General features: G+C 48.9%; 52 protein-coding genes, 1 tRNA gene and 1 pseudogene (1 of these 54 running past the window's edge). 7 read left to right on the forward strand and 47 right to left on the reverse strand.

Features of this window, described 5'->3' with window-relative positions; all coding sequences use genetic code 11:
• From OMP95_RS06755 to ileS, 14 genes and pseudogenes are all read right to left on the reverse strand, one after another.
• Nucleotides 1–320, reverse strand: a pseudogene (locus OMP95_RS06755) (cytochrome c oxidase accessory protein CcoG); the annotation flags it as partial.
• Between the two features lie 329 nt (nucleotides 321–649).
• On the reverse strand, nucleotides 650–1,576 hold the full coding sequence (gene ccoP / locus OMP95_RS06760) for a cytochrome-c oxidase, cbb3-type subunit III (protein ID WP_266327256.1): 927 nt from the start codon (nucleotides 1,574–1,576) through the stop codon (nucleotides 650–652).
• Nucleotides 1,569–1,778 (reverse strand): cbb3-type cytochrome c oxidase subunit 3, encoded by a 210-nt coding sequence (locus OMP95_RS06765; RefSeq protein ID WP_266327258.1) that lies wholly within the window; start codon nucleotides 1,776–1,778, stop codon nucleotides 1,569–1,571. The genes ccoP and OMP95_RS06765 overlap by 8 nt, the downstream gene beginning before the upstream one ends.
• A complete protein-coding gene (gene ccoO / locus OMP95_RS06770; protein WP_266327260.1) occupies nucleotides 1,771–2,451 on the reverse strand; it encodes a cytochrome-c oxidase, cbb3-type subunit II in 681 nt (226 codons plus the stop codon). The genes OMP95_RS06765 and ccoO overlap by 8 nt, the downstream gene beginning before the upstream one ends.
• Nucleotides 2,452–2,461: 10 nt before the next feature.
• On the reverse strand, nucleotides 2,462–3,886 hold the full coding sequence (gene ccoN, locus OMP95_RS06775) for a cytochrome-c oxidase, cbb3-type subunit I (RefSeq protein WP_266327262.1): 1,425 nt from the start codon (nucleotides 3,884–3,886) through the stop codon (nucleotides 2,462–2,464).
• Nucleotides 3,887–4,279: 393 nt separating this feature from the next.
• Entirely contained in the window at nucleotides 4,280–4,666 is a 387-nt protein-coding gene (locus OMP95_RS06780) for an Mth938-like domain-containing protein (protein ID WP_266327264.1), read from the reverse strand.
• Between the two features lie 8 nt (nucleotides 4,667–4,674).
• Nucleotides 4,675–4,965 carry an integration host factor subunit beta gene (locus tag OMP95_RS06785; protein ID WP_266327266.1) on the reverse strand — a complete coding sequence of 97 codons (291 nt, stop codon included), beginning with the start codon at nucleotides 4,963–4,965 and terminating at the stop codon, nucleotides 4,675–4,677.
• A gap of 123 nt (nucleotides 4,966–5,088) precedes the next feature.
• A complete protein-coding gene (gene rpsA / locus OMP95_RS06790) occupies nucleotides 5,089–6,762 on the reverse strand; it encodes a 30S ribosomal protein S1 (RefSeq protein WP_266327268.1) in 1,674 nt (557 codons plus the stop codon).
• Between the two features lie 108 nt (nucleotides 6,763–6,870).
• Complete coding sequence (gene cmk / locus OMP95_RS06795) at nucleotides 6,871–7,539, reverse strand: (d)CMP kinase (protein WP_266327270.1); 669 nt, start codon at nucleotides 7,537–7,539, stop codon at nucleotides 6,871–6,873.
• Nucleotides 7,532–8,854: a 3-phosphoshikimate 1-carboxyvinyltransferase gene (gene aroA / locus OMP95_RS06800; protein ID WP_266327272.1), complete on the reverse strand. Its 1,323-nt coding sequence runs from the start codon at nucleotides 8,852–8,854 to the stop codon at nucleotides 7,532–7,534. The genes cmk and aroA overlap by 8 nt, the downstream gene beginning before the upstream one ends.
• Before the next feature lie 19 nt (nucleotides 8,855–8,873).
• On the reverse strand, nucleotides 8,874–9,761 hold the full coding sequence (locus tag OMP95_RS06805; RefSeq protein ID WP_266327274.1) for a prephenate dehydrogenase: 888 nt from the start codon (nucleotides 9,759–9,761) through the stop codon (nucleotides 8,874–8,876).
• Nucleotides 9,761–10,855: a histidinol-phosphate transaminase gene (hisC, locus tag OMP95_RS06810; RefSeq protein WP_266327276.1), complete on the reverse strand. Its 1,095-nt coding sequence runs from the start codon at nucleotides 10,853–10,855 to the stop codon at nucleotides 9,761–9,763. Before hisC ends, OMP95_RS06805 begins: the two co-directional genes overlap by 1 nt.
• A complete protein-coding gene (gene lspA, locus OMP95_RS06815; protein WP_266327278.1) occupies nucleotides 10,855–11,319 on the reverse strand; it encodes a signal peptidase II in 465 nt (154 codons plus the stop codon). The genes hisC and lspA overlap by 1 nt, the downstream gene beginning before the upstream one ends.
• The gene (ileS, locus tag OMP95_RS06820) at nucleotides 11,319–14,120 is read right to left on the reverse strand and encodes an isoleucine--tRNA ligase (RefSeq protein WP_266327280.1); all 2,802 of its coding nucleotides are present in this window, start codon (nucleotides 14,118–14,120) and stop codon (nucleotides 11,319–11,321) included. The genes lspA and ileS overlap by 1 nt, the downstream gene beginning before the upstream one ends.
• 68 nt (nucleotides 14,121–14,188) lie before the next feature.
• On the opposite strand from ileS, the gene OMP95_RS06825 reads away from it, so the two are divergent.
• Nucleotides 14,189–14,584: a DUF3579 domain-containing protein gene (locus OMP95_RS06825; protein WP_266327282.1), complete on the forward strand. Its 396-nt coding sequence runs from the start codon at nucleotides 14,189–14,191 to the stop codon at nucleotides 14,582–14,584.
• 3 nt (nucleotides 14,585–14,587) lie between these two features.
• Here the strand turns inward: OMP95_RS06825 and OMP95_RS06830 are convergent, their stop codons facing one another.
• Nucleotides 14,588–15,037 carry a CBS domain-containing protein gene (locus tag OMP95_RS06830; RefSeq protein ID WP_266327284.1) on the reverse strand — a complete coding sequence of 150 codons (450 nt, stop codon included), beginning with the start codon at nucleotides 15,035–15,037 and terminating at the stop codon, nucleotides 14,588–14,590.
• A 71-nt stretch (nucleotides 15,038–15,108) separates the two neighbouring features.
• On the reverse strand, nucleotides 15,109–16,689 hold the full coding sequence (locus OMP95_RS06835; RefSeq protein WP_266327286.1) for a peptide chain release factor 3: 1,581 nt from the start codon (nucleotides 16,687–16,689) through the stop codon (nucleotides 15,109–15,111).
• Between the two features lie 180 nt (nucleotides 16,690–16,869).
• Here OMP95_RS06835 and OMP95_RS06840 point away from each other — a divergent pair, with 180 nt between their 5' ends.
• Complete coding sequence (locus OMP95_RS06840) at nucleotides 16,870–18,069, forward strand: multidrug effflux MFS transporter (protein ID WP_266327288.1); 1,200 nt, start codon at nucleotides 16,870–16,872, stop codon at nucleotides 18,067–18,069.
• 7 nt (nucleotides 18,070–18,076) lie between these two features.
• On the opposite strand, the gene OMP95_RS06845 is transcribed toward OMP95_RS06840, so the two are convergent.
• Nucleotides 18,077–18,853, reverse strand: coding sequence for an ATP-binding protein (locus OMP95_RS06845; protein ID WP_266327290.1), 777 nt, complete (start codon nucleotides 18,851–18,853; stop codon nucleotides 18,077–18,079).
• Nucleotides 18,854–19,242: 389 nt separating this feature from the next.
• Here OMP95_RS06845 and OMP95_RS06850 point away from each other — a divergent pair, with 389 nt between their 5' ends.
• The 5 genes from OMP95_RS06850 (at nucleotide 19,243) to OMP95_RS06870 (ending at nucleotide 25,825) form a co-directional block, all read left to right on the forward strand.
• Entirely contained in the window at nucleotides 19,243–21,108 is a 1,866-nt protein-coding gene (locus OMP95_RS06850) for a TonB-dependent receptor plug domain-containing protein (protein ID WP_266327292.1), read from the forward strand.
• A gap of 1 nt (nucleotide 21,109) precedes the next feature.
• Nucleotides 21,110–21,682, forward strand: coding sequence for a YfiR family protein (locus tag OMP95_RS06855; RefSeq protein WP_266327293.1), 573 nt, complete (start codon nucleotides 21,110–21,112; stop codon nucleotides 21,680–21,682).
• Nucleotides 21,679–23,607 (forward strand): ATP-binding protein, encoded by a 1,929-nt coding sequence (locus OMP95_RS06860; protein WP_266327294.1) that lies wholly within the window; start codon nucleotides 21,679–21,681, stop codon nucleotides 23,605–23,607. The genes OMP95_RS06855 and OMP95_RS06860 overlap by 4 nt, the downstream gene beginning before the upstream one ends.
• Nucleotides 23,579–24,013, forward strand: coding sequence for a response regulator (locus OMP95_RS06865; RefSeq protein ID WP_266327295.1), 435 nt, complete (start codon nucleotides 23,579–23,581; stop codon nucleotides 24,011–24,013). The genes OMP95_RS06860 and OMP95_RS06865 overlap by 29 nt, the downstream gene beginning before the upstream one ends.
• A 66-nt stretch (nucleotides 24,014–24,079) precedes the next feature.
• Nucleotides 24,080–25,825 carry a GGDEF domain-containing response regulator gene (locus OMP95_RS06870; RefSeq protein ID WP_266327296.1) on the forward strand — a complete coding sequence of 582 codons (1,746 nt, stop codon included), beginning with the start codon at nucleotides 24,080–24,082 and terminating at the stop codon, nucleotides 25,823–25,825.
• Between the two features lie 190 nt (nucleotides 25,826–26,015).
• Here OMP95_RS06870 and OMP95_RS06875 read toward each other — a convergent pair whose 3' ends face one another.
• From OMP95_RS06875 to OMP95_RS07020, 30 genes are all read right to left on the reverse strand, one after another.
• Entirely contained in the window at nucleotides 26,016–26,813 is a 798-nt protein-coding gene (locus tag OMP95_RS06875; protein WP_266327298.1) for an energy transducer TonB, read from the reverse strand.
• Nucleotides 26,810–27,238 (reverse strand): ExbD/TolR family protein, encoded by a 429-nt coding sequence (locus OMP95_RS06880; RefSeq protein ID WP_266327300.1) that lies wholly within the window; start codon nucleotides 27,236–27,238, stop codon nucleotides 26,810–26,812. Before OMP95_RS06880 ends, OMP95_RS06875 begins: the two co-directional genes overlap by 4 nt.
• On the reverse strand, nucleotides 27,238–27,630 hold the full coding sequence (locus OMP95_RS06885) for an ExbD/TolR family protein (RefSeq protein ID WP_266327302.1): 393 nt from the start codon (nucleotides 27,628–27,630) through the stop codon (nucleotides 27,238–27,240). The genes OMP95_RS06880 and OMP95_RS06885 overlap by 1 nt, the downstream gene beginning before the upstream one ends.
• A complete protein-coding gene (locus tag OMP95_RS06890; RefSeq protein WP_266327304.1) occupies nucleotides 27,620–28,417 on the reverse strand; it encodes a MotA/TolQ/ExbB proton channel family protein in 798 nt (265 codons plus the stop codon). The genes OMP95_RS06885 and OMP95_RS06890 overlap by 11 nt, the downstream gene beginning before the upstream one ends.
• 568 nt (nucleotides 28,418–28,985) lie before the next feature.
• The gene (locus tag OMP95_RS06895; protein WP_266327306.1) at nucleotides 28,986–30,068 is read right to left on the reverse strand and encodes an ABC transporter ATP-binding protein; all 1,083 of its coding nucleotides are present in this window, start codon (nucleotides 30,066–30,068) and stop codon (nucleotides 28,986–28,988) included.
• Between the two features lie 2 nt (nucleotides 30,069–30,070).
• Complete coding sequence (modB, locus tag OMP95_RS06900; RefSeq protein ID WP_266327308.1) at nucleotides 30,071–30,742, reverse strand: molybdate ABC transporter permease subunit; 672 nt, start codon at nucleotides 30,740–30,742, stop codon at nucleotides 30,071–30,073.
• A 2-nt stretch (nucleotides 30,743–30,744) separates the two neighbouring features.
• Complete coding sequence (gene modA, locus OMP95_RS06905) at nucleotides 30,745–31,500, reverse strand: molybdate ABC transporter substrate-binding protein (protein ID WP_266327310.1); 756 nt, start codon at nucleotides 31,498–31,500, stop codon at nucleotides 30,745–30,747.
• A gap of 67 nt (nucleotides 31,501–31,567) precedes the next feature.
• Nucleotides 31,568–33,661: a polyribonucleotide nucleotidyltransferase gene (gene pnp, locus OMP95_RS06910; RefSeq protein WP_266327312.1), complete on the reverse strand. Its 2,094-nt coding sequence runs from the start codon at nucleotides 33,659–33,661 to the stop codon at nucleotides 31,568–31,570.
• A gap of 172 nt (nucleotides 33,662–33,833) precedes the next feature.
• Nucleotides 33,834–34,103 (reverse strand): 30S ribosomal protein S15, encoded by a 270-nt coding sequence (gene rpsO, locus OMP95_RS06915; RefSeq protein WP_266327314.1) that lies wholly within the window; start codon nucleotides 34,101–34,103, stop codon nucleotides 33,834–33,836.
• Nucleotides 34,104–34,238: 135 nt separating this feature from the next.
• Nucleotides 34,239–35,165 (reverse strand): tRNA pseudouridine(55) synthase TruB, encoded by a 927-nt coding sequence (truB, locus tag OMP95_RS06920; protein WP_266327316.1) that lies wholly within the window; start codon nucleotides 35,163–35,165, stop codon nucleotides 34,239–34,241.
• A gap of 14 nt (nucleotides 35,166–35,179) precedes the next feature.
• Nucleotides 35,180–35,551, reverse strand: coding sequence for a 30S ribosome-binding factor RbfA (rbfA, locus tag OMP95_RS06925; protein ID WP_266327318.1), 372 nt, complete (start codon nucleotides 35,549–35,551; stop codon nucleotides 35,180–35,182).
• On the reverse strand, nucleotides 35,551–38,334 hold the full coding sequence (infB, locus tag OMP95_RS06930) for a translation initiation factor IF-2 (protein ID WP_266327320.1): 2,784 nt from the start codon (nucleotides 38,332–38,334) through the stop codon (nucleotides 35,551–35,553). Before infB ends, rbfA begins: the two co-directional genes overlap by 1 nt.
• A 3-nt stretch (nucleotides 38,335–38,337) precedes the next feature.
• Nucleotides 38,338–39,852: a transcription termination factor NusA gene (nusA, locus tag OMP95_RS06935; RefSeq protein ID WP_266327322.1), complete on the reverse strand. Its 1,515-nt coding sequence runs from the start codon at nucleotides 39,850–39,852 to the stop codon at nucleotides 38,338–38,340.
• Nucleotides 39,853–39,928: 76 nt separating this feature from the next.
• Complete coding sequence (gene rimP / locus OMP95_RS06940) at nucleotides 39,929–40,375, reverse strand: ribosome maturation factor RimP (protein ID WP_266327324.1); 447 nt, start codon at nucleotides 40,373–40,375, stop codon at nucleotides 39,929–39,931.
• A gap of 427 nt (nucleotides 40,376–40,802) precedes the next feature.
• Nucleotides 40,803–40,879 (reverse strand) — tRNA-Met (locus OMP95_RS06945).
• Between the two features lie 53 nt (nucleotides 40,880–40,932).
• A complete protein-coding gene (gene ntrC, locus OMP95_RS06950) occupies nucleotides 40,933–42,339 on the reverse strand; it encodes a nitrogen regulation protein NR(I) (RefSeq protein WP_266327326.1) in 1,407 nt (468 codons plus the stop codon).
• Nucleotides 42,329–43,381 carry a nitrogen regulation protein NR(II) gene (gene glnL / locus OMP95_RS06955; protein WP_266327328.1) on the reverse strand — a complete coding sequence of 351 codons (1,053 nt, stop codon included), beginning with the start codon at nucleotides 43,379–43,381 and terminating at the stop codon, nucleotides 42,329–42,331. Before glnL ends, ntrC begins: the two co-directional genes overlap by 11 nt.
• A gap of 186 nt (nucleotides 43,382–43,567) precedes the next feature.
• Nucleotides 43,568–44,191 (reverse strand): DUF4124 domain-containing protein, encoded by a 624-nt coding sequence (locus tag OMP95_RS06960; protein WP_266327330.1) that lies wholly within the window; start codon nucleotides 44,189–44,191, stop codon nucleotides 43,568–43,570.
• Nucleotides 44,192–44,294: 103 nt separating this feature from the next.
• On the reverse strand, nucleotides 44,295–45,704 hold the full coding sequence (gene glnA / locus OMP95_RS06965; protein WP_266327332.1) for a glutamate--ammonia ligase: 1,410 nt from the start codon (nucleotides 45,702–45,704) through the stop codon (nucleotides 44,295–44,297).
• 179 nt (nucleotides 45,705–45,883) lie between these two features.
• Nucleotides 45,884–46,111 (reverse strand): sulfurtransferase TusA family protein, encoded by a 228-nt coding sequence (locus OMP95_RS06970; RefSeq protein WP_266327334.1) that lies wholly within the window; start codon nucleotides 46,109–46,111, stop codon nucleotides 45,884–45,886.
• On the reverse strand, nucleotides 46,108–47,160 hold the full coding sequence (locus tag OMP95_RS06975) for a tRNA (5-methylaminomethyl-2-thiouridylate)-methyltransferase (protein WP_266327336.1): 1,053 nt from the start codon (nucleotides 47,158–47,160) through the stop codon (nucleotides 46,108–46,110). Before OMP95_RS06975 ends, OMP95_RS06970 begins: the two co-directional genes overlap by 4 nt.
• A gap of 9 nt (nucleotides 47,161–47,169) precedes the next feature.
• Nucleotides 47,170–48,612: a metalloprotease TldD gene (gene tldD, locus OMP95_RS06980; protein WP_266327338.1), complete on the reverse strand. Its 1,443-nt coding sequence runs from the start codon at nucleotides 48,610–48,612 to the stop codon at nucleotides 47,170–47,172.
• Nucleotides 48,613–49,043: 431 nt separating this feature from the next.
• Nucleotides 49,044–52,847 carry a YhdP family protein gene (locus OMP95_RS06985; RefSeq protein ID WP_266327340.1) on the reverse strand — a complete coding sequence of 1,268 codons (3,804 nt, stop codon included), beginning with the start codon at nucleotides 52,845–52,847 and terminating at the stop codon, nucleotides 49,044–49,046.
• A gap of 8 nt (nucleotides 52,848–52,855) precedes the next feature.
• Nucleotides 52,856–54,328, reverse strand: coding sequence for a ribonuclease G (rng, locus tag OMP95_RS06990; protein ID WP_266327342.1), 1,473 nt, complete (start codon nucleotides 54,326–54,328; stop codon nucleotides 52,856–52,858).
• Complete coding sequence (locus OMP95_RS06995; protein ID WP_266327344.1) at nucleotides 54,318–54,905, reverse strand: Maf family protein; 588 nt, start codon at nucleotides 54,903–54,905, stop codon at nucleotides 54,318–54,320. The genes rng and OMP95_RS06995 overlap by 11 nt, the downstream gene beginning before the upstream one ends.
• On the reverse strand, nucleotides 54,902–55,372 hold the full coding sequence (gene rlmH / locus OMP95_RS07000) for a 23S rRNA (pseudouridine(1915)-N(3))-methyltransferase RlmH (protein ID WP_266327346.1): 471 nt from the start codon (nucleotides 55,370–55,372) through the stop codon (nucleotides 54,902–54,904). Before rlmH ends, OMP95_RS06995 begins: the two co-directional genes overlap by 4 nt.
• Entirely contained in the window at nucleotides 55,369–55,725 is a 357-nt protein-coding gene (gene rsfS, locus OMP95_RS07005) for a ribosome silencing factor (RefSeq protein ID WP_266327348.1), read from the reverse strand. The genes rlmH and rsfS overlap by 4 nt, the downstream gene beginning before the upstream one ends.
• A gap of 84 nt (nucleotides 55,726–55,809) precedes the next feature.
• Nucleotides 55,810–56,562: a YdcF family protein gene (locus OMP95_RS07010; RefSeq protein WP_323135115.1), complete on the reverse strand. Its 753-nt coding sequence runs from the start codon at nucleotides 56,560–56,562 to the stop codon at nucleotides 55,810–55,812.
• Between the two features lie 63 nt (nucleotides 56,563–56,625).
• Nucleotides 56,626–57,288, reverse strand: a complete 663-nt coding sequence (gene nadD / locus OMP95_RS07015; RefSeq protein ID WP_266327352.1) for a nicotinate-nucleotide adenylyltransferase — start codon at nucleotides 57,286–57,288, stop codon at nucleotides 56,626–56,628.
• Nucleotides 57,269–57,671, reverse strand: the 3' portion of a protein-coding gene (locus OMP95_RS07020; RefSeq protein WP_266327354.1) for a glutamate-5-semialdehyde dehydrogenase. 854 nt of this gene lie beyond the right edge of the window; only the last 403 of its 1,257 coding nucleotides appear in the window; its start codon lies beyond the right edge, outside the window; its stop codon occupies nucleotides 57,269–57,271. The genes nadD and OMP95_RS07020 overlap by 20 nt, the downstream gene beginning before the upstream one ends.

Below are 57,671 nucleotides of genomic sequence, written 5' to 3' on the forward strand. Positions count from 1 at the left end.
GTGACGGCCGCCAGTAAGATGGCGAAAAACAGCAGGGTCAGAGACAGCATCCAGATGTCTTGCGGGAAGATGGTCAGGTTGAAGAAGGTGAACTGGCGGTTGGGAATATCAAACAGGATGGCTTGTTCGCCGTCCCAGCGCATGTAGGGGCCAATGAAAAACGGCAGCCATACCGCCATGCCCATCCATTTCCGCAGCCGGAAACGGCCTTTCATTCGCTTGGCGACGACTTTGCCTTCTCCGGTGTTCACATGCCAGTCTGACATTTCGTCGTAGATGGAACCGGAATCGATTGCCGGATTAGTTTGCTGCTCTGTCATAAAAGCGTCTCTAGGCGTATCTCTTGGTAGATTTTAACATACGGCACAATCATAATTAGCATTTGCTGATATATATTTATGATAAAAAAGCCGACGGTAAGCCAGCTTTTTTATCAATGAAATTATGAAAATAGCACGTCAGTCGTCGTCGGATTTGTTATCCATGTTTTTAATAATATTATAGCCGATAAAGCCAATGACGATAATCGCGACCACCACGCTGGCAATTGCGCCCACAACAACAGCATCAATACCCATTTTTTAATCTCCTGACTGAATTGCTGAATTATGATGACCCTGACAGCATGTCAGGGTCCATAACCTTTAAATTACTGACCACCACCAAGCTGGTGAACATAAACAGCCAGTTTCTTGATTTCGGTTTCGGTCAAGCGTTCAGTTTCAGTTCCGTCATATTCCGGTTCTTCATCCCACTCCAGTGCTTCCAGTTTGACTGCCAGTTTTTCACTCCATGAAGGCATCACTGCTACACGGGTAAGAGGATCGGAAGCATCGTTGACGCCATGCAGAATAGTGTGGCGGATTTCTTCTTCCTCACCGGAAAAACGCCAGATTTTATCTGTCAGATTCACAGAACCCAGTTGCTGGACACCTTTACCATCCTGGCCATGACAGGCCACACAGCCTTTTTCGTTATACAGTTTCCAGCCAGCCTCAGTTGCATTGCCTTCAGAGGCATTCATCACAAACTGTACCAGACCATCAACTTCTTCTGTTTTGAGCATTTTTTCGTGCGCCGGCATCATACCCTGACGGCCTTTTGCCAAAGTGGCCATGATAGTATTCACATCTCCACCATAGAGCCAGTCATCATCAGCCAGGACAGGATAGCCGGAACCCGCCGCCGGATTACCACCGGTGCCGTGACAGGCTGCACAGTTGTCACCGTAAAGTACTTTACTGGAACCCACAGCATAGTTACGCAATTCCGGATCAGTCAGGATTTCTTCTGCAGTCATCTCAGCCAGCCTGTCTTCAAAAGGTGCACGCTTGGCTTCAACTTTGGCCAAATCTTCTTTGTACTCTTTGATTTGAGTCCAGCCTAACAAACCTTTAGTACTGTCGCTGACCAGTGGCAGTGATGGATAAAGGATAAAGTAAACCAGCACCAGCAAGCCGCTGAGATACAGGGCATTGGTCCACCAGCGGGGCGGTGGATTGTTCAGCTCTTTAATGCCATCCCACTCGTGTCCGGTATCAGACACTTGGTTAGGATCATTTTTGTTATCAGCCATCTTTTTTCTCCGAATTTGTCTCGTCATCATCCAGGGGCATGGTGCGATGGGACTCGAGTTTGTCTTTATTTTTCGGGTTCAGCACCCAGAAATAGAGTCCAACCATCAGCAGAAATATCACTACCGTGAACACCAGACCGAACCAATCTGTTGCAGTCATCGCGTTCCAGTCAGTATGGAAATACTCTTGAAGTTTAGTCACGATAGTCTCTACCGGGTTCAAATTTCACCATGGTGCCCAACACTTGCAGATAAGCCACCAGTGCCTGCATTTCAGTCTTGCCCTCTACGGAAGCTGCAGCTCCTTTGATATCTTCATCACTGTATGGCACTCCGAGCACTTTCATAGCACGCAGACGTTTCTCCATTTTTGCACCATCAACTTCTGCATCATCCAGCCATGGATAGTTCGGCATGACCGATTCGGGTACCACAGAACGTGGGCTACGCAAATGCTGGATTTGCCAGGCATCGGAGTATTTGCCACCTACACGAGCCAAATCGGGCCCGGTTCGCTTGGATCCCCATTGGAATGGATGATCGTATTTGGACTCAACGGCCAGAGAGTAGTGTCCGTAACGATCTTTTTCATCGCGAAAAGGACGCACCATCTGTGAATGACACAGGTAACAGCCTTCACGCTGATAAATATCACGACCGGCCAATTCCAGTGCAGTGTATGGACGTACCCCTTTCAACTCTTCATATTCCGGATGCACATCATCTTCAAATGTTGTGTTCAGATAGAACAGCGGGACAATCTCAACGATACCCCCTACGGAGACGACCAGCGCTGTTGCCAGCACCAGTGCCCAGATATTTTTTTCCAGTTTTTCCTGAAAGGTTACTGGCTTATTAGAGTTATGCTCAGACATTCCAGTCTCCTTAAATGTTAGCTGCTGTCGCCATCTCTGCGGATGGTTTGGCAATTGCACGACGAATAGTTACCGTCACGTTGAACAACATGACGCAGGCGCCCAGGAAGAAGATCAGACCGCCCGCCGCACGCATCGCATAATAAGGATGCATTTGAGCGACTGATTCAACAAAGGTATAAGCCAGATTGCCGTAATCATCATAAGCACGCCACATCAGACCTTGCATGATGCCTGACACCCACATCGCCGTGATATACACCGCTGTGCCGATAGTGGCCATCCAGAAATGCAGATTAACCAGACGTACCGAGTACATGGTTGTCCCCCACATACGTTCCACCATGTGATACAGCGCACCGATGGAAACCATCGCCACCCAGCCGAGAGCCCCGGAGTGAACGTGACCGATAGTCCAGTCAGTGTAGTGAGACAACGCGTTTACGGTTTTCGCCGCCATGACCGGGCCTTCAAAAGTCGACATCGCATAAAAGGCCAGCGATACAATCAGAAAACGCAGGATATAATCGGTACGCAATTTGTCCCAGGCACCACTCAAGGTGAACATTCCGTTAATCGCCCCCCCCCATGAAGGAATGATCATCGCCAGTGAGATAGCCGCACCCAGCGAACCGGTCCAGTCAGGCAAGGCGGTGTATTGCAGATGGTGTGCGCCCAGCCAGACATAACCGAAAATCAAAGCCCAGAAGTGAATAACCGACAAACGGTAGGAATAGACCGGACGGTTTGCCTGCTTGGGAACGAAGTAATACATGATGCCAAGGAAACCCGATGTCAGGAAGAAACCAACCGCATTATGCCCCCACCACCATTGAATCATCGCATCCTGAACACCGGCAAAGATAGAATAGGATTTCCACATTTCAACCGGAATAGTCAGACTGTTTACCACGTGAAGATAGGTAATCATGATCATCATTGACAGGAAGAACCAGTTCGCAACGTAGATGTGTGAAACCTTGCGAATGGAAATAGTCATGATGAAGTTGAAGGTGTAAGCCAACCATACGGCGGCGATCAAAATATCCAGCGGCCATTCCAGTTCGGCATACTCTTTAGATTGTGTGATCCCTAAAGGTAAGGTAATTACCGCACCCAGGATAACCAAGTTCCAGCCCCAGAAGGTAAACCAGGCCAGTTTGTCGCTCCAAAGGCGGGTGCTGCAGGTTCGCTGCACGATGTAGTATGCGGTTGCCATCAGTGTTGAACCACCGAAAGCAAAAATGACCGCGTTAGTATGTACTGGACGCAGTCGCCCGAAGCTGATATAGGGGTTATCGAAGTTCAGAAACGGCCAAGCCAGTTCTGATGCGATATAGACACCGACGCCGGTGCCAATGACCAAGTAAACGCACGCCATATAGGCGAACCACTTGACCACTTTATAGTTATACTGCTGTTGTTCCGCTTGCATAGCGACCACACCTTCTCTCTATGGAAAACACGTTCTCAGCCCCATTAATTGTCTTATGTCGAGGCTGGGACCCTTTTCTTCACGCTTATAGATAAAGCCACCCAATTTTACATTAAAAATTTTCTTGCTCTTTACCAAAACCTTGATCCAGATCAAGTGACAAGTGAAAAACCACGGGGGGAACAGTCATATGCCTTATTTATTTGCGTAGCGGAGAATTTTCCTAAGAACAGGGAAGGTGGTCAAGTTATAACCATCGACCTTTGCCAGTCATCACTAGCTGTTCTCAAAAAAAACAACTACTTACAGCAACAAGCCAGGCAAAAAGAAATCATGAGTCAAATCACATTTTTGTCAACTGCGATAAAAAATTTGTTGGCGAATCAATTCTGTTTAAAAACAAACGGCCAGGACAACTCTGCGTTCTTCAGTCAACAGCAGATTATAAGTGCGGCAGGCGGCGCCGAGATCCATGATTTCAACACCGATATGATCCTGCATCAGGATTGCAGCTATTTGCTGTAACTCAACAGTAAGACCGGAACCGGTAGCAAATAAAATCACTTCCGGATCCAGTCTTTTGAGTTCAGCCAGCTCGCTGTCTGTGAGTTGTGTGATATCCCTCACCTGCCAGTCCTTGAACAACTGCTCGGGCGTCAGAATAAAGTTGGTCTCGATGGGCTCGAGATGGGATTGGTTTTTGGGACGAATAACGACTTTGTTATCGTCATAGGAATGGATCTGGTTGTATTCAGGAACCGCTTCCAGACTCAGTTTCATCTGAAATATCAGTAACCTGCGGCATCATTGACGCGGTCACGGAGTTCCTTGCCAGGTTTAAAATGTGGAACATATTTTTCGTCCAGTTCCACTGATTCACCGCTTTTTGGATTACGGCCGATACGTGGTGGACGGTGGTGCAAAGTAAAACTGCCAAACCCGCGAATTTCAATACGATCACCTTGTGACAAACTGTCACTCATCTGTTCGAGGATTAATTTCACGGCAAGCTCAACATCGCGGTAATTCAATAGAGATTGTTTCTCAGATAAAACTTCAATCAAATCTGATTTGGTCATGTCTTTAAAATTCCTGGAGTTAATGCGCTAAACACCGATGTTAAGAATGTTTATCAATCCATTGATTCAAGGAGAGAATAAACACCCGGACAAGCCGGGTGTTTATAACCTGAAACAAGATAATTAATTATCTTTTTGATCCATTTGTTCTTTCAGCAGATCACCCAAAGTGGTGTTGCCGGAAGATAGGTTGCTGTACTCTTTCACCGCTTCAGATTCTTCCTGATCATCTTTAGCTTTGATAGACAACGTCAGCGTGCGATCTTTACGAGACATGCCGGTGAATTTAGCTTCAACTTTTTCACCAACAGCCAGTACTTTGCTCGCATCTTCAACACGTTCCCGGGCAATATCAGCCACACGGATATAACCTTCTACACCTTCAGCCAACTCGACAGTTGCACCACGTGCATCTACTGCGGTAACGGTACCGGTAACGATGCTTCCGCGTGGGTTTTCAGACAGGAATGCAGAGAACGGGTCGTCCTGCAGTTGTTTGATGCCCAGCGAGATACGTTCACGCTCAGGGTCAATTGCCAGTACAACGGCTTCAATATCATCACCTTTCTTGAAATCACGAATCAGTTCTTCGTTATCTTCTTCCCAAGAGATGTCAGACAGGTGAATCAGACCGTCGATACCACCGTCCAGACCGATGAAGATACCGAAATCAGTGATTGATTTGATGGCACCGCTTACTTTGTCACCCTTGTTATGAGTCATTGCAAACTCTTCCCAAGGATTGGCCTGGCATTGTTTGATACCCAGTGAAATACGGCGGCGGTCTGCATCGATATCCAGCACCATCACGTCTACTTCATCACCCAGTTGAACCAGTTTAGATGGGTGAACGTTTTTGTTGGTCCAGTCCATTTCAGACATGTGAACCAGGCCTTCAACGCCGTCTTCGATTTCAACGAAGCAGCCGTAGTCGGCAATGTTAGTGACTTTACCGTGGATACGGGTACTGTTTGGATAACGACGTGCGATATCTTTCCAAGGATCGTCACCCATTTGTTTCAGACCCAGAGAAACACGCTCACGTTCTTTATCAAATTTCAGAACCTGCACTTCAATTTCATCGCCGATGGCAACAACTTCAGAAGGATGTTTGACACGTTTCCATGCCATATCAGTGATATGTAACAGACCGTCAATACCACCCAGGTCTACGAATGCACCGTAGTCAGTCAGGTTCTTGACGATACCTTTGACCACTTTACCTTCTTCCAGGGTTTCCAGCAGTGCTTCACGTTCTGCACTGTTTTCTTCTTCCATGATCGCACGACGTGAAACAACGATGTTATTACGTGGACGATCCAGTTTGATCAGTTTGAATTCGAGGTCTTTACCTTCCAGATGGGAAGTGTCACGAATAGGACGCACGTCAACCAGAGAACCCGGCAGGAAGGCCCGGATGTTTTCCAGATCGACGGTGAAGCCGCCTTTTACTTTACCGGAGATTACACCAGTAACCGTTTCGTTGGCTTCGAATGCATGTTCCAATTTAATCCATGCTTCGGCCGCTTTGGCTTTTTCACGAGATAGTTGTGTTGCACCAAAACCATCTTCCAGTGATTCCAGTGAGACATCGACCAGATCACCAACAGAAACAGTGATTTCACCATTTTCGTCGAGGAACTCTGATACTGGAATAGCGCCTTCTGATTTCAGACCGGCATTGACCATGACAACATCGGGGCCTACATTGACTACCGTACCGGTAACAATTTTGCCTGGTTGCATTGGAGTTGAATTTAGACTCTCTTCAAAGAGATCAGCAAAGCTTTCGCTCATTGTTAAATATCCTTGACCCTGTTTTAAGGCAACAGAATCACCAAAAATTACCTGCAAAATGCAGGATAGTTAAACACCCTATCCGACAAGGCCGGACAGGCACCAAATTTAAAAGTCAGTACAATATGCCCTGACTTTTTCATACACAGCATCAATTCCCAACGCGGTAGAATCGAGGATAAGCGCGCCTTCGGCCGGCCGCAACGGGGCCACTTCACGCTCGCTGTCACGTCGATCACGTTCGGAAATTTCCGCAACGAGATCAGAAAGGTTACTCTCAATTCCTTTCTGTTTCAACTGCTTATAACGCCTTTGCGCCCGCTCTTCGGCACTGGCCGTTAAAAACACTTTAAATTGTGCATCCGGAAACACCACAGTGCCCATATCACGGCCATCAGTAGCCAGTCCCGGCGCATGACAAAAATCGCGCTGCCGCTGCAATAATGCAGTCCTCACCGAAGGTATCGCCGCGACTTTAGAAGCAGCATTGCCGGCCTGTTCCGAACGAATCAACAGGCTTACATCCTCCCCTTCAAGCAGCACTTTCAGATCATCATCATTGAGCTCAAAACGCACATCCAGCGTCTCGGCCAGGGCTGTCAGCGCTTTTTCATCAGCCAGATCAATCTGATGTTTCAAAGCCGCCTGCGCCAGAACACGATAAATGGCGCCGCTATCCAGATAATGCCAGCCAAAGTTACGGGCAATCAGCTGGGCGATTGTGCCTTTGCCTGAGCCACTGGGACCGTCAATCGTCAGAACCGGGATATCAGCCATCGATTTCCTCGATATTCAGTCCGGCTTCAGCGGCCAGTTCTACAAAACCCGGGAATGAAGTTGCCACATTGGCACAATCATTAATCTGAATACTGCCTCCGGCTTGCAGACCGGCAATGGCAAATGACATGGCAATACGATGATCCCCATGGCTTTCCACTTCACCGCTGCCAATCACACCGCCGTTAATCACAATGCCATCTGCGGTCGGTGTCGCATCAATACCCAGGATTTGCAATCCGTCTGCCATCGCCTGAATACGATCACTTTCTTTAACGCGCAGTTCTTCAGCGCCCGTCAGTACCGTTTGCCCTTCTGCACAGGCTGCAGCGACAAACAGCGCCGGAAATTCATCAATCGCCAGTGGCACTTGATCTTCCGGAATCCGAATGCCTTTCAACGGTACATATTTGACTCTAATATCCGCAACCGGTTCACCGCCGGTCACAGTTTCATTGAACAAGGTGATATCAGCGCCCATCATATTAAGAATATTGATCACACCAATACGGGTGGGGTTGATACCGACATGTTTCAGCGTAATATCCGAGCCGGGCGCAATGGCGGCTGCCACCATAAAAAATGTCGCTGATGAAATATCTGCGGGCACATCAATATTGGTTGCCGTTAACTTGCCGCCACCTTCAATGCTGATAGTGCTGCCGTTGACGACAACGGGATAGCCCATACCTGCGAGCATGCGTTCTGTGTGATCACGGGTGGGAGCCGGTTCGGTCACACTGGTTTTGCCCTCGGCATACATACCTGCCAGCAATAAACAGGATTTCACCTGGGCACTGGCCATCGGCAGCGTGTAATCAATGCCTTTGAGTTTGCTGCCACCATGAATAGTCAGTGGCGGTTTGCCGCCCTCATCCGTATCAATAGTTGCACCCATCAAGGCCAGCGGTTCGGTTACCCGCTTCATCGGTCTGCCGGACAATGATTTATCGCCGGTCAGAGTGCAATCAAACGCCTGCCCGGCAAGCAAACCGCTCAGCAGTCGAATCGAGGTACCGCTGTTACCCAGATAAATAGCTTTGTCCGGCACTTTCAGGCCATGCATACCGACACCATGAATCGTCACACGGCCTTTGTCCGGCCCTTCAATATTGACGCCCATCGTTCTGAATGTAGCCAGGGTAGCCAATGCATCTTCACCTTCCAGAAAACCGGTCACTTCCGTAGTGCCTTCAGCCAGAGCGCCAAGCATAATGGAACGGTGTGAAATGGATTTGTCGCCGGGAACCCGAAGTTCACCTGTTATACGCCCGCCGGGCTGCACAATATATTTCTTATTATTTTCGCTGGTCACGCTTGACTACTCCACTCCGTCACACTTCACTGTTGTCTATTAAATCCGGATCGGCGAACCGGGTATCACGGGCTTTTTTAGCTCTGGCAAAAACCTCAATCAGAAAGTCACCGTCACCCTCGCGGATGGCCTGTTCGATCTGGTTCAGTCCCTGATGATATTGCTCCAGTAAGCTCAGAATCGCATCACGGTTGCCCAGGCAGATATCACGCCACATCACCGCATCGCTGGAAGCAATACGGGAAAAATCACGAAACCCGCCAGCCGCATAACGTAATACTTCATCGCAGTCATCACGCTGTGCCAACAAACCCACCAGATTAAACGCCAGAACATGCGGCAAATGGCTGGTCGCGGCCAGTACAATGTCGTGATGTTCGACGTTCATTTCAAACACTTCGGCGCCGGTTAACTGCCACATGGCTTTGACTTTGGCTGTCGCAGCAGCATCGGTTTCGGCGACCGGGGTTAATACGATGCGATGATCCTGATAAAGCAAGGCAAAAGCCGCGGAAGGGCCACTTTTCTCGGTGCCGGCAATCGGATGTCCCGGTACAAACTGTCTGAATTTATCGCCCAACGCTTGTCTGGCAGCTGCCACTACCTGTGCTTTGGCACTGCCGCCATCAGTAATGATGGCTTCGGGATTGAGATGAGGCGCCATCTCTTCAAATACACGGGACATCGCTCCCATCGGCACCGCAACAAATACCATATCCGCTTGTTTGACCGCTTCGCTGACAGAGTCCGCAGCATGGTCGATAAGTCCCAGCTCCAGGGCTTGCTGACGGGCAGCTTCGCTACGTGAATAACCGACCACCTCGTTTACCGCACCGTTTTTTTTCAATGCCAATGCCAGCGAACCACCAATCAAACCCACACCGATAACAGCCAGACGGTTAATCATCAGCCACGCCCCAAAACTTTTGCCAGCGCAGCAAGGAAACGCTGGTTTTCTTCGCCAAGGCCAATACTGACCCGCAAATGTTGTGGCAGGCCATAGTTAGCGATAGGTCTGACAATCACGCCTTCATAAAGCAAATCATCATAAACTTCAGCAGCATTGGAATGCACATTAACGGTAATGAAATTCCCCTTGGAAGGAATAAATTGCAGTTCCATCTTTTCAAAGCCGGCTATCAGCTGTTTCATACCGGTATTGTTCAGTTCTCTGGCCTGTTGCAGATAGGTGTCATCACTCAGTGCCGCCACCGCGGCGGCTTGAGCCAGATTATTAACATTAAACGGTTGTCTGACCCGGTTCAGCAAATCCGCCACTTCCGGGTGGGATAAAGCGTAACCGACACGCAAGCCGGCCAGTCCGTAAGCTTTGGAGAATGTCCGGGTAATAATCAGATTGTGATAATCCTGCAGCCAGGCTACGGTATTTTCCCATTGTTCCAGATACTCCACATAAGCTTCATCCAGCACCACCAGCACATTTTCCGGTACTTTCTCCATAAAAGCTTTCAGCTCAGCTGGTGCTATCCAGGTACCGGTCGGATTATTCGGGTTGGCAATAAAAATCAGTTTGGTACGGCTGTTGATACATTTTTTTATTGCCTGTAAATCATGGCCATACTCTTTGGCAGGCGCCACAATGCCTTTGGCGCCAACCGCTTTGGTGACCAAAGGATACACGGCAAATGCATGTTCAGAATAAATCACTTCATCGCCGCCCGCGGCAAACGCCCGTGCCACCAGTTCGAGTACATCATTGGAACCATTGCCTAATGTAATCTGCTCCGGCACCAGTTGATATTTTTCTGCCAGTGCCATCTTTAAGGTATAACCGTTACCATCCGGATAGCGTGTTATCTCCCGAGATGATTGCGCCAAAGCGGCCAAAGCTGCTTTTGACGGGCCCAACGGGTTTTCATTCGATGCCAGCTTGATGACCTCTTTAACACCATACTGACGTTGTAACTCTGCAATCGGTTTGCCCGGAACATAAGGTTGCAGATCAGCGACGCCGCTTACTGCCAAATCACAAAAACTCATTATTGCTCCGTTTTGTTGCTGAAGCTGTCGACAATTAATAACACCGCACCAATACAAATAGCTGAATCAGCGATATTAAAAGCAGGCCAGTGATAACTGCCGTAGAAGATATCAATAAAGTCGATAACATAGCCGTGATAAAGACGATCAATCACATTGCCGATGGCACCGCCCAAAATCAAAGCCAGCGATGCGGCTTCCAGCTTGGCGGCTTTATCAAGCCTTTTCAGCCAGACAATCAACGCAGTGCTGACCAATAAAGCCAATACCACAAAAAACCAGCGCTGCCAGCCACCTGCTGATGACAAAAAGCTGAAAGCGGCACCAGTATTATGGGCCAATGTGAAATTGAAAAACGGCATCACCGGCACGGTTTCATGCAAATCCAACAAGCTGCTCATTAACCATTTGCTGAGTTGATCCAGCACGATCACCAATGCAGAAAGATTAAGCCATTTAAGCATTAAGCAAATTGACGCTGTTCACCTGCGCCATCCACATTTTCAATACAACGCTCACACAAATCAGGATGCTCGGCATGTTTGCCCACTGACTCAACCTGGTGCCAACAGCGATCACAACGTGCATATTTTGATGCCTCAATAGCAACTGAAAGTCCATTTACTGAAGTATCAATAGCATTAGCAGGTTTTTCGGCCAAAGGTTTCAAAGTTGCCTGAGAGGTAATCAATACAAACTTCAACTCACCTTGAAGCTGAGATAAGTGTTTGAAGAATTCCGGATCTGCGTAAAGTGTTACTTCCGCAGTTAAACCACCTTTTATCTTGCCTTCATTCCGCAACACCTCTAACTGTTTTAAAACAGCGTCACGCGCATCAAAAATATGTTCCCATGAATTGAAGTCAAGATGAACACCTTCACTTTGAGATATTAATCCTTCATACCATTTATTCAAAATCACTGACTCATTACGCTCACCAGGCAAATACTCCCACAATTCATCAGCAGTGAAACTCAAAACCGGCGCAATCCAGCGTACCAGCGCTTCCACAATGTGATACATCGCAGTCTGCGCTGAGCGGCGGCCCAAACTGTCCTGTTGCATGGTGTACTGGCGATCTTTGGTGATATCCAGATACAGGCTGCCCATTTCATTGGCGCAAAAGTTATGAATTTTCTGGTAAATCAAATGGAACTGATAGCTGTCGTAAGCGGCCAGAATCTCCTGCTGCACATGGTAGGCCCGATCCAAAGCCCAGCGGTCCAGCGGCAGCATGTCTTCGATCGCGACACAATTCTGCGCCGGATCAAAATCAGACAGATTGGATAACAGATATCGTGCTGTATTACGGATACGGCGATAGGAATCGGCGGTACGTTTCAGAATTTCATCTGAAACCGACATCTCGGCACTGTAGTCGGTCGCCGCAACCCACAGGCGAATAATGTCAGCCCCCAGGTTATTCATCACCTTTTGCGGCGCAACCACATTGCCCTTGGATTTGGACATTTTTTTGCCTTCGGCATCCACGGTAAAGCCATGGGTCAGCACCGCTTTATACGGGGCTGCGCCAGTTGTTGCGACCGATGTCAGCAACGACGACTGGAACCAGCCGCGATGCTGATCGCTGCCTTCAAGATACAAATCTGCCGGACGATGCAGATTTGCACGACGCGCCAAAACGCAGGCATGTGACACCCCGGAGTCAAACCAGACATCCAAGGTATCTGTAACTTTTTCATATTCTGCCGCGTCGCTGCCCAGCCAGACTTCTGCATCCATTTCAAACCAGGCATCAATACCATCCTGTTCGACTTTTTGTGCGACTTTTTCAATCAGTTGTTCAGTTTCCGGGTGCAGTTCGCCGGTTTGCTGATTCACAAATAAAGGAATCGGCACGCCCCAGGTACGCTGACGGGAAATACACCAGTCTGGGCGGCCTTCGACCATGCCTTCGATGCGTTTTTGGCCCCAGTCCGGCATCCATTGGGTATCAGCGATGGCTTTCATCGCCGCCTGACGCAGACCGTTCTGATCCATGCTGACAAACCACTGCGGCGTGGCGCGGAAGATGATCGGACTCTTATGGCGCCAGCAGTGCGGATAGCTGTGCTGAATATCGACATGGGCCAGCAAAGCCCCTTTCTGTTTGAGCAGTTCAATCACTTGCGGGTTAGCCTTGAACACCGACTCGCCGGCAAATACGGGCGTTTCAGGTAAAAAGCAACCATTACTGCCCACCGGATTATCAACTTCCAGCTGGTATTTTAAACCCACAGTGTAGTCATCCTGACCATGGCCGGGCGCAGTATGTACCGCACCAGTACCGGCTTCTGCAGTGACATGGTCCCCCAGAATAATCGGTACCTGCCGATCGTAGAAAGGATGCTGGAGTAGCAGACCTTCAAATTTATCGCCTTTACAACGAACCAGCACTTCACCATCCAGACCGTAACGTTCCAGCGCAGATTCATATAACGCTGCTGCCAGCAGCAGTCGTTCATCACCACACTGCAGCAGTACATATTCAAATTCCGGATTTAAAGATACCGCCTGGTTGGCCGGTAAAGTCCAGGGGGTGGTAGTCCAGATAGGCACACTGATATCACCGTGGCCCTGACCGCCACAGGCTGCAACAAACGCGTCGGTATCGATCACTTTGAAGCGCACATCAATCGCTGGTGAGGTTTTGTCCTCGTATTCGACTTCGGCTTCTGCCAAAGCGGAACCACAATCTACACACCAGTGGACCGGCTTCACGCCTTTATGCAAATGGCCTTGTTTGATAATTTGACCCAGGGTGCGAATGATATCGGCTTCAAAACTGAAATCCATGGTGAGGTAGGGATTCTCCCATTCACCCAACACGCCCAAGCGCTTGAAATCCTCGCGCTGACCATCAACCTGCTTAGCCGCATAATCGCGACAGGCCTGACGGAATTCCTTGGCAGTGACTTTAACACCGGGTTTGCCGACTTTCTTTTCCACATTAAGTTCAATCGGCAGACCGTGGCAGTCCCAGCCCGGCACATAAGGCGCATCAAAACCGCTCAGGGTTTTGGATTTGATGATGATGTCTTTGAGAATTTTATTAACCGCATGACCGATATGAATATCACCATTGGCATACGGCGGTCCGTCATGCAGAATAAACAGCGGACGGCCTTTGGCGTTTTCACGCAGTTTCTTGTACAGGTCGATATCCTGCCAACGCTTCAGCGTCTGCGGTTCGCGATTAGGCAAACCCGCCTTCATCGGGAACTGGGTTGCAGGTAAATTCAAAGTCTGTTTGTAGTCGGCCACAAGATCTCTCGTAGTTCACAATCATCAAAAGCGGTAATTATACGGATTTTTACGAACGACCTAAATCATTGAAAGCAGTTTTATTTATCCGGCCAGCTTATGCATCAGCAATGATTTACAGTAGAATATGGCTTTTATATCGTTTCAAACTACGAGCTGGCACAGATATGTCCACATCAGAAAAGGTGATTATTAAAGGATTGACTCAGGATGGCGGAAAATTCCGCCCCAGCGACTGGGCTGAACGCCTTTGCGGCGCTGTAGCGAGTTATGGTCCAGGTCGCCGTATTATTTTTCACCCTCATGTGCGGCTGGCCTCGATTGACAGCGTCAAATGCGTGGTCATCGATGCAATATTAGAGCAAAAAGATGAAATGCTGTTTGAGTTTCTAACCGACTTTGCAAAAGAAAATAATTTGCAAGTCTATCGCACCAATGCTTTCCCGTTGCAGGAAGATCAATAAACTTTATTCATGCTCGGCGTCGGGCCAGTTCTGGATGTAGTTTTTCAACAGTTTATTTTCAAACTTGGCTTTTTTCAGCAGCTCTTCAACGATATCAGTAATCGATAACATACCTTCCAGCTTACCTTTGTAAACAACCGGTAAATGACGCACATTATGCTCCACCATAATGTTCATCACTTCTTCCAGCGTGTCATCTGGATCACAGGTATAAGGATCGGGCGTCATGGCATCGGCAGCGGTGATCGGACTCCACATAGCATGTTTCTGATGCAGGATGTTGAGCAGATCACGCTCAGATATGATACCCACCAGCAGGCCGTCACTGTCTGTCACCACCAGTGAACCGATTCGATGATCCATCATCAATGTGACCGCTTTATCCAGCGTGTCCGAAGGCGACAAACCAATAACCGGTTTGCCTTTATTCTTGGTGATCGACCTGACTTTCATCCGTTCGTCCCTCATAGCAAAAATGCCTACCGCTATTCTGCTTGAGTTATCAGGCGGATGGCAAGCCTGTTTTACAGATGTTCGCGTGTAGCCCTGAAGTCTATTTCCGGCCAGCGTTCCATAGTCAGATCCAGATTCACCCGCGTCGGCGCAATATAAGTCAGGTTGCCGGCACCATCGTAGGCCAGATTGCTGGAGGCTTTTTTCTTGAACTCTTCCAGTTTGCGCGCATCATCGCAGTACACCCAGCGTGCGGTATAAACCTGTACCGGCTCATAGGCGCACTCAACGTTATATTCACCCTTGAGGCGATGCACCACCACATCAAACTGCAATACCCCCACTGCACCCAGAATCAAATCATTACTGTCCAATGGACGAAACAACTGCGTTGCTCCCTCTTCACTCAATTGTTGCAGGCCCTTCAGCAATGCTTTGTTTTTCATCGGATCTTTCAGTCTGACCCGACGAAATAGTTCCGGCGCAAAGTAAGGAATACCGGTGAACTGTATGGCTTCCCCCTGGGTAAACGTATCACCGATCTGAATCGTGCCGTGGTTGTGCAGACCGAGAATATCACCTGGCCAGGCCTCTTCCGCCTGTTCCCGCTCTGCCGCCATAAACGTTACCGCGTTGGCAATGGTGACGTCTTTACCGATGCGTACCTGATGCAGTTTCATGCCCTTGGTATATTTGCCGCTGCAGACACGCATAAAAGCAATACGGTCACGGTGTTTAGGATCCATATTAGCCTGAATCTTAAATACAAAGCCGCTGAACGGTGCTTCATCGGCAGACACGTCGCGGGTTTTGGTTTCACGGGGTTGTGGCGCCGGTGCATATTCGACAAACGAGTCCATCAACTCGGTTACACCAAAATTGTTCATCGCCGAACCGAAAAATACCGGCGTCAGACGACCTGCCAGAAACGCGTCCAGGTCAAAATCATGACTGGCGCCGCGAACCAACTCGATTTCTTCGCGCAATTCTTCAGCCATGCTACCGAACAATTCATCCAGTCTCGGGTTATCCAGTCCCTCGATGATCTCGCCCGCCTCTTTGCTGTGCGCTTCAAACAGATGCACGCTGTCATTGTAGAGATGAAAAATACCTTTGAAACTTTTGCCCATGCCGATGGGCCAGGTCACAGGTGCACACTGGATATTAAGGATGGTTTCGACTTCATCCAGTAACTCAATCGGCTCACGGCCTTCACGATCCAGTTTATTGATAAATGTCAGAATCGGCGTATCACGCAGCCGACACACTTCCATCAGTTTAATCGTGCGTTCTTCAACACCTTTGGCACTGTCAATCACCATCAAAGCCGAGTCCACTGCAGTTAATGTCCGGTAAGTATCTTCCGAGAAATCAGCATGGCCGGGCGTATCCAGCAAATTGACAATACGGTCTTTGTAGGGAAATTGCATGACCGAGGAGGTCACTGAAATGCCCCGCTCTTTTTCCATTTCCATCCAGTCGGAAGTGGCATGGCGATCTGTTTTGCGCGACTTGACACTGCCCGCCATCTGAATGGCGCCACCAAAATAAAGCAGTTTTTCGGTCAGCGTGGTCTTACCCGCGTCGGGATGCGATATGATAGCGAAAGTCCGGCGTTTGCTGACCTCTGGCTGTGTTGGATTTTGTGACATATATAGGTGTCTTTCTCAATCTGGAATGGCATGTTCGGCCCGACAGGCCGCTGCGTTTTGTTCAAAAGCTGCTTATTTTCGCGGATCTGCGTGGCTTACACAATCAACTGAATTTTAAATCTCATTTTATGTCCAACCCGGCATTGTTAATCAGGCACTGCAAAAAAAGACCTAGACTCAATGAATAAAGCCTTTCACCCCACTCCGGCGATGATTTACATGCTGGCAGCGCTAACCGCATTGGCTCCCCTGGCGATCGATGCTTACCTACCCGCCATTCCCGATATGGCGGAATATTTTGCAGCCAGCATTCATCAGACGGAATTATCACTCAGTCTGTTCCTGGCCGGTTTTGCCCTCGGCCAGATTATCGGTGGACCTTTTTCCGATCATTTCGGCCGACGTGCGGCTACCGGTAGTGGCATCAGCCTATTCTGCCTGGGCACGTTGGGCATTATCTTCAGTGACAGCATGTCTTCTGTCTGGTTGTTTCGTGTAATTCAGGCAATTGGTGGCGGTTTGGCTGTGGTCAACTCGGCGGCGGTGATCCGCGACTTAAGTAAAGGCCAGGACAGCGCACGCCATCTGTCCAATATGGCTGTCATCATGATGCTGGCGCCTTTACTGGCACCGCTGATAGGTATGCTGCTGCTTCATATCAGCGGCTGGCGGCTGATTTTCTATTTTCTACTGGCTTACGGCTTACTGATTGGCCTCGCTTTGTTTTTCAAATTACCGGAAACCAGACAAAAAACTGAAGATCGCCCCAGTGCTTTTCGTCGTTACTGGATGGTCTTACGTCACCGCGTCGCGTTGGGCTTTATCTGTTCACAATGTTTTGCATTGGGCGGCATGTTTGCGTTTATTACCGGTTCGCCTTCTGTATATATGGGATTTTTCGGCATCAATGAAACGATCTATCCCTTCTTATTTGGCGCCAATGTGATCGGCATGATTATCGCCAATCGCATCAATATCCGATTGTTACGCCACTATCACCCGCAAAACCTGCTTGGCATCGGTCAGTCTATCCAGCTTGTAGCTGGTGGTTTGTTATTGGCTTACGTCAGCTTCAGTACTGCTCCGTCCATTGTTGTGGTTGTACCGATTATCATTGTTTTTATCGGCGCCATGGGTTTGATCGTAGCTAATGCGACTTCCTGCACCGTTGAGTATTTCCCCAGCAACAGTGCGACCGCTACCGCCTTGCTTGGTGCCGGTGGTTTTGCCACAGGCGCGTTGAGCGGTTCACTGGTCGGCATGTGGGGTGACGGCACACCTCAGCCAATGGCGTTAATCATGTTCGGCTGCGCGCTGGCCGCGCCACTGATGCGGCGGTTGGTGCATGCATCAGGCACCGGACATCCGTCTGCAATATAAACAGGCTCTAAGTGTTTAAGTAGCCGTGGTAATACTGATAAAACTGTTTTGCGGTTCGGCCGCTGTGACTGCCACGCCCCATGGCATACATTCGGGCCGCTTCATGTAACTGTTGCTGGTCGACATTAACGCCTTCAAACAAAGCGCCGACGATAGCAAAGTAACTTTCCCAGTTAGCAGGATAAAACGACAAAGTCAGACCAAAACGATCGGACAGTGCCAGTTTACCTTCAAGACTGTCGGCATAATGCACTTCGCCGTCTACCAGACCGCTGAGCTGATTTTCGGATTGTTTCTCCGGCAATAAATGACGGCGATTGGAAGTAGCGTAGAGACGAACACGTTCCGGCGGCAACTCCATGCCGCCATCCAGCAAGGTTTTCAATGGTTTGTAGTTTGACTCCCCCTCTTCAAAAGAAAGATCGTCACAGAAAATAACAAAGTGAAACTGCTCATCTTCAAGCTCGAGTGAATCCAATATCTCAGGCAGATAACTCAGATCATCTTTATCGATCTGCACCACTCGTAATCCCAGCGGAGCCAATTCATTAAGCAAGGCTTTTATTAGTGAAGATTTGCCGGTTCCGCGCGCGCCCCAGAGCAAGGCATGATTACTGGTTTTACCCGCAATAAAATGTTGGGTGTTTTCCAAAATCGCCTTTTTTTGCCGATCAATCCCCTGCAAATCTTCAAGACGAACAGGATCCAGCCGGTGAACCGGTTTCAATTTTTGGCTGTGGCTCCGCCAGATGGCCGCATAGCTCTGATGCCAGTCGATACGCATGAAATGTCCTTAACAGCAAGCGAGTCAATACTAGCTGCTAGGATACACCATGCCATTATGAGTGTGATCATAAGGGATCGTCAGAATCAGTACCGTTTTTGATTAAGGTAAAACACGACAAACTCGTTTGTTTTTTTTCAATGACAAGGTATAGTCGGTATCTGCATGGGTTTATGATAAAAAAACATATCGTCCCTTGGCCTGATTGCATTTGCCGAGGTATCGCAGGACTGCTGATGAATGTTTAATTATTCAGTGATTGAATAAATAGCACAGGAGTGCGGGACATGCAGAGAGAATGTTCAGGGAGCGATAAACCGCCTCGGTTATTTTCATATTGCCGCCAGCTTTCTCAGCAAAAGCTGCACGGTTCCTTCTGTGCCATCACTTTGGCCGTATTGACAGCTTTTCCTTTGATTATTCATGCGAATAGCGACCAATACGCTACCGCTGATCTGACTAACCTCAGTCTGGAACAACTGAGCAATCTCAAAATCACTTCAGTATCCAAAAAGCCTGAAAAACTATCTGAAGCGTCCGCCTCAATCTATGTCATCACTGCCGATGATATCCGCCGTAACGGTGCCACTACCATTCCCGAAGTGCTGCGGTTAGCGCCCAATCTTCAAGTTGCCCAAGTTAATGCCAATGAATACGCAATCAGTGCCCGGGGCTTTAATAACACAACGGCTAATAAACTGCAGGTATTGATTGACGGCCGTATTGCCTATACCCCGCTGTTTTCCGGCGTATTCTGGGATGTGCAAAATGTAATGCTGGAAGATGTCGAACGTATCGAAGTCATCAGTGGTGCTAATACCACTATCTGGGGCAGTAATGCTGTCAACGGCGTTATTAATATCATCACCCGCTCCGCCAGTGACACACAAGGTAATTTGCTGGCTGCCGGCGCAGGTAATCTGGAACAGGGACTGACATTCCGGCATGGCGGCGCTTTTGCCTCCTCGGGGCATTACCGTGTTTACGGCAAGACTTTCAATATTGAAGAAACTGAACGTGAATCCGGCATTGATGCCGAGGATAGCTGGCATAACAGTCAGGCCGGTTTTCGTTTAGATATGCCGGCAAATGGTCAATTAACCATCCAGAGCGATGCTTATGATGGCCGGGCAGACCAGTTAACGGCCGATACCGAAGAGGTCAGAGGCATTAATCTATTGACCCGCTGGCAGCATGACCTGGGCGCAAACGAACAATTGCAGCTGCAGGCCTATTATGATCGAACTGAACGGGACCGGCCCGGCACTTTTGAGGAAACACTGGATATCATCGATATCGAAATGCAGCATAATCTGCCCTTGGGCAAGCGGCATAATTTTATCTGGGGTGCCGGTTATCGCTCGGCCTGGGATAATATCAGCAATACTGCTGCCCTCGCCTTTCTGCCCGCCGACAAACATCTGAGCTGGAGCAGTCTTTTTGCCCAGGATGAAATCAGCCTGACCCCTGATTTACGTCTCACCCTGGGCACCAGACTTGAATATAACAGTTATACCGATCTGGAATTTATGCCCAATATACGGCTGGGCTGGAGTATCACCCCCGACCATTTGCTGTGGACTTCTCTCGCCCGTTCGGTGCGCACCCCCTCGCGTTTGGATCGTGAATTGTTTTTCCCCGGTTCACCGCCATTTTTGCTGGCCGGCGGCCCTGACTTTGATTCGGAAACCGTCAATTCGGCAGAAATCGGCTACCGCGGTAATATCTCGTCACGTTTCAGCTATTCGGTGACGGCTTTTTATCACGATTATGACGATCTACGTACGGTGGAACCGACAGGTAATGGCACTTTTGTAATCGATAACGGTCTGGAGGCGGAAAGTTACGGCCTGGAGGCCTGGGCCGATTTGCAAGTTACCGATAACTGGTTGTTAAAAGCCGGCGCCTTGGTGATGCATCAGAATATGCAGCTTAAACCCGGTAGTAATGATATTAATGAGGGGCAGGCCGAAGCCAATGACCCTTCCAATCAATGGCAACTGCATTCAAGCCATCAGCTCAGCTCCAAACACGAACTGGATATTACCTTGCGCCACGTTGGTGAGCTGGATCGGCTGGATGTACCGGCCTATACCACCGTCGATATCCGCTTCGGCAGGCATATCACACCCGATACCGAACTTTCCGTGACTGGAAAAAACCTGTTGGATCCTCAGCATCCGGAGTTTGGCGCTTTGGCTACCCGCAGTGAAGTCGAGCGCAGTATTTATCTAAAACTGGTGCACAGGTTCTGAAATGATTAGGAAAACTTCATTTATACTCAGACTCTCTGTTTTGTGGCTGTTTCTGCTCATTTGCCTGCCTGTTTTTGCCTTCGCGAATAACATCAGCCTGGAACATCGGATTAAAGCCGCTTTTTTATACAAGTTCTGTCATTACGTTACCTGGCCGGATGAAGCTTTTAACGGCGCCAACAACCTGAACAAACCCATCGAAATTGGCGTAGTCGGTGTCGATGATATTGCTCAAGAACTACAACGTATCACTCGCGGCCGTGATGTCGGCGGCAGAGCCCTCTCTGTCCACGCCTACACACCTGAGACCGTGCCAGAGAAACTACATTTATTGTTTATTGGCCGCTCAACTGTGCGTAATAATCCAGACTGGCTCACCAGGTTTAAAAGCAAACCGGTTCTACTGGTCACCGATATCCCGAACGGCCTGGATATAGGCAGTGGTATTAACTTTTTGATAGATGGCGAGCGGGTTCGATTTGATATTTCGCTGACAACCATTAAGGCTCACCAATTACAGGTCGGTTCGCAATTACTCTCAGTCGCACGCCAGATTCGGGGGGGAGAAGAATGAAATCGCTATTCGGCTTTCACTCTATCCGCCATAAGCTATTGCTCGGCGTTTTAATGACCACCTTAATCGCTCTGTTTGTTTCAGGAGCCATCCTCATTGTTTACGACTTGCGCGATTATCGTAATCGTACGCTGGAGGATCTGCGAACACAGGCTGGCTTGATAGGTCAGAGCACGACAGCCGCTATACAATTCGATGACCGGGAAGTTGCCAATCAGGCCTTATCACTCTTACGTTTACGTCCTAGAATCATTGCGGCTGCCATCTACACACCCGACGGCAAAGTTTTTGCTCACTATATGGCTGACGGCCAGTTACTGAATGGGCTGTCGCCACTGCCGAAAACCACTGTTTTTGACCTGGAAAACAGTCAGTTAGGCATGCCCAAGCGCATTCTGTTTGATAATGAAATTTTGGGAACTGTTTATTTATTAGCTAAGTATCCTTTTTACGAACGTTTAATGCGAGATATCAGCATTATTCTTGCCATAACCGTACTGGCACTGGCTATTTCGATGCTGTTGTCATTTTGGATTCAGTCACGTATTACCCGTCCAATCCTGACGGTGACCAAGCTGGCGCATGGCGTGGTCGAACACCAGGATTACAGTGCCCGGGCTGAAAAAATATCGAATGATGAAATCGGTTATCTGGTCGAGGCCTTCAACAATATGCTGGCCGAAATAGAGCAACGCACCAACGATCTGCAGCTATCAAACCAATATTTGAACCAGGAAATTGAAGAGCGTAATCTCGCTGAGAAAACCTTGCAAGAAAATGAGTTACGCTACCGAACACTGGTCACCGCACTCACCTCTATTGTCTGGCAGGCAGATAAAAACGGTCATTTCCTGGCGGAACAACCCCAGTGGCAACATTACACGAGGCAATTTTATGAACAATATGCCGGGCTGGGATGGTTAAAAGCCTTTCATGAAGATGATCAGCCCGGTCTTAAAGCGCACTGGTACCACGCATCTGACTCAGGCAGCCCTTACGAGGTCCAATTACGATTGTGGCATGCTGCCAGTGAAGATTACCGGTATGTCAAGCTGCATGCCGTACCGCTGGTAGATGAAAATGGCACAACGCTGGAATGGATCGGCATTATCGATGATATTCATGAGCAGGTGCAGTCAAATGAGGAAATCAAGCGCCTGAATGCCGAGTTAGAGCATCGCGTGGAACAGCGCACCGCCGAACTTGAGCATGCCAACAAGGAACTGGAAGCATTCAGTTATTCAGTTTCTCATGATTTACGCTCACCATTACGCTCAATAGACGGCTTCAGTCAGGCGCTGCTCGAAGACTATGAAAAAGCACTGGATGAAACCGGCCGGAGTTATCTGAACAGAGTGAGGGCCGCAGCTCAGCGTATGGGCGTGTTAATTGATGATCTGTTAAAACTGTCACGGGTCAGCCGCGCTGAAATAAATTGCCGCGATCTGAACCTGAGTGAGATTGTGCAAACAATTGTGAACGAACTCAAAGACAGTGACCCCGAACGTCAAGTATCAATAAACATTGAACCTGACGTTAATGCATATGGCGATGTCCAGTTGCTGTATGTTGCTTTAGAAAACCTGTTGAATAACGCATGGAAATATAGCAGTAAAAAAGCTGCAGCGAAGATAGAGTTTGGCACGGACAATCAGAACGACACGCCGTGTTATTACGTTAAAGACAATGGGGCCGGTTTTGATATGGCTTATGCTGGGCGTTTATTCGGCGCCTTTCAACGCTTGCATGATACACATGATTTTCCGGGAACCGGTGTTGGTTTGGCTACTGTGCAACGTATTATTCACCGTCACGGAGGGCACATTTGGGTCGAAGCAGAAGTCGATAACGGGGCAGTATTCTATTTCACTCTGCCCTTGAGCAAGGAGGAAACAGATGAACAACAAACCTATTTTACTGGTTGAGGACAGTCCCGATGATGAGGCGCTGGCGCTCAGAGCATTCAAAAAAAGTAATATGGGCAATGAAATCATCATCGCACATGATGGTGAGGAAGCACTCAATTACCTATTCGGCCGCGGTCAGTATGCCGACAGAAATGCAGCAGTGATGCCGGCCGTGGTGTTGCTTGATCTCAAGTTGCCCAAAATAGATGGTCTGGAGGTATTACGGCAGATTCGAAGCAATCCGACCACCAAAAGACTGCCTGTAGTCATTCTGACCTCCTCCAAACATGAAGAAGATTTGGTGAAAAGTTATAACCTCGGTGCCAACAGCTATGTACGTAAACCGGTCGACTTTAATGAATTTGTCGATGCGGTCGGCCAACTGGGCATGTACTGGCTGTTATTAAACGAGCTGCCTTATTGATGGCAAATTATTTCAGGCTATTTCAGAAAGTTATCAACTTAAGGTGGTAATTTTCGGGAGGTAACAATGGATAGAACCCCTCTACAAGCATTGATTATTGAAGATGTTGAAGACGACGTTCAATTACTTGTTCGTGCTCTGCAGCAAAGCGGCTATGAACCCAACTATATCAGTGTTGATAACAAAGAAGATCTAAATAAAGCCCTGCACGCGCCCCACTCCTGGCAAATGGTCTTTTCCGATTTCACTATGCCATCATTTAACGGACTCGAAGCTTTACAGGTCGTTCGGGAACAGGATCCGGATCTGCCTTTTATCTTTGTTTCCGCAACCATCGGCGAGGAGCGTGCTGTCGAAGCCGTTAAATCCGGGGCTCAGGATTATATACTCAAAAACAACCTGAAAAGGCTGTCGGCAACCATACCCCGAGAATTGCGTGAGTCGGCCATGCGCAAGGGGCGGCGGCAAGCGGAAGAACGTATACATTTTCTTGCTAATTATGATGAGCTGACGGGACTGGTCAACCGCACAAAGTTTCGCAACCAGCTTAATCAGGCGATAGAAATAGCGACAGCGATGGGACGCTTAGTCGCTGTGGTTCATCTGAACCTGGACAGGTTCAGAAACATTAATAACAGTCTTGGGCCGGGTGCCGGTGACCAGGTATTAAAACAAGTCGCAGAGCATCTGCAAGCAGTCACCAAAGATGATGATACCCTCGCTCGCCTTTCCGGTGATGAGTTTGCTTTTATCCTACCCGGCTTGATGACCAAACAGGAGGTCATTGCTACTATTCATCAAATTAAAGCCGCTTTGGCTCGAGACATTCATATTTCAGGTTATCACCTGCATATCCACGCCAGTATCGGCGTCAGTATTTTTCCTTTCGATGGTGAAGTGGCCGATGAGGTGCAGCGCAACGCCACCATAGCCATGCATAAAGTCAAACAGGAAGGCGGCAAAGGCTACCAGTACTTTACTGACACTTTGCGTGAGCAGTTACATCACCGCGTTAATATGGAAAGAGAACTGGAGCAGGCCGTTTATGCAGAAAATTTTATTCTGCACTATCAACCTCAAACCGAACTGACCACTGGCAAAATTATCGCTGTCGAGGCCTTAATACGCTGGCACCATCAGGACTTTGGTCCGATCTCTCCCGCCACCTTTATTCCGATAGCGGAAGAGTCCGGGCTGATCTTACCGATAGGACAATGGGTGTTGGATGAAGCCTGCGCACAACTTAAACACTGGCAAACATCATTACATACGGATATTGTGCCGAAAATAGCTATCAACTTTTCCGCATTTCAGTTCCGCCAGCTGGGCATCATTAATGATGTGCAAGCATTGCTTGATAAATACGCTCTGACGGCCGAAAGCCTGGAAATAGAAGTGACTGAAACAGCATTGATGCAGGATCCGGATACCGCCAAGCGGATCCTCTCCCAATTTCGTGATATCGGCATAAGTATCTCGCTTGATGACTTTGGCACCGGCTATTCCAGCTTGAGTTATCTCAAACGCTTCCCGGTCAATGTGTTGAAAATTGATCAAAGTTTTATCCGTGATATTCCCGAGGACAGTGATGATGTCGCTATTACCCGGGCTATCATCGCCATGGCGGATCGGCTCAACATCGCTGTTGTTGCAGAAGGCGTGGAAACCAAACAGCAGTTGCAGCTTCTCTATAACGAAGGTTGTGACCTGGTTCAGGGTTATTATCTGCACCCACCCGCATCCAGTGACAATATCACGGCTTTACTGTCCGACAAGGAACCGCTGTCATGCAAACTGCCATGGCTGAGATAAGGTCAGTCACATTGTGCATCTTATGCTTCCAGTTTGTTAGCCCGATCCAGCGGGTTATAGCTAAATAGCCGTCAATTTCAATAACTGGCGCGGCGCTTTATTCTAGAAATATCAACTGCAATAAGCATCAGAGAAATTCCCCATGTAAGGGATGTTGGCTCAACACACCAACACCCCTAGCTGACAGCTTTTATCCCACGTTGAGCTGAAAGGCGATAGGCACGTTCACTTCCAACTGCGGTTGCGACATCTCAGCGGGAAAGGGGGGGAGCGGTTCGGCTTTTTTCAGCATACTCAATACCGCATCATCCAGGCGTCTGGAGCCGGAGCTTTCGGTAATTTTGTAATCGAGGATCTTGCCATTGCGATCAAGGACAAAAAAGAGCTTGACGATACCCTCTTCCCCTCGACGTCTGGAGGCGGCGGGGTAGCGTTTGTGTTTCGCCAGTGTTGCTGCCAGCAAACTGAAATAAGATTGGCGTGCGGCAGTCTGGCCACCGTTAGTGACCGCATTGGACTGGCCGGTAGTTTGCTTTTGCCGGGCTTTTCGGGGCTTGGCATCAGCAGTCGCACGGGCCACTGTTTGCTGTGTCACCTCAAGCTGTTTTACTGGCTCAGGCTCCGGTTCAATCTCTTTTTCCGGCTCGGATTCGGGTTCAGGTTGCGGTTTTGGCGTCGCTTTGACCTTGGTCTCGGTTTGCTGTTTTGGCTGCACTGGCTCCGGTTTTTTGATTGGCTCCGGTGCAGGTTCAGGCTCTTCTATAATCGGTTCTGGTTCCGGCTCCGGCATCTTTTCTTCCGGTTCCACGACGGGCTCAGTTTTTTCTGTTTCACCCAAATCCCCCATCATGCCCAAATCAATTTCTATGCCCTGCTCACCAGGCAGTTCAGCACCTTCTTCCTTTTCATTAGCAAATATTACAAAACCGAGCGCGTGAACCATCACCGCCAGTGAAAGCGCCAAAAACCAGTAACGCATGCGAATCATGATGGCTCCGTTTGCCGTTGTGTTGCCAGCGACACACGTTTGATGCCGGTTTGCTTGATAATGTTGAGTACATCTTGCAGCTTTTCAACTGCCAGATTGGCATCGACCTTGACCAGCAAAGAGAAACCCGGTTTGTTCTCGGCTTGCTCAAAACGCTGATTGACTAGAGGGCCCAATGCCGCCAACTCAATAATATCCTGTTCAAAGCTGACTTGTCCGTCTGTCGCCACAATGATGACCACCGCTTCTTCCTGTTCATGTTTATCACTTACTGAACTGGGTGGTTGTACCTTAATAGGATCGGATTGACTGATATGTCCCGCTACCATAAAGAAGATCAACATCAAAAACACGATATTGATAAGCGGGATCAGACCATCATCCTGGTTTGGTTTCTTGTGCTGAATGGATTGGCCGACTTTCATCAGTTCACTCCGGCCAGCGTCACGGAGTTTGCTCCGGCTTGTTTGAAAGCATCCAGCAGATTGATCATGCTCTGGGTCCGTAATCCCGGCATTACCTTGATCACATAAACGGCTTCTTGATCCTGCTGAACAATTTGTTTAAGCGCCAATTCACTCTTAATCGAAAGTGTTGTGTCATCAATTTTAAAATCGCCCACATCAGATAAAAGCGTGATTACACGTTGTTTTTTTGCCTCGGTTTCTGTCTCGCTGGGTGCCGACACATCGATCTGGCGCCACTGCATAAACGTAGATGACAGCATGAAAAACAGTAACAGGATAAATACCACATCAATCAACGGTGTCAGACTGATGGCCCGGCGATGTACCGGTTGCTCGGTATTAAGCAGCATTGCGAATAGAGGTATTTTCGTCAGACGCAGTTGCCAGTGGCTGGCGTGCAGAAGTAAAAATCTGTGTGACCGTATCGTTCATCAAAGCCGCTATACGTTCTACTTTGCGTTCCATCCAGTTATGCGCCATCACAACCGGAATCGCCACAGCCAAACCTACCGCTGTAGTCAAAAGCGCTTGCCAGATACCGCCTGATAAGACCGATGGATCCACCTGGTTACCGGCTGCTTCCATTTGCTGGAACGCGACAATCATTCCCAATACGGTACCGAGCAATCCCAGCAAGGGGCTCAAAGTAGCAATGACTTCCAGTGGTCTCAGATAGGCACGTAACTGATTAAGTCTGAGTGTGGCGACTCTGTCGAGTTCTTCCTTCAGGGTATGCAGATCGGTATGTGTACTATTGAGACCATTGATTGTTAAAGCAACCAGTTCATCAATCGGACGCTTGGGTTTTAATAAAGCCATGGCTTGCTCTGACTCACCTTGCCGCCAATATTTCAGCACGTGATTAAAATGCTTGGCGGTTTCAGGTCTTGTCAGAACAAACTGCCACAGCTTCATCAAAATAATAGCCAGGGCAATCACGGAAAATGCAGTCAGGATCCAGACAACCGGTCCGCCCACTTGCATGAAATCCTGGATTTTGGCGGCAATAAGATCTGGGCCCGTCATTTGAGTTTGCACGGCCACCTCAGCAGTCGATGAAATGGCGTCAACTGAACCTGGCGTATTTTCTACCAAGCCCTGTACCTGCTGACTGCTTGTTTCCGCTTGTTGCTCCACCAACCTACTCCTTGCTTTTTTTACTAATGATAATGGTTATTATTTAGGTTGGCAAATAATTATGATAGATTGGAGAGTAATCTACGTCAGGCCAATACGATTCTTAGCCTAGAAGCCATTGCGGCGGATATAAGCCATATAGTTTTATAAAAACAGTGACCAAAAGGTTTCCTGACCACACTTTAAATCAAGGCTTTAGAGAACACCGCCGACAGCAGGAACAAGTGTATCAGTGGCTATATCCGGCAGTTCACCGGTCAATGCCAGCATTGCTCCACGAATTTAGAACTATTTGTCAGCCCAATCCAGATTAGTTGTCGCAGATATCGCATCGACAATGTAACTCTATATGCTACAAACACTTTATGGCACAGCTCACAAAAAAATAATAAATTGCGAATAGCTGATATTTTCGATACAGCGGGAGGCAGTATCACATACTTGCCCGACATAATCCGGACTTTTCAACCGCCCTGACAACACATTTTTTATTGGTTTAAGGTGTGTAAACAAGACAAAACAGGAAACCAGGGTTGTCGAATAAAAGATCGGAATATATGTATGTAGATTATGCCGAGAATGGCATGAGATGTATTGCGGAAGCGAGCAGTGACAAACTGACCGTATCTCCAATTTGTAGATTGTTTCTGTTAGCTGCATGCTCTGGAATATCCATCTGCAGCATTTCACCCTCAGTATTATCAACTCGCAATACGACAGTAGAGATGCCTCTCAAACTCAATAATTCGAAAACAATAGCTGTGACTGGATTTTCATGTTCGCCATGGGATGGACGAAGACGTTGATGCAGCAAAACTTTACTGGGAGGAATTGTCCAATAAACCTTACCCGGTAATAATGACCGGGATTGCGAGAGTTCAAACACATAATCATGCCAGCGCAACTTCAACTGACCGCCATGATGCTCGAGTTCTCCCTGAAACAGATTTCTGACGTCGACCTGTCTTGCAATAGCGATATTTTCCGGTCGGTGTAATACTGCATCAGGACTACCCTGCTGCAATGTTTTGCCCTGATGTATTACACACATGCTGTCAGCCAGCATGGCTGCTTCATCCAGGTCATGTGTGACCAGCACAATGGGCATATTCAGTTGCCGACGTAATCCATGCAGTTCCAGGTATAACTTACGACGCGTGACTTTATCCACTGCTGAAAACGGCTCATCCAACAACAATACATCCGGATTACGTGCCAGAGCGCGTGCCAGCGCAACACGCTGTTGCTGACCACCGGATAATTGTGAAGGATATCGCTGCTCCAGCCCAAACAAATGAACTTTATCCAGAAGCGATTCAATGGAAACTGCCCGCCCGTTAGTCGAATGTTGCAGCGCAAGGTGGAGGTTTTCTGCAACGGTAAGATGGGGGAATAAAGCATAATTCTGAAACACCATTCCCACTTGTCGCTGTTGTGGCGACAGGTTCAGGGATCGTGAGCTATCGAACCAGCTATGCCCATCACAGCTAATCAAACCGGAGTCCGGCGTGTTTAAACCTGCAATGCTGCGAAGTACGGTTGTTTTACCTGAACCTGAAGGACCGACTAAAGCCAATACCTCGCCCTGCTTACACCTTAATTCAGCATCCAGCCTCACTGGCGAACTCTGTTTAATGCTCACTTCAAGCATGTTTATCGCACCATAATCCGGGAATGATACCGGTTAAAGGCATATACTGCCGTAATCGTCAGCATCGCTATTATTAGCAACAATAGCGACATTAAACGGGCTTGTTCCTGTTCAAACGCCAATACACTGTCATAGATGGCGATAGACAAGGTGCGCGTTTCACCGGCTATATTGCCGCCAATCATCAATACCACGCCGAATTCACCCAGCGTATGAGAAAAGCTCAGAATCCAGGCTGTCAGAATACCGGGCCAGGCCAGTGGCATCTCAATTTTCCAGAAAGTTTGCCAGTGGGAAAGTCCACTGCACCAGGCAGCTTCTCTTAATTCCGGTGCAATATTTTCCAGTGATCTCAGCATAGGTTGCACGGCAAACGGCAGACTATAAATGATTGAAGCCAGCCATAAACCGGCAAAGGAAAAAGCCAGGGCATGTCCTGTGACACTGGAAAACAAACCACCCAACAGACTTTGACTGTCCATCATCACCAGCAGAAAATACCCCAGAACGGTAGGCGGTAATACCAGTGGCAGCGTGATCAGGGCTTCTACAATATAACTGCCCCGGAAGCGTTTACGTGCCAGCCAATAAGCGATACCTAGGCCTATCGGCATCAGACTGATGCTGGTTAATAATGCCAATTTGATGGAAACTTGCAGTGCCTGCCAATCCACCCCTATTCTCCAGTACTGACATCAAAGCCATGTTGTATAAACAAAGCTCTGCCAGCTTCACTCATGATAAAAGCAGCAAACTGCCCGGCTGCGGCATCATGCTGTTTGAGAATCACCATTTGCTGCTGCAACTTGCTATCAAGCCTGGCATAAGAGCCCCTGGCAGCAATTTTCGGTTGCATCGCATGGGTGTAAGGAATAAAGCCTGCATCGACATCTGGGGTCAGACTGAACTGGGTGACCTGTGAGGCATTTTCTGCCAATAATAAAAATGGTTGAGTGGCTTTGTAGATCCCTGCTTGTTCAAGTACTTTTACTGCAGCCTGGCCATAGGGGGCATGTTGTGGATTGGCAATAGCAATTTTTTTCACCTGGCCGGCACGTACAGATTCAACCAGCCCGTTCAGAGCTTTATCCACGTTGACAGACGAATGCTTGCCGGCAAACAAGGCCAGATAGCCCTGCGCATAATCAACCGGCTGACCGGTTGTCAGATCAAGTTCAATCAGAAGTTTGATATATTTCGGGTCGGCGGAGAAGAACAAATCATAAGGCGCACCATGCCGAATCTGTGTGGCCAGATTGCCGGAAGCCGCATAAGTGACGGCAATATCAATATCTGTTCGCTTTTTGAATTCAGCCACCAGATCAGGCATCACATAACGCAAATCGGAAGCGGCCGCTACTCTGACAGGATCAGCCTGCGCATTGCCTGCAAATAAAAGCAGCAACATCAACCAATAGCCGGACAAACGCATTAAAGAATCTCCCAAACAAAAAAGCCCCGGACCAGCCGGGGCTTTCAGTTTAGCGAATTAAAGACAATTAGTCTTCGCTGGTTTCACTCACTGCTTTCATGCTCAGGCGAATACGGCCCTGGCGATCAACTTCCAGTACTTTAACCTGGATCACATCACCTTCAGACAGTTTGTCACTGACATTTTCCACACGTTCGTCAGAAATCTGCGAAATGTGGACCAGACCATCTTTACCCGGCAGGATAGTGACAAAGGCACCGAAGTCCATCAGCTTGGCTACACGGCCTTCGTAGATTTTACCGACTTCAACTTCAGCTGTAATATCTTCAATGCGTCGCAGCGCTTGCTGACCTGCATTAAAGTCAGAAGAGAAGATCATTACCGTACCATCATCCTGAATATCGATAGTCGCGCCGGTTTCTTCGGTAATCGCACGAATAGTCGCACCACCTTTACCGATAACGTCACGGATTTTATCCGCGTGAATCTTGACCGTAATAATACGCGGCGCAAATTCAGACATTTCCTGACGGTGAGTTGAAATCACTGCGTTCATTTTTTCCAGAATGTGCAGGCGTCCATCACGGGCCTGCGCCAGGGCAGTACGCATGATTTCTTCGTTGATGCCTTCGATCTTGATATCCATCTGCAACGCAGTGACACCTTTTTCGGTACCGGCCACTTTGAAGTCCATATCACCCAGATGATCTTCATCACCCAGGATGTCGGTCAGTACTGCATAGCCGTTGTCTTCTTTGATCAGTCCCATCGCAATACCGGCGACAGGCGCTTTAATCGGTACACCGGCATCCATCAACGCCAGGCTGGTACCGCAAACTGAAGCCATTGAGCTGGAACCGTTAGATTCCGTGATCTCAGAAACAACACGAACCACATACGGAAATTCTTCCGCCGTTGGCATCACGGCTTGAATACCGCGTTTGGCCAGCTTACCGTGACCAATCTCACGACGTTTTGGCGAGCCGACAAAACCGGTTTCACCGACGCAGAATGGTGGGAAATTGTAGTGCAACATGAAGCGATCACGGTATTCACCTTCTACCGCATCAATCATCTGCGCATCACGCTCGGCCCCCAAAGTGGCAACAACAATCGCCTGCGTTTCACCTCGGGTGAACAAGGCAGAGCCATGGACACGCGGCAATACTGTGGTTTCAACAAACACCGGGCGAACCGTTTTGGTATCACGACCATCAATACGCGGATCGCCAGCCAGAATCTTGCCGCGAACCAGTTCTTTTTCCAGTTTGGAGAACACACCTTTAACATCGTCCGCTGTGTATTCCGATTCATCCGTAACCAGCGCTTCAACAGCGGCGTTACGTACAGCGCTCAATTGCTCCAGACGCGCCAGCTTGTCGCTGATAGCATAAGCTTCCTGAATACCGGCAAATGCTTTGTCTTTGACAGCATTGTATAAAGTTTCATCTTTTTCAGGCGCCGCCCAGTCCCAGGCAGGTTTACCTGCTTCCGCCTGCAATTCCTTAACAAGGTTAATCGCAGTCTGTATTTGCTGATGACCGAACATCACCGAACCCAGCATGACTTCTTCCGGCAGTTCGGAGGCTTCTGATTCCACCATCAATACCGCCGATTCAGTACCGGCAACCACCAGATCCAGTGAACTTTTGTCCAACTGAGCCTTGCTAGGGTTGAGTACATAGCTGCCATCAACATAACCGACACGTGCACCGCCCAATGGGCCGTTAAATGGCATGCCTGAGATAGCCAAAGCAGCCGAAGCACCAATCATGGCAGGAATATCCGGATCAATTTCCGGATCCAGCGCCACAACGGTTGCGATTACCTGGACTTCGTTAACAAAACCTTTAGGGAATAAAGGTCGTAGAGGACGGTCAATCAAGCGAGAGGTCAGTGTTTCTTTTTCGCTGGGACGGCCTTCACGTTTGAAAAAGCCGCCGGGGATTTTACCGGCTGCATAGGTGCGTTCTTGATAGTTAACCGTTAAAGGAAAAAAATCCTGGCCAGGCTGGACGTCTTTTTTACCGACCACGCTCACCAATACTGAAGTTTCACCAAGGCTGGCAATAACGGCACCGCCAGCTTGACGCGCAATTTTTCCGGTTTCTAAACTTAAAATATGCTCACCGTACTGAACTGTCTTTTTTACTGAGTTCACTCTTTTTTCCTTCTCTCTTGTCTTAACTCAGTTGCGGACCTGCTCCACAACTGACTGAATACGAATATGCCCCTGAAACTGCAACAGCTTCAGGGGCATATTTTATATTACGAACCCGGCACCCATATTTATGGGCGAGGTTTTATGCATAAAATCGGTCACCAGACTCAACTTAGCGGCGCAAACCTAACTCTGCGATCAAGGCACGGTAACGCTCGATATCTGTTTTTTTCAGGTAATCCAGCATTTTACGACGGCTACTGACCATTTTTAACAGGCCTTGACGTGAGTGGTGGTCATGGATGTTTGTTTTGAAGTGATCGGACAGGTTGGTAATACGCGCTGTTAACAAAGCAATTTGTACTTCAGCTGAACCTGTATCACCTTCAGAACGAGCATGTTTGCTGATGATTTCTTTCTTTTGCTGTGCAGAAATAGACATTAAAAACTCCAACTTTAATTGTAGCCTCTGGCTACCAGTTAAATTCTGAACTGCCCCAGCAACATTTACCGGAACAGCCAACCTTTTAAGGCTAACAAATTCTACCGACTTTCTCCCTGCTAAACAAGAAGTTCGTCAGGATACCGCGTTGACAAACAAGCGTTTTGGCATGACGACGCCATCTGGCATCATTTCACCTAATCCCAGAAACTGCCCGTTATAATCAAACAAACGTACATTTGCGCACTCAAAATCTTGCTCAGTCTGCACGGACTGGCCAAATCCCAATTGCTTTGTCATCGCCTCATCCAGAGAAATAACCGGCCAGTCAGGCAAAGCTTCATGTGCAGGCACCAGCGTATTATCCAGTGACGTCTGTTCGTCCTGCTCAGCCAATGCTTTTAGCTTGTCCAGTGTGATGGCATCTTTAAGTACATAACCCGCCACAGCGGTACGCCGCAACATAGTGACATGGCCACCACAGCCAAGTTGATGGCTGATATCTTCGACTAAAGTTCGGATATATGTACCTTTGCTGCAACGTACTGACAGGGTAAAACCGTCTTTGCCAACATCAAGCAGCGTTATATCGTAAATGTGAATGCGCCGGGATTTACGTTCAATTTCAATTCCCTGACGAGCCAGCTTATACAGCGGTTGCCCTTGATGCTTCAAGGCAGAAAACATCGGCGGTACTTGCTCCTGTTCGCCGATAAAAGCTGACAGAATATCTCTGAGCTGTTGTTCGCTGAAGTCTGGCACGGGCGTTTCATTGATGACTTCACCATCGGCATCGCCGCTATCGGTAGTGATACCCAGTTTGCAGGTCACCTGATATTGCTTGTCTGCATCAAGCAGATAACCGGAAAGTTTGGTCGCCTCACCCAGACAGACTGGCAATACACCGCTTGCTAACGGGTCAAGACTGCCGGTATGACCCGCTTTTTTAGCATCAAACAGACGTTTGACCTGTTGCAGAATATGATTGGAACTATGACCGGTAGGTTTATCAACAATCACAATACCGGTAATATCACGCCCCTTTTTATTGCGTCTGGCCATGATAGATATAAAGTTCAGTCTTCTTTTCGTGGTGCGTTGGCTTTGGCGATCAACTCGTCCATGCGAAAACCGTTTTCCAGCGTTTTATCGTAAACGAATTGCAACTCGGGAATATTTCGCAGTTTAACACGAGCTGCCAGACCACGACGCAAATAACCGGCAGCGCTATTCAGACCCTGAATACACTGCTGGGCATCCTGTTCTGATTCAAAGCCATTAAAGCGTGTGACATAAACCTTGGCGTATTTGAGATCAGCCGTCACATCCACATGTGAGACTGTTACCATGCCGACACGCGGATCCGAGATCTCACGCTGGAGCATCAGCGCGAGTTCTCGCATAATAACTTCACTGAATCGACTGGTTCGACTGTATTCTTTTGCCATTACAATGCCGGTTTCATCAGAACGCGTTCATAAACTTCGATGTGGTCCCCGGGTTTAACGTCTTTGTAGTTTTTCACGCCGATACCACATTCGGTACCCGAGTTGACTTCGTTGACGTCATCCTTGAACCGGCGCAATGATTCCAGCTCACCTTCGTAAATAACCACGTTGTCACGCAATACCCGAATCGGGTTATGGCGTTTGACCACACCTTCGATAACCAGACAGCCGGCAATATCGCCAAATTTGGGTGAACTGAACACATCGTCAACCCGTGCCAGACCAATAATTTCATCTTTGTAAACCGGTTCCAGCATACCGGTCATGGCTTTAGTCACCACATCCAGCAAGTCATAAATAATGCTGAAATATTGAACATCCAGGCCTTTTTCACTGATGACCTTACGGGCAGCATTATCGGCACGTACGTTGAAACCAATCAGGATTGCATCAGAAGCCGCTGCCAATTGTGCATCGGTTTCATTGATACCACCGACACCGGAACCGACTACACGCACTTTGACCAGATCCGTCGACAGTTTCTGCAAACCCTGGCTGACCGCTTCAACAGAACCATGTACGTCACCCTTGATGACGACATTGAGGGTTTTGACATCGCCCGCTTCCATTTTGTTGAACATATCATCCAATTTGGCAGCCTGTTGCTGTGCCATTTTCAATTCGCGTGCTTTAGTCTGACGGAAATTAGCGATCTCACGTGCTGTGCGATCATCCGGCGCAGCTTGTAATTCATCGCCTGCTGCCGGTGTGCCTGACAGCCCCAACAATTCGACTGGCGTAGACGGCCCGGCAGAGTCCAGTGGTTGTCCCTGTTCGTTGAACATGGCACGAACACGCCCGAATTCCTGACCTACGACAACGATATCGCCTTTTTTCAGCGTACCTTGTTGAACCAATACCGTCACAACCGTACCACGGCCCTTATCAAGACGAGCCTCAATCACGGTACCATGGGCAGGACCTTGTTCCGGCGCTGACAACTCCATTACTTCGGCTTGCAGGGAAATGGCATCAAGCAAGTCATCCACACCTTGACCGGTCAAAGCGGATACAGGTACAAACTGTACATCGCCACCCCAGTCTTCCGGAATCACTTCATGGTTAGCCAGTTCCTGCTTAACACGGTCCGGATTGGCTTCCGGCTTATCCATTTTATTAACCGCAACAATCAGCACCGAGTCAGCTGCTTTCGCATGCTGTACCGCTTCAATTGTTTGCGGCATCACACCATCATCAGCAGCAACGACCAGAATAACGATATCGGTTACTTTGGCGCCGCGCGAACGCATCTCAGTAAATGCGGCATGGCCCGGAGTATCCAGGAAAGTGACTTCACCACGGCTGGTTTCGACCTTATAAGCCCCGATATGTTGGGTAATACCACCGGCTTCACCAGAAGTCACTTTGGTACGGCGAATATAGTCAAGCAAGGAAGTTTTACCGTGATCTACGTGCCCCATAACGGTGACCACCGGAGCACGAGCAACGGCTTCACCCAACTCTTCATCAGAGACCTGTAACGCCTGCTCCACTTCATTTTCATGTATGGGTTTGGCAACATGCCCCATTTCTTCAACCACAATCACAGCCGTATCTTGATCCAGCACCTGATTGATGGTGGCCATCGTTCCCAGCCCCATCAGAGTTTTAATCACTTCAGCGGCTTTAACAGACATGCGCTGTGCAAGATCAGACACACTGATTGTGTCCGGCACACTTACTTCATGCACGACAGGGGCTGTCGGTTTAGAGAAACCATGTTCGGTTTCGCGAACCGCTGTTCTCGACTGAGACACCCCTTTCTTTTTCTTACGGCGGCCGGCTTTACCTTCGCTGACATGCAGTTCTTTGCGCTCGAAATCCTCTTCTTTGCGTTGACCGCGACGGCTGGGTTTATCCTTATTGTGACGTACTTCCGCATCTTTGGTTTTGCGGACATCAGCTTTCTGTTCTTTCGCTTGCGCTTCGGCTGCAGCAGCTTTAGCTTCTTCTCTGACTTTCTCCAGCGCTTCTTCTTCCTCACGCGCTTTTTTCTTTGCTTCCAGCGCTTTTTCTGCATCTATACGCGCAAGGTTGGCGGCACGACGTCTGGCATCTGCTTCTTCAAGCTTTTTATGTGCCAATTGCGACGGGCTGAGTTCTTCTTCAGCTTTTTGCTTACTCTTGACCGCAGGTTTTTTGGCTTTGGCTTCTTCTTCCAGCGCTTTCTTTTCTTCTTCAGCTGCCAGTCTCGCTTCTTCAGCGGCCTGATTTTCGGCTTCAATCGCTGCCGCTACCGCAGCTGCTTCCTGCTCCGCTTCCTGCTGACGTCGAGAGTCATCTTCAACCTGCTTGCGCTTGCTTTCCTGCTCCAGCCGTTCCTGTTCCTGACGGGCAACCTCGGCAGCGTGCTCTTCCGCTTCTTTCTGTTTCAACAGATCTGCGGCAGCAGCCGCTTCTTCTGTAGCACTGCGTTTGACGTAAGTACGTTTTTTACGTACTTCAACGCTGACACTTTTACCGCCCCGTGTTGCGCCACCCAGCTTGATTTCACTAAGTGATTTACGTTTAAGCGTGATTTTCTTTGGCGAAGATGCCGTAGCACCATCTGCAGTTTTGCCATGACGTTGTTGCAGAAACTTCAATAAGCTCTGCTTTTGATCTTCAGTGATCATATCATCAGGCTTTGAGACGTTAATCCCTGCTTCGTTCAGCTGTTCCACCAAGCGTTCAGCTGTAATTCCGACTGTGCCAGCCAGGTCTTTAACCCTCATGTCACTCATTGGTTACTCCCCTGCATCTGTTTGTTCGTTAGCAAACCACGATTCTCTGGCTTTCATAATCAGCGCTGCGGCTTGTTCTTCATCCATACCGCCGATTTCAACCAATTCGTCCACCGCCAGTTCAGCGAGATCATCCAACTCTGTCAGGCCTTTACTGGCCAGCGTTAGCGCAAGATCTCTAGTCATGCCTTTCATATCAAGCAGTTCCTGAGTGGGCTCGGCTGATTCCAGCTGTTCCTCACTGGCAATCGCTCTGGTAAGCAAAACATCACGTGCACGTGAACGCAGTTCGGCCACAATATCTTCGTCAAATTCTTCGATATCCAGCATTTCCTGCTCCGGCACATAAGCCACTTCCTCCAGAGAGGAAAAACCTTCCTGAGCCAGGATCAAGGCAACATCTTCATCGACGTCCAGATCCTTCATAAAGGTCTGGATCAGTTCACCAATCTCGGATTCGGCTTTCTTGTCCGCATCGGAAGCTGACATCACATTCAGTTCCCAACCGGTCAGTTGACTGGCAAGGCGGACATTCTGACCGCTGCGGCCGATAGCTTGTGAAAGCTGCCCGTCCTCCACAGCGATATCCATGCTATGGGCGTCTTCATCAACAACAATGGACTGCACCTCGGCAGGCGCCATGGCATTAATAGCGAAACGGGCAGGATCTTCATCCCACAGAATGATATCAACACGTTCACCAGCCAGTTCGTTAGTCACTGCCTGCACTCTTGAGCCGCGCATACCGACACAGGCACCTACCGGATCAATACGTGATTCTTTAGCTAAAACGGCAATCTTGGCGCGCATGCCGGGATCACGTGCAGCACCCTTGATTTCTATCATACCATCACTGATTTCCGGCACTTCCAGGCGGAACAGCTCAATCAGCAGTTTAGGCGCTACCCGGCTGACGATAAGTTGTGGTCCGCGACCTTCAGGTCTGATTTCTTTCAGATAGCCCCGAATGCGGTCTCCCGCACGGAAACTTTCCCGTGGAATCATCTCTTCACGCGGCAGAAAGGCTTCGGCATTGCCACCCAAATCCAGGGTAACATTGCCGCGTTCAACACGTTTGACGGTACCATGGATCATCTGCCCCACTTTTTCGCGATATTGCTCAACAACTTGGGCCCGTTCTGCTTCGCGAACTTTTTGTACGATTACCTGTTTTGCAGTTTGTGCGGCAATTCGGCCAAACTCCACAGACTCCATTGGTTCGCGGATATAACCACCCACTTCAGCGTCTGCCTGTTTTTTCAGTGCATCACTCAATTTAATTTGAGTTTCTTCAGACTCCAGTGCTTCGTCATCATCTTCAACGATCAACCACTGACGGAATGTTTCATATTCGCCGGTTACACGGTCAATTTGTACATGTGCATCTAATGCCATGTCATAACGTTTACGGGTGGCCATGGCCAACGCCGCTTCAATTGCCTGAAAAATGACTTCTTTGCCCACGCCTTTTTCATTAGACATGGCATCGACAACCAGTAAGATTTCTTTGTTATTCATCACGCCCCCAGTGGATTACGCAGCAGACTAATCCAACCTAAGTTTTCTATTATTAACCGCCAATAATACGCTTTTTTTAGGCAACAAGTCTCGCCTTCGCTAACTTGGCCAACGGTAAGGCATAGACCTCACCATCCACTTCTATTAATATTTCGCCATCACTGAAACCCTGCAGTACCCCTTTGAAATTACGTCGTCCCTGCACCGGCAGTTTCATTGAAATTTTAGCTTCTGCACCCGCAAAACGTTCAAAATCCCTGGCCTTGAACAATGGTCGATCAAAGCCCGGGGAAGACACCTCCAGCAGATAAGCGCTTCTGATGGGCTCTTCCACATCCAGAATACCGCTGACCTGATGACTGACTCTCTCACAGTCTTCGATACTGATGCCCTGTTCTGAATCGATATAGATGCGCAGGATCGGATCTGGTCCGCCTTGAATATATTCAACGCCTACCAATTCATAACCCAGGGTCTCTATCGACACCTCAATTAATTGTTCAACCTGATCAGTTACGGCCATAGCTTTTAATCGAGCCTTTCGGGCCCAATTCAAATCTCCAGAAAAACAAAAACCCCATACAGGGGCCCGGAATTAAAAATATTTGTCATGCGGCTCAGTATCATTCGCCGCTCTGCCACAAGCATCTGTGCCGGGTTAACATTATCTCACCGGTACTGATTGCTTTCCAGAAAGCAGGAGATAGTAACAGAAATTGATCCTTTCCGGCAACTGAAACCATGTTTACCGGCTTTTACTGCAAAGGCTTCTGAGTCCGTGAGCATCAGGTCATTACTATCGGGGATTCTCAATTTGATCGGCGCACCATTTATCAGTACATCCCATGCGCAGGAACGTTATAACGAGCATATTAATTTATCTGATATTGCCACAAATGAAAAAGGCTCAAAATAGCGTTTTGTTAAACGTTATTTTGAGCCTTCTTAATTGGTAGCGGGGGCTGGATTTGAACCAACGACCTTCGGGTTATGAGCCCGACGAGCTACCAGGCTGCTCCACCCCGCACCTGATTAGACTGCGCATTATACATAGCTTCATATGGGCATGCAAGCCAGAATCTAATTATCTTTAAGTTTTCTTGTCAGCGTGTTGCGGCCCCAACCCAAAAGCTTGGCAGCTTCCTGTCTTTTGCCTGCGGTTTTTTCCAGTGCCACTTCCATTAACAGCTGTTCGATTAACGGTACCACATCAGCCAAAGCCCCTTCTTGTCCGGACAAGGCTTTATTGGCGGCCCATTGACGGAATAACTGCTGCCAGTCATTGCCTTGGCGGCCACCACCTTCAGCAGTTTCTGCGGATAGCTCTACCGGCAAGTCATCCATTTGCACGACTTGTCCCGGTGACATCACTGTCAACCAGCGACAGGTATTTTCCAACTGACGCACATTACCCGGCCAGGGCAATTGTGATAAATACATATCTACATCAGGCGCTACAGATTTGGTCGCCATGTTAAGTTCTTTGGCCGCCTTATTGAGAAAATAGGCCACCAGCGCCGGAATATCTTCTCTGCGTTCGCGCAAAGCCGGGATATGAATACGAATCACATTCAACCGATGGAATAAATCTTCACGGAAATCACCGCGCTCGACCAGTTTTTCCAGATTCTGATGAGTTGCCGCAATAATGCGTACATCAACTTTGACACCGCTGTGGCCGCCGACACGGAAAAATTCACCATCGGACAATACCCGAAGCAGACGCGTTTGCAGTTCAATAGGCATATCGCCAATTTCATCCAGAAACAAGGTGCCACCATCCGCCTGTTCAAATCGTCCCTTGCGCTGAACGTGCGCCCCTGTAAAAGCGCCTTTTTCATGACCGAACAGTTCGGATTCCAGCAATTCTTTGGGAATTGCCGCCATATTCAACGCGATAAACGGCGCCTGGCGTCTCGGACTGTGTCGATGCAGCGCTTGCGCCACCAGTTCCTTACCGGTACCCGATTCACCGTTAATCATCACTGTGATATTAGAGCGTGCCAGTCGGCCGATGGCACGGAAGACTTCCTGCATGGCCGGTGCTTCACCGATAATCTCGGCACCAAAATTGATGTCTTCCGTCGGCCCCCTCTCCAGTTCACGACTGTGGCTAATGGCTCTTTGCACCAGATCAACCGCTTCGTCGACATCAAAAGGTTTGGGCAGATATTCAAACGCCCCCCCTTCGTAGACTGATACCGCACTGTCCAAATCAGAATAGGCGGTCATGATAATGACGGGCAGTTCAGGATAGCGATCTTTAATTTCAGACAGCAGCTGCAAACCATCAATACCAGGCATTCTAATATCACTGATCAGTACATCAGGTGCCGTTTCCTGTCCCTGCTTGAGTTCATATAACACCACATCGGCAGTTTCGAAGGCCCGCACTGTGATATTTACCGCTTCCAATGCTTTTTGTAAGACCCATCTGATGGATCGGTCATCATCGACAATCCAAGCTATCGATTTACTAGCGTTCACGCTCTAACTCCAAAGGAAATATAACTGAAAAAATAGTCTGTCCCGGATGACTGTTGCAGGAAATGGTTCCCCCGTTCCGCTGCACCAGATTTTGTACCAGGTACAAACCCAATCCGGTACCATCAGCGCGTCCTGTCACCAGGGGATAAAACAAACTGTCCTGTAAAGCTTTGGGAATGCCCGGGCCGTTGTCTTCGACTTCAACCAGCACGCCCAGACGATAATAATGTTGTTCTATGGTGATATTACGCTGTACGCGTGTTCGCAGTGTGATCAAACCTGTACCGTTCAGTGCCTGAACGGCATTTCTGACGATATTGAGAAAAATCTGAATCAGTTGGTCAAAATCAGCAAACAACTCAGGAATACTGGGATCGTAGTCAATTTTGAACTTGAGGCGCTCATCGACTTCAATATCCACCAGCTGTCTGACATGTTGTAAAATCTCGTGAATATTGGTGTCTTTCTTCTCCGGTTGCTGATTAGGCCCCAACATCCGGTCCATCAGATTTTGCAGTCGGTCAGCTTCGGTAATAATGATACGGGTATATTCTTTGAGGTCTTCTGATGCCAACTGTCTTTCCAGTAATTGCGCTGCACCACGTAAGCCGCCCAGAGGATTTTTGATTTCATGGGCCAGACCGCGTACCACCTGCTGCTGTGTGTGCAGGTTTTCATCATGGCTGATGCGCTGTTGGTAATCCAGTTGTGCCAGTTCCAGAATCACATATGGCTCATCAATATCCAGGACTTTCATCGCGCAGTCGACCAGAATTTCACCATTGGCCGGCAGGAATAAGTGCACTTCACGCTCGATTAAGGCCTGCCCGGTAGACACTACCCGTCGCAGGGAATGAAACAGGCGTTTTTCACCGGGTAACAAAGTCTGCAAAGGAATATACTCCGCCTGTCGCTGACTGATTTCAAACAGGACTTCGGTGGCCGTGTTGATATAACAGACACGTAGCGACGCATCCAGAACCAGAACAGCCGTGGTCAGGTTTTCTAACACCTCGTTGCTGGCAAGGGCATCATGATTCATTGTAGTGACACTCATATACATGAACAGCTTTTAGCAAAAAACGCTCCACTTATTAGAACCGTATCGACTAAAAGCTTATAACTCGTTGATTGTCAGGGACAAGAGAATGTTATCAAGTCATTCTTCCCAATACTTCCAGCTAGTCTCATGCTCAAGATAGCATTGAAACTAAGTTGATGCGCACCATTAAGGTGCATTATTGGTGACTGGAGAGGGATTAGGGTTTGGATTAGGGTTAGCAGTAGGATTGGGGTTCGGCCCCTGATTCAGAGTAGGATTGTTACGAAGCGATGCCCTATGCAGATGAAAAACAACCGGTTCGCTGCTGCTCAGCATCGCACCGTTATTATCGACCACGGCTGCTGACAGACTGTAAGTGCCTCTGCTGAGGTTGTTTAATTGAAAAGATGTTAGCGCCTGTGGCGGCCCCACTACCTCGCCGTCCAGCTGCAACAGGATTTTATCGCCGCGAACTTCATCCAGAGCCGGTTCAACAATCATACTCACTGTCACATTACCATTGTTAACCCAGATGCTCTCATCGTTAGCCGGTGAAACAATTCGCAACTGATAATCGGGAACCATCGCCTCATCAGCCTCAGCACTATCAGGTTTTTCGCCGACAGCATCATCCAGCATCGGTTCAATCGCCGGGGTATAGGTGGTAGAAGCCGGCAATTCAATTTGTTCTGCTTGCGGGTGGGGAGGTTCATCTGAAAAAATCACATTACCATTCTCATCCACCCAACGGTAGATTTCAGCCTGTGCCGGAAAAACAAGCATGCACAATAAAAGCAGTGATATTTTCATAATTAGAAGCATATGCCAGTGCTGTCGTATCTGCAACGATCAGGCATAAAAAAAGCGCCCGGAAAGGCGCTTTTTTTGTTCGCTTGAAACAATCGCGGATAAATCAGACGCTGTAATACAGGTCAAATTCAGCTGGGTGAGTTTCCATACGCATACGGGTAACATCTTCCATTTTCAGAGCGATGTAACCGTCGATCATATCGTCAGTAAATACACCACCTTCAGTCAGGAAGGTACGATCTTGATCCAGCGCATCAAGTGCTTGATCCAGCGCATGACAGACGGTTGGAATTTCCGCCGCTTCTTCAGCGGGCAGATCGTAAAGATCTTTATCCATTGCATCACCGGGGTGAATTTTGTTTTTGATACCATCCAGGCCCGCCATCAACATGGCACTGAATGCCAGGTATGGATTTGCTGACGGATCAGGGAAACGAACTTCGATACGACGACCTTTAGGATTGCTAACAAAAGGAATACGGATAGAAGCGCTGCGGTTACGGGCAGAATAAGCCAGCATAACAGGCGCTTCGAAACCAGGGACCAGACGTTTGTAACTGTTAGTGCTGGCGTTGGTGAAAGCATTCAAAGCACGGGCATGCTTGATGATACCACCGATGTAATACAGAGCAGTTTCAGACAGACCACCATACTTATTACCAGAGAACAGGTTATCACCGTCTTTAGCAATAGATTGGTGGACGTGCATACCGCTACCGTTGTCACCAACCAGTGGCTTAGGCATGAAGGTCGCTGTTTTGCCGTAAGCATGAGCCACATTGTGAATGACGTACTTGAGTATTTGTACTTCGTCCGCTTTTCTCACCAAGGTATTGAATCTGGTACCGATTTCACATTGACCGGCAGTCGCCACTTCATGGTGATGGACTTCTGTTACCAGACCCATTTCTTCCATGGTCAGACACATGGCTGAACGGATATCTTGCAGAGAGTCAACCGGGGGTACGGGGAAGTAACCACCTTTAACACTGGGACGGTGACCTTTATTACCGTCAGGGAAAACTTTTTCAGTATTCCAGGAAGACTCATCAGAGTCGACTTTGTAGAATGAACCGGAGATATTGCTGCCCCAACGGACATCGTCCAGAATAAAGAATTCAGGTTCCGGACCAAAGAAGGCGGTGTCACCCAGACCGGTAGATTGCAGATAGGCTTCCGCGCGTCTGGCAACACTGCGCGGGTCACGCTCGTAGCCTTGCATAGTTGCAGGCTCAACGATGTCGCAACGAATGATCAATGTGTTGTCATCCATAAAAGGATCCATCACGGCTGACGTCGGATCCGGCATCAAAATCATGTCTGATTCATTGATACCTTTCCAGCCGGCCACAGAAGAACCATCGAACATAGCACCTTCTGTAAAGGTGTCTTCATTGATGCTGTGAGCAGGGAAAGAAACGTGCTGCTCTTTACCGCGGGTATCGGTGAAACGCAAATCAATAAACTTGACGTCCTCATCTTTAATCATTTGAAGCACATTTTCGACTGACATTTAACTTCTCCAATTTATATTAAAACTGCACTATTGTTATCGCGCAAAAAACACGGGACATTCTACAGCAGATTTCACGCCAACTTTCCACTTCTGCTAAATCAACTATTTAGGTGCATACGCATCAGATAGAAGCACCACAATGGTGCATTACCACATTGCAACGCACCATTAAAGTGCTACACACCAACTCGAACCGTTATTACGATCTCATCGTCATGTTGCACAGAGTCTATAACTTCATGGCCATTAATTCGAGCCCAGGCCGGAATATCATTCAAAGCGCCTGGATCTGTACAAATAACATCAATCACATCACCCGCCTGTAGTTGCGCCACACGGTTTTGTGTTTTAATCACCGGCATCGGACACAGCATTCTTCTCGCATCCAATTGTTCGTGACTCATACATACCACTCCTGCTGCACTGCTTCAGCGGGCAGCGGACGGGTTTTAATCTGAAGATTACCTTGCTGCGGCACAGCAATATCCAGTTCTACCTCATCCGCACTGCGTCCTTGTCCAAAGCGGGCAACAATACTGGCAGCCAGCGCATATTGGTCTTCATTCAGCGTGCCGTCAATCAAAGCCATCGGCCCGCTGTGACTAAGTGCATAAATACTGATGAACTGCTTGCGGTAGCCCTCGAGAAATTTACTCTCACCGGCATCGCGGGCAATGATGAGTTTGAACTCAGGCGCCGGTCTGAGATGCCGACCGACTTTGAGCAGCATGATGTCATCCATTTCATAATCACGACTGTTACGGGCCTGCCATAAATCAACCAGCTTGTCTGAGTAGTTTTTATCGGTCAGAAAACAGCAGCCACCGGCAGGCGTGGCAAAATCATTGAGACCGAATTCTCTGGCCAGCGCAATTTGCGGCTTGCGATTGCGGCCGTGAAAGTCGTAGAGTTTTTCCCGATCCACCCAGCCTTCACGCTCGGGTAAAGTCTCGGGCAGATTTTTGGCGCACAACGGCCTTAACAATAAATCATCGGCACCGGACTCTTGCGAGACTATAGGCATAGTCTGCTTACGCTGGGACATGGGACGCTGCCCGACCACTTCACCGGTGATAATAAAATCAAATCCGTCTTTGTGATGCTGTTTAATCCACTCAACCGCTTTGCCAACCATAAATATTTTACAGTCCAGACAAGGGTTCATATTGGCGCCGTAACCATGTTTCGGATTGAGCAAAACGTCTTTATATTCCTCAATCACATCGACAATATGCAGTTTGATACCTAACTGCTCAGCGACCCATAGCGCGTTATTACGTTTTTGTTTGTTTTGATCCTGATTACGTATGGCATGGGTATGCCCCTCGACACAGAACCCGGTATAGAAATTGATCCCCTCGACTTCTATCCCCTGCTCCTGCATCACCCGAACTGCCAGCATTGAATCAAGGCCGCCTGAGATAAGTGCGACTGCTTTATGTTGTCTTGCCATATTCTTTTCTTACGCTGTTCCGCCTACTGTTAATGCATCCACTTTCAATGTTGGCTGACCGACACCGACCGGCACACTCTGACCTTCCTTACCGCAGTTACCCACCCCGGTATCGAGTTCGAGATCATCGGCAACCATTGAAATACGCTGCATCACTTCCGGCCCGTTACCGATCAAGGTTGCCCCCTTAACAGGCTGTGTGATCTTGCCGTTCTCAATCAGATACGCCTCGCTGGTTGAAAAGACGAATTTGCCTGAGGTGATGTCCACCTGACCACCACCGAAATTGACGGCATAAATGCCTTTATCCACCGAAGCAATAATCTCTTCGGCTTTGTGTTCGCCTGGCAGCATATAGGTATTGGTCATTCTGGGCATGGGTAAATGTGCATAGGATTCACGGCGGCCATTACCCGTGCTGCGCGTCCCCATCAGCCGGGCATTGTGTTTGTCCTGCATATAGCCGGTTAACCTGCCCTGTTCAATCAATGTGGTGTACTGTGCCTGCTCACCTTCATCGTCGATGGTCAGCGACCCCCGTCTGAATTCCAGCGTACCATCATCCACCACGGTACAAAGCGGTGAAGCAACCTGCTCGCCCATACGACCGGAAAAAGCCGATGTCCCGCGGCGGTTGAAATCACCTTCCAGGCCATGGCCGACCGCTTCATGCAGTAATACACCGGGCCAGCCGTTACCCAGAACAACCGGCATGGTTCCCGCCGGTGCCGCTACGGCTTCCAGATTTACCAAGGCCAGTCTAACGGCCTCTTTGGCATACACCACCGCCAGATTATTGTTCTGAAAATAACGGTAGTCCATGCGTCTGCCACCACCGGCATTACCGCGTTCACGACGGCCATTAGCTTCGACAATAACACTGACATTCATCCGCACCAGCGGCCGGATATCGGTAGCATAAGCGCCGTCACTGGCAACGATCAGTACTGTATCCACGCCCCCGGCCAGACTGACATTGACTTGTTTGACCCGGGAGTCAGCAGCTCTTGCGGCCGCATCCGCCTCGCGCAAAAGGCTGAGTTTCTCCTCAACTGATAGTGCCAAAATCGGATCATGGTGCGAATAAAGTCTCGGTATGGTTTGACGCTGCCAGACTGCACAACTGGCCTCTTTCCCCTGACGCGAGATCGCTTGCGCCGCTTTAGAAGCCTTGTGTAAGGCCGGCAGTACTAAATCATCAGAATAAGCAAAACCGGTTTTCTCACCACTGCACGCACGCACACCCACGCCCTGCTCCAGGTGATAACCGCCATCTTTGATAATCCCGTCTTCCAGCACCCAGCTTTCCTGTCGCGACTGCTGAAAATACAGATCGGCATAATCGACACCACGCGTCATAGTGGTGGCCAGCGCATTCTCCAGATCGTTATCAGTAAGACCGGCAGGCAGCAGTAACTGCTGTTGCACTTGTTCAGAAATAGATGTGTTCATTAAAAGAAGTTATGGTTGCTTTAAACCTGTGATCATACCAGATTATAGGGCCTGTTTATCTTTCATCTCCGCCTCTGTTGTGAGCTGAAAAAGCGTCAATTAAGGCGCGAGGAGAGTAGTTTAGCCATTCTAAACAAACGACGAGCAAAGCTTCCGCATCCTGCTCACGCCCCTGACCTACATCCATGTAGGCCACGCAGAGTGGCGCTTTTTCAGCTGACAACCCGGAGGGCTGGGGCTATTTTTGCGCCTGGCGGCGTTGTATGAAATACATCCCTGTATTTCACCGCTTCGCGGCCAGCCCGGCTGTTCAAATGGGTTCCAGACCCATTTGTCAATCGCTTATGTAGGATGGCTACACGGCACTCTTTCCGCCTTGCCGGACACAAAAGTAGCCTCCAGCTGTGGTGGATATGAAAGATAAACAGACCCTAGTTTGCAGCCGGGTTGACAATCTTCATATTGGGATCGTCCCAAGGCCCCGTGAGCTGATAGTTATAACTAATCAGATTCACAATATTGCGGTCAAAGATGTTGCCAGCCAGTTTATCGAACAGCAAAATAGCCGTACCGACACCCAGTCCCACCGGCCCGCCGGCCACGGCGCCGGCCAGCGGCAGCGTTGATGACACATTCGGAGTGATTTTTACCGTCTGATTATAGGTTTTATTAATCAAATCTATCGGTCCCATCACCTTAATCGTGACAGAATCGCCCAGCATGGTTAAACCATCCGTATGTGCGATACCGTTACCAAGCATGAAACTGCCGTTGATTGAACTAAAATCCAGCCCCTTGCCAAACAGATCACTGAAATCGAGCGCCAGCCTGCGGGGAATGGCTGCGATACTCAGCAAACCGAATATGCGCCCTGCTGCGCCCGGTTCGACATCCAGCAGTTGCCCGCGACCTACAGTCAAATCAAGCGTGCCATTGAGGTTATCGCGTGAAAACGCCACCGGGTCCCCCAACCAATTCAGTTTACTGATAACTTGTGTCTGTTGCGCATCGATTGCTTGCAGATAGCCAAAGTGTGCCAGTAGCGCTTTCAAATCCTCACTGGATACAATAATATCAAACTGGCTGCGATCTACCTTGTTATCACGTGTCCAGCTGCCGGTGGCTGAAGCACTCATCACTTCGGATTCCAGACTGCCTGCTTCCAGAGACCAGCTCGACGCTGTGCGGTTTGCTTTCAGGTTCAAGCGTCCCAACGTCACATCATCGATTTCCAGTGCAGCAATATCCACTCGCATACTGGGCCATAATGATGCTGTTATTGTGGGCTCGGAATCGGATGTTGTTTGCGGCAGTTTGAGTTTCAGATAGTCCAGGTCGACAGTAAGTGGCATCGTACCATTGAGTTCATGCGGCAAGCTGATATGACCTTTGAATTGTGGAGAGTCGAGGTCAATCTGCCAGTCAGAAGTCTCCTGTTTGGCAGCAATATGAATATCGGTCAAAGATTGCTGTGCTAATTCTATCTGGGCCAACGTAATGTCTATGGCACTGATATTTTGGGTCAATGCGCTCTCAGCAGACTGAGGCTGCCGTGCTTGCCATGCCAACCACTCATCCAGGGCAAAATCCTGAATATGACCGGCAATTTCTAAACCTTGTGCCCCTGCTTTCGCTTTTCCTCCTCCCAGCATCACTTGTCCATGTGCCTGATTATCCTTGATCATAAATGCGGCATTGAGCCAGTTATCGTATGCCACCTGATATGCAATATCACCGGTTGGCCGCTCATTAACAGACACGCGCAGCGGGCGGTTTTGTGTCGAGAGTTTCCCCAGTGGGGCCGGCGCATCGATTTTGACGCCTTGCAGATCGGATTCAATATTGACATCAACGTTGAACTCACTCGGTTTGGGTTCACTAATCGCGATCTGCGCCAGATAAGCTGCACGTCCTTCAACGAACGCCGGCACGGCGCCAGGCCAGATTTGATTCAATGCTGTCACTTGAGTCAGGCCGTTAATGCTCACCAGGGTCAGACTATCGGTCGGCGCTACGTTAATATCAACAACCTCACCCATTGCCACCGCGCTGATATTTTTGGCTGATACCCCATTATTATCGAAATCAAGCCGCCCCTTGATAGCGGTAACCGACAACTCAGGCACAGCAGATGTAGTTACGGCACTATCTTCAAATATGACGTAACCACTGGCCTGAGATGCACCCAGGTCAGTCAGCGGAATCATCAACGCGAGCTGAATATCGCTTTTGCCTTTTACCTTAACCCAGTCGGCAAGCTTGCCAAAGCGTTGTTTGAGGGGACTATTGTGCAAAAAAGCCAAAGCATCGTGCGTCGTGCCGTTGAGCAAACCATCGACCTTGAGGACTGGCTTGGGTTTAACCAGGTTACTAATCGTGGTAGTAACGTCGTTAACCGCAAAACCAGCGATGCTGCCTGATTGGCTCTTAATTAACAGATTATTACCCTGGCCAGTCACCACACCATTCACATTCATCAGGTCCGGCCAGCCCAATGCATAGTGCAACTGCGCATCCTGTATCTGTAAATTCATATCAAAGCGCCCCTGTTCAGGCGCGTCTTCAAAGGGAAAAGCGCGGGGATTACCTTTCATCGTAATCACACCTTCTGTGATACGCCCTGCTTTGAAGGCATTCTCAGACCATTCACGAAAGTCATCACTAAGAATACGTTGTGGCACATAGGCCTGCCAGTGATTGACCACGACATCCTGCATTGTCAGCTTGATATCTGTATCAAATAACTGCTGGCGCTGTTCAATACTACCCTCAAGCCGCAGACTCAAATCATCATTCCATAACTTCAGCCCAGCCGTACTAAGCTGCCAGTAATCATCCTCTTGTTGCCAGTTTAATTGTCCTGTGAATGATTCCAGATACACCGCATCATCCAGCCATGTCTCGGCATAAACTGTAGTCTGATGGCTGTTAAACCTGATTTTTCCCCGACCCTGCTGCCAGTTCAAATTAAAGCTGAGATTGTTGGCACCCGGATAATCCTGCCAGGGCAGCATGGCAACACCGTGTGCCTGCAATACCAGCTTTTCAAATCCTTGCTCTTGGGAATAACTCAGATCGAGACTGCTGATATCCCCAGCCGGTTTAGTTCCGACCAGCACTTCCGGTACATGACGCATTAACAATGCTACCGCGGTGACATCACTCAAGCGCAGAAAATCTGTTTGCGCAATTAATAAACCTTTCTCATCCTGACCCAGCTTGAACTGGGTTACCGGCCATGACTCACCATCCACTTGCAATAGCAAATCCTGGCCCTGAAGTTGCCAGCCTTGTTTTTGTTTTTGCCATGCCAGCTTGCCTTGCAAACGCTCAACACTGACCTTGTCAAAAACCTCATTTTGCTTGATAGAAGCCAATACGGCCCGATCGAGTTCAAGGTCCATATCGGCTTTATAGTGCCCGGCCCCATTCTGACTGGCAGTTAAGCTCACCGAGACCTTACCCTGCTCGACAGTAATGCCTTGTAAATCCTGTTCCCGCAGTATGGGCGCCAGTTGCAAATCTTCACCTTGCAGCTGCCATTGCCAGGCGTCCAGGGTATAGGCATCCGTCACATCTGCCTGACCGCTGAACATGATCGCATTACCCAGATGGGCAGGCAAACCGATGGTGATATCACCCTGCCATTGTTTGGCATCAAAGATCAGTTCGGCTGCCAGTGCCTGATACTGACCGGACCAGTCCGGCTGCTTATTATCAAGATATTTAACATCGATGTTGGCCAGTTCCAGTTTTTTCAGCCAGGTAAACCAGCGCACGACATCCGGTAAGGATGTGGTTGAAAACTGGCGGGAACCTGATTCCAGTCCGGTCAACCGCAACTGACCTTCAAGACTGCGTTCAATTGCAATGTGTACGCCGTTGATACTGGCATCAGCCACTACCGGCTCACCTTGCTGCAAGGTAGCCAGTATATCCAGGCTGAGATACATATTGTCCGCTGTCGCGATGGGGGTGGCAGAGGTTTTCTGCAACAACCGCACTTGGCGCACTTCCAGCTTGGGAATCAGATCAAACCAATAAAGCCCGGCATCACCGATTTCAACCGGATAGCCAGTCTGCTGGCTGGCCCACTGGGCAATTTCGTCTTTGCGTTTTGTCACCTCATCAGACAGCCACACGGCCGCCAGCATACCCAGTAAACCGAGGATGATGCCGAAGACCAGCAAATAGAACAGCTGGCGGCTGGCAATATGAAGACTGCGCAATAACATAAGGCCGCCTACATTAACACCACATTGAACTGTTCACGGCCATACTGCACTTCGCACTGGAACAGAATCGGTTTGCCAATCAATTGCTCCAATTCCGCCACTTTGGTTGAATCTTCGTCATTGAGACGGTCAATCACATCCTGCGAGGCAAGCACGAGGAACTGCTGGGTTTCGTATTGTTTGGCTTCACGCATGATTTCACGGAAAATTTCATAACAAACCGTTTCCACGTTTTTAGTATAGCCCTTACCTTCACAGCAAGGGCATGGTTCACATAGAATATGACCGAGACTTTCACGGGTCCGCTTTCGGGTCATTTCTACCAGGCCCAACTCAGACACCGCACTGATATTGTGGCGTGCCCGGTCAAATGTCATGGCTTTTTCCAGCGCTCTGAGCACCTGTTCGCGGTGGCTTTTTTCTTCCATATCGATAAAATCGATAATAATAATGCCGCCCAGATTTCTGACCCTGAGCTGACGGGCAATCGCATGCGCGGCTTCAAGATTGGTCTTGAAAATGGTTTCTTCCAGATTTTTATGGCCCACAAAGCCACCGGTATTCACATCAACGGTAGTCATCGCTTCAGTCTGATCAAAAATCAGATAGCCACCTGATTTCAGGGGGACTTTCCGATCCAGCGCTTTCTGAATTTCATCTTCCACGGCAAACAGATCAAACAATGGCAATTCACCTGTGTAATGCTCAAGGCGGGCCGCACACTCCGGCATAAAACCTTCGGCAAAACTCACGGCCTTCTCAAAGGTCTCTTCGGCATCAATGCGGATACGCTCGATATCGGCTGAAAACAAATCCCGTAACGCTCGCATTGCCAGCGGCAAATCTTCATGCAGCGGTTCGCCGCATTTGACTGATTGTTTACGTTCTTCCAACTTGGACCACAGACGGTAGAGAAACGTCAGATCAGCCTGCAATTCCGTTTCAGATACGCCTTCCGCCGCTGTGCGCAGGATATATCCGCCCGTCCCTGCTTCCAGCAGGCCGGTCAGGCATGTTTTCAGGCGCTCGCGTTCTTCTTCAGTTTCGATTTTCAGCGACACGCCGATGCCTTCCGTCTCCGGCATGTAAACCAGATAGCGGGACGAAACAGAAAGTTGTGTGGTCAGACGGGCGCCTTTGCTGCCCATCGGATCTTTGATGACCTGAACCAGAATTTCCTGCCCTTCACGCAAAAGACTGCTTATAGTCGGTTCTACATTGGGCGCTTCTTTCAGATCGCCGGTCTGGCCTTTAGGAATGGAAATATCAGAGACATGTAAAAACGCGGCTCTGGACAGACCAATTTCAACAAATGCAGCCTGCATACCGGGTAATACCCGGCAAACCTTCCCTTTGTAGATATTGCCGACTAAACCACGATATTCATTTCTTTCTATGAATACTTCCTGCAATACGCCGTTTTCAACAACGGCAGCACGCGTCTCACTGGGGGTAACGTTGATTAATATTTCACTGCTCACTGTCGCTATCCATCCGAATTAATAATTGTCCTGTTTCCCTGATCGGCAGCCCCATAATACCCGAGTAACTGCCGCGTATCTGCTCAATGAACAGTGCGGCCAAGCCCTGCACGGCATAACCGCCAGCTTTATCTGCCCCCTCTCCCGTTTGCAAATACCAGTCAATTTGTTGTTCACTCAGCTCAGCAAAAGTCACCTCACTGATCGAAACACTACTTTCAAGTTGTTGTTCAAAAGCCAAAGCAATCGCGGTCATGACCTGATGGGTTTGACCCGATAGCTGTTTTAACATAGTTCTGGCATCTTGTTCATCGACCGGTTTGCCGAATATCTGCTTGTTCAGCACCACGGCGGTGTCTGCGGCCAGTACCGGCTTCCGGTCTGCGTCTGAAAGCAGTGCCTTGCCCGCTTCTGCTTTAGATAATGCAATACGCCTGACATATTGTTCCGGCGCTTCTCCATCAATAACAGATTCATCCACTTCGGGACTGATTACAGCAAAATCGACTGCCATTTGCTGCAGAAGTTCACGTCGCCGGGGTGATTTTGAAGCGAGATACAAAGAAGGAAATTTCATGAGCGGTGATAAGGGTGATTCTGCAAAATGGTCCAGGCGCGATAAAGTTGCTCTGCCAGCACAATTCTCACCAGCGGATGCGGCAAGGTCAGCGCAGACAAGGACCATTGCTGCCCGGCACGTTGCAGGCAGCTGTTATCTAAGCCGTCGGGACCGCCTACGATTAGCGACACATCGCGGCCATCCGCCAGCCAGTTCTGCATTTGAGAAGAAAGCTGTTCCGTGCTCCAGGGTTTACCGGTGACTTCCAGCGCTACCACATGGTGACTGTCCGGAATGGCTGCGAGAATACGTGTCGCCTCGTCTTTTTTCCATTGCTCAGGTTGGCCGGTTTTACCGCGCTTTGCCGGTCCGATTTCGATCAGTTGCAGCTGGCACTCTCGAGGCAGACGTTTGCTGTATTCTTCAAAACCTTGTGTGACCCAGCCCGGCATTTTACTGCCAACGGCAACCAGGTTTATTTTCATTCCTTGTCAGCCGATACCTGCTCGTTGTTTTCGGGGACACTCCACAGTTTTTCCAGGTTGTAGGTCAGGCGGGTTTGCGGGGTCATGATATGAGCAATCACATCACCCAGATCAACCAACGCCCATTCACCGATGTTTTCACCTTCCACACCCAGTGGCTGAATGCCTGCTGCTTTAGCCTGCATCACCACTTCATTTGCCAAAGCTTTGACCTGTCGAGTAGATTTACCCGTTGCAATAATCATGATGTCAGTCACATCGGTCATTTCGGTGACATCCAGCACTTGAATATCTTCTGCCTTAATATCCTCCAAAGCGTCAATAACCAATAATTTGAGTTGTTCAGCCTCCATAGGGCTCTCCGTTTAGATATAGTTAAATATAGTGTAACGCAAGGGCAGTCAGAGTTGTTTTATCCGGCTGCATTCTTATCGTCTTTATTGTGCGGTTTGATCGTCAGCCGGCAACCATTCAGCCGTTTTCCCGGTTAAAAAATAAACGCTCAGTCCCAGCCATTCGTGCCAGGCGGACTCCAACACTTGCAAATGCGCAAACAGATCAAAATCCCAGTAACGGTACTGCGGATGATTGCTGCGAAAATCCACCGGATAAGGCACGACATTGATTTGCTGCTGACGGGCAACACCTACTGAACGCGGCATATGAAATGCTGAGGTGACCAGTAAATAGCGGCCATCGGCTTGCGGTAAAACCGGTTTGATCCTCAAAAAGTTTTCAAAGGTATTACGTGAGTCTGATTCCAGAATCAGCCTGCTTTCATCAACCCCTGCCTGTATCAGCAAGGCTTTGGAGATAACACCTTTTTTATCCAGATCCTGCATCTGCACCAGATTACTGCCACCGGTGTAAATGATCGGTACATCCGGATAATGTTGCGCCAGCTTGGCAGCCGCCAGAATACGCTCTGCCCCTTGACCGACTTCAGCACTGTTCCAGCTTCTGGACAGTTTTAATTCTTCTGCCCCCCCTAATACCACAATGCCATCAATTGACTCGGGCAGAATTTCCAGCTGGCTGAAACGAGTTTCCAGTGGATACATCAGCCAATCACTGACGGGGTAGGCCAGCATGAAAAATCCCGCCAGGCTGAGTAGCAACAATAAACGTTTAGTTTGACGCACATAATTCAGCCACAGCAGCAGCGTGGTCAGTAGCAATAACCAGATCATCAGACTGCTCGGGCTTAAAAAACCCCAGGTGATTTTTGAGATAACAAAAAATAGATTATCCATTCAGTTTGACTGTTCGCCGCGCTGATACAGCCCCAATTGCTCAATCAGGGCAATCACGGCATCAGGCAATAAATAACGTACATCGCGCTGTTCTGATAAAGCCTGGCGAATCTCTGTCGCTGAAATAGCCAGCTGTGTCACTGGGACTGGCCAGATTTTACCTGCTGGCAATGCGCTGTCATTGGCTGTGGCCAGGTGTTGCTGATACCAGCGGGCAAAATCATCAGCTAAATCCATTTCTTCTTCAGGCCGTTGCATTACCACAATATGTGCCAGCTCCAGGATCTGTTGCCAGCGAGACCAGCTTGGCAGCGTTTTGAAGGCATCGGACCCCATCAATACAAACAGCGGATTATCGGTAAAGTCCTCACGCAGACTTAGCAGCGTATCTACCGTGTAGGACGGCCCTTGCCGCTGTAATTCCCGATCATCCACCACCAGCCGTGGATGATTTTTAATCGCCAGCTCCAGCATCAAACGCCGTTGCTCTGGTGTCGCCACCGGTATGACGCGATGAGGCGGAATGGCGCAGGGTATCAGCCGGATCTGAGCCAGCTGCAGTTTTTCAACCACATCCAGCGCCGTTCTTAAGTGTCCAAAATGAACCGGATCAAAGGTCCCGCCCAGAAGGCCTATGGCTGGTTTATTCTCTGATTTGGCCACTGCCCAGCACTATCCATTTTTGAGAGGTCAACCCTTCCAGCCCTACCGGGCCACGGGCATGAATCTTGTCAGTCGAGATACCGATTTCAGCGCCAAGACCATATTCAAAGCCATCAGCAAAACGGGTTGAGGCATTGACCATTACTGAGCTGGAATCCACTTCGGCCAGGAAACGTCTTGCGTTGTGATAGTTCTCAGTCACGATTGTTTCAGTATGACCTGAGCTGTGCAGATGAATATGTTCCAGCGCGGCATCCAGCCCTTCAACAATTTTGATCGACAGAATCGGGGCCAGATATTCAGTATCCCAGTCTTCATCCGTTGCCGCATTAATATTTTTAACAATGGCACGTGTGCGGGCACAACCGCGTAACTCCACGCCT

This window comes from Methylophaga sp. OBS4 (genome assembly GCF_026319305.1).
Taxonomy (GTDB): domain Bacteria; phylum Pseudomonadota; class Gammaproteobacteria; order Nitrosococcales; family Methylophagaceae; genus Methylophaga.

Excerpts from the sequence above, each read along its gene's own strand:
- OMP95_RS06870 (WP_266327296.1), top strand. The coding sequence starts at position 24,080 with ATGGATAGAACCCCTCTACAAGCATTGATTATTGAAGATGTTGAAGAC.
- OMP95_RS06895 (WP_266327306.1), bottom strand. The coding sequence starts at position 30,068 with ATGCTTGAAGTGAGCATTAAACAGAGTTCGCCAGTGAGGCTGGATGCT.
- infB (WP_266327320.1), bottom strand. The coding sequence starts at position 38,334 with ATGAGTGACATGAGGGTTAAAGACCTGGCTGGCACAGTCGGAATTACA.
- hisC (WP_266327276.1), bottom strand. The coding sequence starts at position 10,855 with ATGAGTTTTTGTGATTTGGCAGTAAGCGGCGTCGCTGATCTGCAACCT.
- OMP95_RS06865 (WP_266327295.1), top strand. The coding sequence starts at position 23,579 with ATGAACAACAAACCTATTTTACTGGTTGAGGACAGTCCCGATGATGAG.
- OMP95_RS06840 (WP_266327288.1), top strand. The coding sequence starts at position 16,870 with ATGAATAAAGCCTTTCACCCCACTCCGGCGATGATTTACATGCTGGCA.
- OMP95_RS06975 (WP_266327336.1), bottom strand. The coding sequence starts at position 47,160 with ATGGCAAGACAACATAAAGCAGTCGCACTTATCTCAGGCGGCCTTGAT.
- ccoN (WP_266327262.1), bottom strand. The coding sequence starts at position 3,886 with ATGCAAGCGGAACAACAGCAGTATAACTATAAAGTGGTCAAGTGGTTC.
- OMP95_RS06960 (WP_266327330.1), bottom strand. The coding sequence starts at position 44,191 with ATGAAAATATCACTGCTTTTATTGTGCATGCTTGTTTTTCCGGCACAG.
- OMP95_RS06780 (WP_266327264.1), bottom strand. The coding sequence starts at position 4,666 with ATGAAACTGAGTCTGGAAGCGGTTCCTGAATACAACCAGATCCATTCC.
- OMP95_RS06860 (WP_266327294.1), top strand. The coding sequence starts at position 21,679 with ATGAAATCGCTATTCGGCTTTCACTCTATCCGCCATAAGCTATTGCTC.
- nusA (WP_266327322.1), bottom strand. The coding sequence starts at position 39,852 with ATGAATAACAAAGAAATCTTACTGGTTGTCGATGCCATGTCTAATGAA.
- OMP95_RS06875 (WP_266327298.1), bottom strand. The coding sequence starts at position 26,813 with ATGATTCGCATGCGTTACTGGTTTTTGGCGCTTTCACTGGCGGTGATG.
- glnL (WP_266327328.1), bottom strand. The coding sequence starts at position 43,381 with ATGAATCATGATGCCCTTGCCAGCAACGAGGTGTTAGAAAACCTGACC.
- OMP95_RS06785 (WP_266327266.1), bottom strand. The coding sequence starts at position 4,965 with ATGACCAAATCAGATTTGATTGAAGTTTTATCTGAGAAACAATCTCTA.
- rlmH (WP_266327346.1), bottom strand. The coding sequence starts at position 55,372 with ATGAAAATAAACCTGGTTGCCGTTGGCAGTAAAATGCCGGGCTGGGTC.
- tldD (WP_266327338.1), bottom strand. The coding sequence starts at position 48,612 with ATGAACACATCTATTTCTGAACAAGTGCAACAGCAGTTACTGCTGCCT.
- ccoO (WP_266327260.1), bottom strand. The coding sequence starts at position 2,451 with ATGTCTGAGCATAACTCTAATAAGCCAGTAACCTTTCAGGAAAAACTG.
- glnA (WP_266327332.1), bottom strand. The coding sequence starts at position 45,704 with ATGTCAGTCGAAAATGTGCTTCAAATGATTAAAGATGAGGACGTCAAG.
- OMP95_RS06885 (WP_266327302.1), bottom strand. The coding sequence starts at position 27,630 with ATGCTGCTTAATACCGAGCAACCGGTACATCGCCGGGCCATCAGTCTG.
- OMP95_RS06880 (WP_266327300.1), bottom strand. The coding sequence starts at position 27,238 with ATGAAAGTCGGCCAATCCATTCAGCACAAGAAACCAAACCAGGATGAT.
- OMP95_RS06985 (WP_266327340.1), bottom strand. The coding sequence starts at position 52,847 with ATGTTATTGCGCAGTCTTCATATTGCCAGCCGCCAGCTGTTCTATTTG.
- truB (WP_266327316.1), bottom strand. The coding sequence starts at position 35,165 with ATGGCCAGACGCAATAAAAAGGGGCGTGATATTACCGGTATTGTGATT.
- OMP95_RS07010 (WP_323135115.1), bottom strand. The coding sequence starts at position 56,562 with ATGATCTGGTTATTGCTACTGACCACGCTGCTGCTGTGGCTGAATTAT.
- ccoP (WP_266327256.1), bottom strand. The coding sequence starts at position 1,576 with ATGGCTGATAACAAAAATGATCCTAACCAAGTGTCTGATACCGGACAC.
- lspA (WP_266327278.1), bottom strand. The coding sequence starts at position 11,319 with ATGCTTAAATGGCTTAATCTTTCTGCATTGGTGATCGTGCTGGATCAA.
- rimP (WP_266327324.1), bottom strand. The coding sequence starts at position 40,375 with ATGGCCGTAACTGATCAGGTTGAACAATTAATTGAGGTGTCGATAGAG.
- rbfA (WP_266327318.1), bottom strand. The coding sequence starts at position 35,551 with ATGGCAAAAGAATACAGTCGAACCAGTCGATTCAGTGAAGTTATTATG.
- OMP95_RS06830 (WP_266327284.1), bottom strand. The coding sequence starts at position 15,037 with ATGAAAGTCAGGTCGATCACCAAGAATAAAGGCAAACCGGTTATTGGT.
- OMP95_RS06835 (WP_266327286.1), bottom strand. The coding sequence starts at position 16,689 with ATGTCACAAAATCCAACACAGCCAGAGGTCAGCAAACGCCGGACTTTC.
- rpsA (WP_266327268.1), bottom strand. The coding sequence starts at position 6,762 with ATGAGCGAAAGCTTTGCTGATCTCTTTGAAGAGAGTCTAAATTCAACT.
- OMP95_RS06805 (WP_266327274.1), bottom strand. The coding sequence starts at position 9,761 with ATGATTAACCGTCTGGCTGTTATCGGTGTGGGTTTGATTGGTGGTTCG.
- OMP95_RS06855 (WP_266327293.1), top strand. The coding sequence starts at position 21,110 with ATGATTAGGAAAACTTCATTTATACTCAGACTCTCTGTTTTGTGGCTG.
- modA (WP_266327310.1), bottom strand. The coding sequence starts at position 31,500 with ATGCGTTTGTCCGGCTATTGGTTGATGTTGCTGCTTTTATTTGCAGGC.
- OMP95_RS06845 (WP_266327290.1), bottom strand. The coding sequence starts at position 18,853 with ATGCGTATCGACTGGCATCAGAGCTATGCGGCCATCTGGCGGAGCCAC.
- OMP95_RS06970 (WP_266327334.1), bottom strand. The coding sequence starts at position 46,111 with ATGAGTCACGAACAATTGGATGCGAGAAGAATGCTGTGTCCGATGCCG.
- OMP95_RS06995 (WP_266327344.1), bottom strand. The coding sequence starts at position 54,905 with ATGAAATTTCCTTCTTTGTATCTCGCTTCAAAATCACCCCGGCGACGT.
- rsfS (WP_266327348.1), bottom strand. The coding sequence starts at position 55,725 with ATGGAGGCTGAACAACTCAAATTATTGGTTATTGACGCTTTGGAGGAT.
- cmk (WP_266327270.1), bottom strand. The coding sequence starts at position 7,539 with ATGGCTGATATCCCGGTTCTGACGATTGACGGTCCCAGTGGCTCAGGC.
- rpsO (WP_266327314.1), bottom strand. The coding sequence starts at position 34,103 with ATGTCTATTTCTGCACAGCAAAAGAAAGAAATCATCAGCAAACATGCT.